Source organism: Alkalihalobacillus trypoxylicola, assembly GCF_001590785.1.
GTDB lineage: Bacteria > Bacillota > Bacilli > Bacillales > Bacillaceae_D > Alkalihalobacillus > Alkalihalobacillus trypoxylicola.
Window position 1 is genome coordinate 1 of record NZ_LTAO01000034.1, and the last position, 57,671, is coordinate 57,671.

General features: G+C 38.1%; 44 protein-coding genes, 2 rRNA genes, 1 riboswitch and 1 other annotated feature (1 of these 48 running past the window's edge). Of the genes, 44 read left to right on the plus strand and 2 right to left on the minus strand.

Annotation, left to right across the window (positions count from 1 at the left end; all coding sequences use genetic code 11):
- The first annotated feature begins 229 nt into the window (after window positions 1-229).
- Together AZF04_RS15445 and rrf are read left to right on the plus strand one after the other, a co-directional pair.
- Window positions 230-3,164, plus strand: a 23S ribosomal RNA gene (locus AZF04_RS15445).
- Window positions 3,165-3,554: 390 nt separating this feature from the next.
- Window positions 3,555-3,661: ribosomal RNA gene (rrf, locus tag AZF04_RS15450) — 5S ribosomal RNA — on the plus strand.
- A gap of 308 nt (window positions 3,662-3,969) precedes the next feature.
- On the opposite strand, the gene AZF04_RS15455 is transcribed toward rrf, so the two are convergent.
- Window positions 3,970-4,887 carry a D-alanyl-D-alanine carboxypeptidase family protein gene (locus AZF04_RS15455; protein ID WP_061949507.1) on the minus strand — a complete coding sequence of 306 codons (918 nt, stop codon included), beginning with the start codon at window positions 4,885-4,887 and terminating at the stop codon, window positions 3,970-3,972.
- 96 nt (window positions 4,888-4,983) lie between these two features.
- On the opposite strand from AZF04_RS15455, the gene AZF04_RS15460 reads away from it, so the two are divergent.
- The 18 genes from AZF04_RS15460 (at window position 4,984) to purD (ending at window position 23,850) form a co-directional block, all read left to right on the plus strand.
- Entirely contained in the window at window positions 4,984-5,772 is a 789-nt protein-coding gene (locus AZF04_RS15460) for a DUF4652 domain-containing protein (RefSeq protein ID WP_061949508.1), read from the plus strand.
- A 53-nt stretch (window positions 5,773-5,825) separates the two neighbouring features.
- Window positions 5,826-6,042: a binding site (T-box leader), on the plus strand.
- Window positions 6,043-6,088: 46 nt separating this feature from the next.
- Window positions 6,089-7,780 carry an arginine--tRNA ligase gene (gene argS / locus AZF04_RS15465; protein WP_061949509.1) on the plus strand — a complete coding sequence of 564 codons (1,692 nt, stop codon included), beginning with the start codon at window positions 6,089-6,091 and terminating at the stop codon, window positions 7,778-7,780.
- A gap of 32 nt (window positions 7,781-7,812) precedes the next feature.
- Window positions 7,813-8,448 (plus strand): MOSC domain-containing protein, encoded by a 636-nt coding sequence (locus AZF04_RS15470; protein ID WP_064504187.1) that lies wholly within the window; start codon window positions 7,813-7,815, stop codon window positions 8,446-8,448.
- Between the two features lie 151 nt (window positions 8,449-8,599).
- A complete protein-coding gene (locus AZF04_RS15475) occupies window positions 8,600-9,697 on the plus strand; it encodes a type III polyketide synthase (protein ID WP_061949511.1) in 1,098 nt (365 codons plus the stop codon).
- A gap of 5 nt (window positions 9,698-9,702) precedes the next feature.
- Window positions 9,703-10,269: an isoprenylcysteine carboxyl methyltransferase family protein gene (locus tag AZF04_RS15480; protein ID WP_061949701.1), complete on the plus strand. Its 567-nt coding sequence runs from the start codon at window positions 9,703-9,705 to the stop codon at window positions 10,267-10,269.
- A 92-nt stretch (window positions 10,270-10,361) separates the two neighbouring features.
- Window positions 10,362-10,553, plus strand: coding sequence for an NETI motif-containing protein (locus tag AZF04_RS15485; RefSeq protein ID WP_045484906.1), 192 nt, complete (start codon window positions 10,362-10,364; stop codon window positions 10,551-10,553).
- Window positions 10,554-10,626: 73 nt separating this feature from the next.
- A riboswitch (purine riboswitch) is annotated at window positions 10,627-10,729 on the plus strand.
- 148 nt (window positions 10,730-10,877) lie between these two features.
- Window positions 10,878-11,363, plus strand: a complete 486-nt coding sequence (gene purE / locus AZF04_RS15490) for a 5-(carboxyamino)imidazole ribonucleotide mutase (RefSeq protein ID WP_061949702.1) — start codon at window positions 10,878-10,880, stop codon at window positions 11,361-11,363.
- Window positions 11,360-12,475, plus strand: coding sequence for a 5-(carboxyamino)imidazole ribonucleotide synthase (purK, locus tag AZF04_RS15495; RefSeq protein WP_061949512.1), 1,116 nt, complete (start codon window positions 11,360-11,362; stop codon window positions 12,473-12,475). The genes purE and purK overlap by 4 nt, the downstream gene beginning before the upstream one ends.
- Before the next feature lie 36 nt (window positions 12,476-12,511).
- Window positions 12,512-13,810, plus strand: a complete 1,299-nt coding sequence (gene purB, locus AZF04_RS15500) for an adenylosuccinate lyase (RefSeq protein WP_045484890.1) — start codon at window positions 12,512-12,514, stop codon at window positions 13,808-13,810.
- Window positions 13,811-14,085: 275 nt separating this feature from the next.
- Window positions 14,086-14,808, plus strand: a complete 723-nt coding sequence (purC, locus tag AZF04_RS15505) for a phosphoribosylaminoimidazolesuccinocarboxamide synthase (protein ID WP_061949513.1) — start codon at window positions 14,086-14,088, stop codon at window positions 14,806-14,808.
- Entirely contained in the window at window positions 14,796-15,047 is a 252-nt protein-coding gene (purS, locus tag AZF04_RS15510; RefSeq protein ID WP_045484884.1) for a phosphoribosylformylglycinamidine synthase subunit PurS, read from the plus strand. The genes purC and purS overlap by 13 nt, the downstream gene beginning before the upstream one ends.
- Window positions 15,044-15,727, plus strand: coding sequence for a phosphoribosylformylglycinamidine synthase subunit PurQ (gene purQ / locus AZF04_RS15515; protein WP_061949514.1), 684 nt, complete (start codon window positions 15,044-15,046; stop codon window positions 15,725-15,727). The genes purS and purQ overlap by 4 nt, the downstream gene beginning before the upstream one ends.
- Window positions 15,711-17,936 (plus strand): phosphoribosylformylglycinamidine synthase subunit PurL, encoded by a 2,226-nt coding sequence (purL, locus tag AZF04_RS15520; protein ID WP_061949515.1) that lies wholly within the window; start codon window positions 15,711-15,713, stop codon window positions 17,934-17,936. Before purQ ends, purL begins: the two co-directional genes overlap by 17 nt.
- Window positions 17,912-19,324: an amidophosphoribosyltransferase gene (gene purF, locus AZF04_RS15525; protein WP_061949516.1), complete on the plus strand. Its 1,413-nt coding sequence runs from the start codon at window positions 17,912-17,914 to the stop codon at window positions 19,322-19,324. The genes purL and purF overlap by 25 nt, the downstream gene beginning before the upstream one ends.
- A 33-nt stretch (window positions 19,325-19,357) precedes the next feature.
- A complete protein-coding gene (gene purM, locus AZF04_RS15530; RefSeq protein WP_061949517.1) occupies window positions 19,358-20,395 on the plus strand; it encodes a phosphoribosylformylglycinamidine cyclo-ligase in 1,038 nt (345 codons plus the stop codon).
- On the plus strand, window positions 20,392-20,982 hold the full coding sequence (gene purN, locus AZF04_RS15535) for a phosphoribosylglycinamide formyltransferase (protein WP_061949518.1): 591 nt from the start codon (window positions 20,392-20,394) through the stop codon (window positions 20,980-20,982). Before purM ends, purN begins: the two co-directional genes overlap by 4 nt.
- Window positions 20,975-22,510: a bifunctional phosphoribosylaminoimidazolecarboxamide formyltransferase/IMP cyclohydrolase gene (purH, locus tag AZF04_RS15540; RefSeq protein WP_061949519.1), complete on the plus strand. Its 1,536-nt coding sequence runs from the start codon at window positions 20,975-20,977 to the stop codon at window positions 22,508-22,510. The genes purN and purH overlap by 8 nt, the downstream gene beginning before the upstream one ends.
- A 59-nt stretch (window positions 22,511-22,569) precedes the next feature.
- On the plus strand, window positions 22,570-23,850 hold the full coding sequence (purD, locus tag AZF04_RS15545; RefSeq protein ID WP_061949520.1) for a phosphoribosylamine--glycine ligase: 1,281 nt from the start codon (window positions 22,570-22,572) through the stop codon (window positions 23,848-23,850).
- A gap of 102 nt (window positions 23,851-23,952) precedes the next feature.
- Here the strand turns inward: purD and AZF04_RS15550 are convergent, their stop codons facing one another.
- A complete protein-coding gene (locus AZF04_RS15550) occupies window positions 23,953-24,195 on the minus strand; it encodes a YgaP family membrane protein (RefSeq protein WP_061949521.1) in 243 nt (80 codons plus the stop codon).
- A gap of 197 nt (window positions 24,196-24,392) precedes the next feature.
- Between AZF04_RS15550 and AZF04_RS15555 the strand changes: the two genes are divergently transcribed.
- The 24 genes from AZF04_RS15555 to AZF04_RS15670 all read left to right on the plus strand — a co-directional run.
- Window positions 24,393-26,132, plus strand: coding sequence for an adenine deaminase C-terminal domain-containing protein (locus AZF04_RS15555; protein WP_045484857.1), 1,740 nt, complete (start codon window positions 24,393-24,395; stop codon window positions 26,130-26,132).
- Window positions 26,133-26,208: 76 nt separating this feature from the next.
- The gene (locus AZF04_RS15560; protein WP_061949522.1) at window positions 26,209-27,231 is read left to right on the plus strand and encodes a DUF3048 domain-containing protein; all 1,023 of its coding nucleotides are present in this window, start codon (window positions 26,209-26,211) and stop codon (window positions 27,229-27,231) included.
- 25 nt (window positions 27,232-27,256) lie between these two features.
- Window positions 27,257-27,571: a YerC/YecD family TrpR-related protein gene (locus AZF04_RS15565; protein ID WP_045484850.1), complete on the plus strand. Its 315-nt coding sequence runs from the start codon at window positions 27,257-27,259 to the stop codon at window positions 27,569-27,571.
- Window positions 27,572-27,986: 415 nt separating this feature from the next.
- Window positions 27,987-28,313, plus strand: a complete 327-nt coding sequence (locus AZF04_RS15570) for a nucleoside triphosphate pyrophosphohydrolase (RefSeq protein WP_061949523.1) — start codon at window positions 27,987-27,989, stop codon at window positions 28,311-28,313.
- Window positions 28,314-28,421: 108 nt separating this feature from the next.
- Window positions 28,422-30,167, plus strand: coding sequence for an adenine deaminase (gene ade / locus AZF04_RS15575; protein WP_061949524.1), 1,746 nt, complete (start codon window positions 28,422-28,424; stop codon window positions 30,165-30,167).
- 130 nt (window positions 30,168-30,297) lie between these two features.
- A complete protein-coding gene (locus tag AZF04_RS15580; RefSeq protein WP_061949525.1) occupies window positions 30,298-30,618 on the plus strand; it encodes a YbjQ family protein in 321 nt (106 codons plus the stop codon).
- Window positions 30,619-30,740: 122 nt separating this feature from the next.
- Entirely contained in the window at window positions 30,741-31,316 is a 576-nt protein-coding gene (locus tag AZF04_RS15585) for a nitroreductase family protein (protein ID WP_082795360.1), read from the plus strand.
- Window positions 31,317-32,406: 1,090 nt separating this feature from the next.
- The gene (gene pcrB, locus AZF04_RS15590; protein ID WP_061949526.1) at window positions 32,407-33,099 is read left to right on the plus strand and encodes a heptaprenylglyceryl phosphate synthase; all 693 of its coding nucleotides are present in this window, start codon (window positions 32,407-32,409) and stop codon (window positions 33,097-33,099) included.
- 135 nt (window positions 33,100-33,234) lie between these two features.
- Complete coding sequence (gene pcrA / locus AZF04_RS15595; protein WP_061949527.1) at window positions 33,235-35,454, plus strand: DNA helicase PcrA; 2,220 nt, start codon at window positions 33,235-33,237, stop codon at window positions 35,452-35,454.
- 15 nt (window positions 35,455-35,469) lie between these two features.
- A complete protein-coding gene (ligA, locus tag AZF04_RS15600) occupies window positions 35,470-37,488 on the plus strand; it encodes an NAD-dependent DNA ligase LigA (RefSeq protein ID WP_061949528.1) in 2,019 nt (672 codons plus the stop codon).
- 27 nt (window positions 37,489-37,515) lie between these two features.
- Window positions 37,516-38,706: a CamS family sex pheromone protein gene (locus AZF04_RS15605; protein WP_235600008.1), complete on the plus strand. Its 1,191-nt coding sequence runs from the start codon at window positions 37,516-37,518 to the stop codon at window positions 38,704-38,706.
- Between the two features lie 521 nt (window positions 38,707-39,227).
- Window positions 39,228-40,349, plus strand: a complete 1,122-nt coding sequence (locus AZF04_RS15610; protein ID WP_061949529.1) for a BMP family lipoprotein — start codon at window positions 39,228-39,230, stop codon at window positions 40,347-40,349.
- 236 nt (window positions 40,350-40,585) lie between these two features.
- A complete protein-coding gene (locus AZF04_RS15615) occupies window positions 40,586-42,118 on the plus strand; it encodes an ABC transporter ATP-binding protein (RefSeq protein ID WP_061949530.1) in 1,533 nt (510 codons plus the stop codon).
- Window positions 42,115-43,176 carry an ABC transporter permease gene (locus tag AZF04_RS15620; RefSeq protein ID WP_061949531.1) on the plus strand — a complete coding sequence of 354 codons (1,062 nt, stop codon included), beginning with the start codon at window positions 42,115-42,117 and terminating at the stop codon, window positions 43,174-43,176. The genes AZF04_RS15615 and AZF04_RS15620 overlap by 4 nt, the downstream gene beginning before the upstream one ends.
- Entirely contained in the window at window positions 43,177-44,139 is a 963-nt protein-coding gene (locus AZF04_RS15625; RefSeq protein ID WP_061949532.1) for an ABC transporter permease, read from the plus strand.
- A gap of 560 nt (window positions 44,140-44,699) precedes the next feature.
- Window positions 44,700-44,990 (plus strand): Asp-tRNA(Asn)/Glu-tRNA(Gln) amidotransferase subunit GatC, encoded by a 291-nt coding sequence (gene gatC / locus AZF04_RS15630; RefSeq protein ID WP_045484820.1) that lies wholly within the window; start codon window positions 44,700-44,702, stop codon window positions 44,988-44,990.
- 15 nt (window positions 44,991-45,005) lie between these two features.
- Window positions 45,006-46,463, plus strand: coding sequence for an Asp-tRNA(Asn)/Glu-tRNA(Gln) amidotransferase subunit GatA (gene gatA, locus AZF04_RS15635; protein WP_045484818.1), 1,458 nt, complete (start codon window positions 45,006-45,008; stop codon window positions 46,461-46,463).
- A gap of 15 nt (window positions 46,464-46,478) precedes the next feature.
- Window positions 46,479-47,909, plus strand: coding sequence for an Asp-tRNA(Asn)/Glu-tRNA(Gln) amidotransferase subunit GatB (gene gatB, locus AZF04_RS15640; protein WP_045484816.1), 1,431 nt, complete (start codon window positions 46,479-46,481; stop codon window positions 47,907-47,909).
- A 148-nt stretch (window positions 47,910-48,057) separates the two neighbouring features.
- Window positions 48,058-48,468 carry a MarR family winged helix-turn-helix transcriptional regulator gene (locus AZF04_RS15645; RefSeq protein WP_061949533.1) on the plus strand — a complete coding sequence of 137 codons (411 nt, stop codon included), beginning with the start codon at window positions 48,058-48,060 and terminating at the stop codon, window positions 48,466-48,468.
- Window positions 48,468-48,803, plus strand: a complete 336-nt coding sequence (locus AZF04_RS15650) for a DUF3147 family protein (RefSeq protein WP_061949534.1) — start codon at window positions 48,468-48,470, stop codon at window positions 48,801-48,803. The genes AZF04_RS15645 and AZF04_RS15650 overlap by 1 nt, the downstream gene beginning before the upstream one ends.
- Window positions 48,804-48,941: 138 nt before the next feature.
- The gene (locus AZF04_RS15655) at window positions 48,942-50,639 is read left to right on the plus strand and encodes a methyl-accepting chemotaxis protein (RefSeq protein WP_061949535.1); all 1,698 of its coding nucleotides are present in this window, start codon (window positions 48,942-48,944) and stop codon (window positions 50,637-50,639) included.
- Between the two features lie 889 nt (window positions 50,640-51,528).
- Window positions 51,529-54,579 (plus strand): ATP-binding protein, encoded by a 3,051-nt coding sequence (locus AZF04_RS15660; RefSeq protein WP_061949536.1) that lies wholly within the window; start codon window positions 51,529-51,531, stop codon window positions 54,577-54,579.
- The gene (locus AZF04_RS15665) at window positions 54,576-55,658 is read left to right on the plus strand and encodes a response regulator (protein ID WP_061949537.1); all 1,083 of its coding nucleotides are present in this window, start codon (window positions 54,576-54,578) and stop codon (window positions 55,656-55,658) included. Before AZF04_RS15660 ends, AZF04_RS15665 begins: the two co-directional genes overlap by 4 nt.
- 436 nt (window positions 55,659-56,094) lie before the next feature.
- On the plus strand, window positions 56,095-57,671 hold the start of the coding sequence (locus AZF04_RS15670; protein ID WP_327020398.1) for an immunoglobulin-like domain-containing protein. 3,508 nt of this gene lie beyond the right edge of the window; 1,577 of the gene's 5,085 nt are visible here — the first part of the coding sequence; its start codon is at window positions 56,095-56,097; its stop codon lies beyond the right edge, outside the window.

The window sequence follows — 57,671 nt, forward strand, 5'->3', positions numbered from 1 at the left end:
GTTCTTTGAAAACTAGATAATAGAAGAAAACAGAAATTCATCGGAGTCTATAACGATAGACAAACGAGAATGTCAAGAATTCATATCAAACCTTTTTGATAATTAATTACAAAGAGATTCGAGCAGATTGAGGACTCGAGTGTTCGAGGAATGGAATGTACATCGGTACATGACATGACCGAGAAACATGAAGAGGACAAAAAGATGCGAAGGAGATCTGAAGTAATAAGGTTAAGTTAGAAAGGGCGCACGGTGAATGCCTTGGCACTAGGAGCCGAAGAAGGACGCGACGAACGGCGAAACGCCTCGTGGAGCTGTAAGTAAGCTTTGAAGCGGGGATATCCGAATGGGGGAACCCACTATCCGTAATGGGATAGTACCCATATCTGAATACATAGGATATGAGGAGGCAGACCTGGGGAACTGAAACATCTAAGTACCCAGAGGAAGAGAAAGCAAATGCGATTTCCTGAGTAGCGGCGAGCGAAACGGAAACAGCCCAAACCAAGAGGCTTGCCTCTTGGGGTTGTAGGACACTCTATACGGAGTCAAAAAGAAACGGAGTAGGTGAAGCGACCTGGAAAGGTCCGTCAGAGAGGGTAACAACCCCGTAGCCGAAACTTCGTTTCCTCCAGAGTGGATCCTGAGTACGGCGGGACACGTGAAACCCCGTCGGAATCCGGGAGGACCATCTCCCAAGGCTAAATACTCCCTAGTGACCGATAGTGAACCAGTACCGTGAGGGAAAGGTGAAAAGCACCCCGGAAGGGGAGTGAAAGAGATCCTGAAACCGTGTGCCTACAACTAGTTGGAGCCCGTTAATGGGTGACAGCGTGCCTTTTGTAGAATGAACCGGCGAGTTACGATGTCGTGCAAGGTTAAGCTGATAAGGCGGAGCCGTAGCGAAAGCGAGTCTGAATAGGGCGAAGAAGTACGCCGTCGTAGACCCGAAACCGTGTGATCTACCCATGTCCAGGGTGAAGTTCAGGTAACACTGAATGGAGGCCCGAACCCACGCATGTTGAAAAATGCGGGGATGAGGTGTGGGTAGGGGTGAAATGCCAATCGAACTCGGAAATAGCTGGTTCTCCCCGAAATAGCTTTAGGGCTAGCCTCGAGGTGAGAGTATTGGAGGTAGAGCACTGATTGGACTAGGGGTCCCCACAGGATTACCGAATTCAGTCAAACTCCGAATGCCAATTACTTATCCTCGGGAGTCAGACTGCGAGTGCTAAGATCCGTAGTCAAGAGGGAAACAGCCCAGACCATCAGCTAAGGTCCCCAAGTATACGTTAAGTGGAAAAGGATGTGGAGTTGCTTAGACAACCAGGATGTTGGCTTAGAAGCAGCCACCATTTAAAGAGTGCGTAATAGCTCACTGGTCGAGTGACTCTGCGCCGAAAATGTACCGGGGCTAAACGTATCACCGAAGCTATGGATTCACACCGTATGGTGTGAGTGGTAGGGGAGCGTTCTAAGGGCGGTGAAGTCAGACCGAGAGGACTGGTGGAGCGCTTAGAAGTGAGAATGCCGGTATGAGTAGCGAAAAGAGGGGTGAGAATCCCCTCCGTCGAAAGCCCAAGGTTTCCTGAGGAAGGCTCGTCCGCTCAGGGTTAGTCGGGACCTAAGCCGAGGCTGAAAAGCGTAGGCGATGGACAACAGGTGGAAATTCCTGTACCACCTCCTCACCGTTTGAGCAATGGGGGGACGCAGAAAGATAGGGTAAGCGCGCTGATGGATGCGCGTCCAAGCAGTTAGGCTAAGAAGTAGGCAAATCCGCTTCTTGTGAAGGCTGAGCTGTGATGGCGAGGGAAAATAGTACCGAAGTTCCTGATTCTACACTGCCAAGAAAAGCCTCTAGCGAGGTGTGAGGTGCCCGTACCGCAAACCGACACAGGTAGGCGAGAAGAGAATTCTAAGACGCTCGGGAGAACTCTCGTTAAGGAACTCGGCAAAATGACCCCGTAACTTCGGGAGAAGGGGTGCTCTGTTAGGGTGTATGCCCGAGAGAGCCGCAGTGAAAAGATCCAAGCGACTGTTTAGCAAAAACACAGGTCTCTGCGAAGCCGCAAGGCGAAGTATAGGGGCTGACACCTGCCCGGTGCTGGAAGGTTAAGAGGAGGGGTTATCCTTYGGGAGAAGCTCTGAATTGAAGCCCCAGTAAACGGCGGCCGTAACTATAACGGTCCTAAGGTAGCGAAATTCCTTGTCGGGTAAGTTCCGACCCGCACGAATGGTGTAACGATTTGGATACTGTCTCAACGAGAGACCCGGTGAAATTATAGTACCTGTGAAGATGCAGGTTACCCGCGACAGGACGGAAAGACCCCATGGAGCTTTACTGTAGCTTGATATTGGATGTTGGTACAGTTTGTACAGGATAGGTAGGAGCCTTGGAAGCCGGAGCGCTAGCTTCGGTGGAGGCGTCGGTGGGATACTACCCTGACTGTGCTGACATTCTAACCTCGAACCGTGATCCGGTTCAGGGACAGTGTCAGGTGGGCAGTTTGACTGGGGCGGTCGCCTCCTAAACAGTAACGGAGGCGCCCAAAGGTTCCCTCAGAATGGTTGGAAATCATTCGTAGAGTGCAAAGGCAAAAGGGAGCTTGACTGCGAGACCTACAAGTCGAGCAGGGACGAAAGTCGGGCTTAGTGATCCGGTGGTTCCGCATGGAAGGGCCATCGCTCAACGGATAAAAGCTACCCTGGGGATAACAGGCTTATCTCCCCCAAGAGTCCACATCGACGGGGAGGTTTGGCACCTCGATGTCGGCTCATCGCATCCTGGGGCTGAAGTAGGTCCCAAGGGTTGGGCTGTTCGCCCATTAAAGCGGTACGCGAGCTGGGTTCAGAACGTCGTGAGACAGTTCGGTCCCTATCCGTCGCGGGCGCAGGAAATTTGAGAGGAGCTGTCCTTAGTACGAGAGGACCGGGATGGACACACCGCTGGTGTACCAGTTGTTCCGCCAGGAGCATCGCTGGGTAGCTACGTGTGGACGGGATAAGTGCTGAAAGCATCTAAGCATGAAGCCCCCCTCAAGATGAGATTTCCCATGGAGTTAATCCAGTAAGACCCCTTAGAGATGATGAGGTTGATAGGTCTGGTGTGGAAGCGTGGCGACACGTGAAGCTGACAGATACTAATCGGTCGAGGACTTATCCTATATTTCTTGATATTCATTCTGTTTTCCATATTATCTAGTTTTGAGAGAATTCTCTCAAACGTGAAGCTGACAGATACTAATCGGTCGAGGACTTATCCTATATTTCTTGATATTCATTCTGTTTTCCATATTATCTAGTTTTGAGAGAATTCTCTCATGATAAAATGGCTATAAAACCGAGTAATCCTTTTACCGGTGATTCAAGTCCATTTGGCAAAGAGAAGCTCGTCTTACGACGCCGCTRATCTGAGTTCAAAYATTTGGCAAAGAGAAGCAAGTCATTCGAGGCAACCATCGACTGAAAGAATGGAACGTATCCAMATACGTGACATGAYKGAAGGAGAGCCGTTAACGAAGAAGGACGCCGCTWATCTGCAGCCAAAAAAATAGTCTGGTGGCGATAGCGAAGAGGTCACACCCGTTCCCATGCCGAACACGGCCGTTAAGCTCTTCAGCGCCAATGGTAGTTCCCCTGCAAGAGTAGGACGTTGCCAGGCGATAAAAGCACAACCTTTAGAGGTTGTGCTTTTTTGTATAGTTGAACCGAAGGTTCAGCTAGGAGTTTACTGCGAGAGAAGGAAGGTTTTTTTTGAAAGGGTAGAAGGAGTAGCTAGCGGACACAAGGCACGGAGACTCCCGTGGGAGAAATTGGCCATGTCGAAATCCACATTTAAAAAAATTCATTCGGCAGCTCCCAACCAAACGCGAATTGTCTGGGGAAGCGAATAGCCGGGCACTAATATTTGTAGAATCATTCGTTCTTTATGTCTCTGGACCGATACAGACTTATCTAAAATGGAATAATTTAATAAACTAATTGATTGTAAATAGTAATAGCATCGTTCGTATGATAAGGTGGTGTTTGAGTGTTTCCATCTGCACCGGTTGTGATTAAAAGATACTCTTCTGAGCTGTTGATCATAACATAGCTAGCTAAACAAAGGCCAGCTTGATTGGTAAAGCCTGTTTTACCACCAATAAATTCGATATTTTCGTTTAGTTCTTGCTGTTCTAATAAATGAAACATACGACTTTGAAAAGACAAACCTTCGTTTGATAAATTAGTGCTTGCTGTAGAATAATTTTCACTTGAAAAAACATCTTTAAATAATGGGTTATTAAGGGCATATTTTAGTAAGATGGCCATATCTTCAACCGTTGAATAATGGTGATCTTGATCCATTCCAGTCACGTTAGAAAAATGGGTATTACCCATTTTTAGCTGCTCCGCTTTTTGATTCATGGGTCTAATAAACTCTTGCTCAGTTCCTGATAAACCAATAGCCAAACTAATGGAAGCATCCGCTCCTGAAGGAAGCATGGTTCCATATAGTAAATCGATAGCTTCCACCTCTTCATTAGGAGAATATCCGGCTACTGATAAATTTCTATCGATTATCATGGGGAAAATATCCTCTGGAACGGTCATTTTTTTATTTAGGCTTTCCTCTTGAAGCTGCTCAATAGCTATTAATGTGGTCATGATTTTAGTTAAAGAAGCAACAGGAACTCTTTGTTGTTCATTTTTTTTATAGACAACACGGTTGGTATTGAGATGATATAAATAAACTTGCTCACTATATACTTCTTCCTCTAAATAATTGATAAAGTCATATACAATATCTACTTTATGATGAGGCCAAGTAAATTCGGGAGCTGTTGAATGTGATAATAATAAAAGGGTAAGAAAGCTAATACTACTTATTTGTTGTAAACTTAGCATTGAATCAACTCCAACATTTTCTTCTGTATTTATTATGACATAAAAGATTATAAATGGAACAAAAAGGGAAGGGATTTATAAAAAAGGAGGATGAACATGAAACCATTCTTGATGATAACGATTATGCTTTTTGTTTTAGTAGCTTGTGGTCAGCAGGATCAGCAAAGTACAGTAGAGTTAACAAATGGTGCAAGTGAATCATCAGATTTAGAACATAACGAGGATAATGTTGCTGAAAAAGATTTAGATGATGCAAATAGTGAACAGACTACAGGAGAACAAGAAGAGTCATTAGTCTCAAAGTCTGAGGAAGAAAATAATCAAATGGATTCATTATATGAGCCGATTAAGTATATCGATAGAAGTGGTGCGAGTGAGTCGAGTGTCGAATTATTTGACATCCGTTATAATCCCCAGGAGTTTAGCATAGAATTAATTCATCCGTCTGGAGAAATTGAAACCCTTACTAAAGAGACCGCTAGTATTCCAGTGAAAAACCTAGAAGCAACGAAGGCATTATATATATCTCCAGATGATTTTGAAACATTAGGAGATGTGTACCTTGTTGATTTAATCAGTGGAGAACAGAAAATAATAGCTGAAGCTACAGAAAATGAAACGCCAAAAAGAGTCATTTGGGACTTTGACGATCAGCATATCTATATGATAAAAGGATTCGCTCATGGTACCGTCTCAGTTGGTGGTAATGTATTTAAAATAAATATAGAGACGGAAGAGGTAGAAGAATTAACAAATTATGATAACGAAATTCAAATTATTCATATGGAGCTAATGGGAGATACTCTTTATTACTATGGAATTGAATATACAGATGATCAAATGATGGAAACTGAACCATATAGTAATCAAATTCAAATGGACTAATTTCAGAAAAATCAGTTGCTATACGGCGGATTATTAAGTATACTATCAAAAAATATAAATCTGTGATAAAGAGAGTAGTTATGAATGATCTTATAGCGAATTAGGGTTGGTGTGAGCCTAATATTGAAGTCATAATGAAGCGCACTTTTGAGATGTTAGCCCGAAAATAAGTAGGGATGACCGGTTCGCTAACCGTTATTTCAGCTTAAAGTAGGTTCATGTTTGTATTGAACAAATAGAGTGGTACCGCGGGTTAGCCTCGTCTCTTATTTTGAGACGAGGCTTTTTTATATGGATAAAAGGAGATGGCTGGAGAATGAACACGAAAAAAATCGTGATCGACCTATTACAAGAAAATTTATCTATTTTAAGTAAAGAGGAGCTGACCAAAGTATTAGAGAGACCGAAGCTTGATCAGCAAGGAGATTGGGCATTCCCTTGCTTTATTCTCTCAAAAATATGGAAAAAACCACCACATCTAATCGCTAAAGAGCTGTCGGAAAAAATTCAATCGAATGATTTTTCCAAAATAGTAGCTGATGGTCCGTACTTAAATTTCTTTCTAAATAAAAAAACAGTTAGCACCAGTATTATCGGAGAAGTTTTGGAGAAAGAAGAGAATTACGGCACTTATCAAACAGGTAAGGGAAAAGTGATTACGATTGATTATTCTTCTCCAAATATTGCAAAGCCTTTCTCTATGGGCCACCTTCGCTCGACCGTTATTGGGAATTCGATAGCAAACTTGGCAGAAAAAAATGGTTATCATGTTATTCGAATTAATCATCTTGGAGATTGGGGTACTCAATTTGGTAAGTTAATTGTAGCCTATAAGAAATGGGGACATGAAAAGAAGGTTCAGAATCAACCGATTAAAGAATTGCTACACTTATATGTGAAATTCCATGAAGAGGCTAATCAAACAACAGCCCTTGAAGATGAAGCAAGAGAATGGTTTAAAAAACTAGAAGACAATGATCAGGAAGCTATCACTCTCTGGAAATGGTTTAGAGAAGAGTCGGTTAAGGAATTTGAAAAAATATATCAGCTTTTAGATGTACGATTTGATTCCTATCACGGTGAGGCGTTTTATAATGATAAAATGGAAGAAGTTATAAAGGAAATGGAAAAAAAGGAGATTTTGGAAAGTTCAGATGGAGCTGATGTCATCTCCCTTAATCAGTACGACTTGCCTCCTTGTCTAATACGAAAATCGGATGGAGCTACTTTGTATGCGACTAGAGATCTTGCAGCCGCTATTTATAGAAAAAGAAATTATTCCTTTGCTCAATCTTTTTATATTGTAGGTCACGAACAAAGCCTACACTTTCAACAAATCAAATTAGTGTTAAAGAAAATGGGCTATAGTTGGTTTGAAGCACTAGAACACATTTCATTTGGATTTATATTAAAGGATGGGAAAAAAATGTCGACTCGAAAAGGTCGAGTCATCTTATTAGAAGAAGTAATAAATGAAGCGATTGAACTTGCAGAAAAGAGTATAAATGAAAAGAATCCAGGTCTGAGCAATAAAAAAGAAGTGGCTAAAGAAGTAGGGGTAGGGGCGATTATTTTCCATGATCTAAAAAATGAAAAGCAAAATAATGTAGAGTTTTCATTACAGGATATGCTTCGATTTGAAGGAACAACAGGGCCTTATGTTCAATATACTCATGCGAGAGCCTGTTCCATCTTAACAAAAGCTGATTCTTTTGAATGGAATGTTAATGATATAATGGGCTTAGATGATTCTTATAGCTGGCACGTGATTATGAAGCTAGCTCAGTTTCCTGAGAACGTAGAGAGAGGTTTCCTTAAAAGAGACCCATCTAAATTAGCCAAATATGTTTTGGAGCTAGCACAAGAATTTAATAAGTACTATAGTCAAACGAAAATTCTCACACAAGATGAAGAGCTATTTTCTCGATTGGCACTTGTAAAGGCTGTTACGCTGGTCTTAAAAGAAGGCTTACGCTTATTAGGAATCAAAGCACCGAATAAAATGTAAAAATTAAAAGAAGTCAATAAGGGAGGATAACAATGAGGATAGAGGGATTATATATCGGAAAGCCTAGGGAAATAATGATGAAGGGAAAACCAGTTAAAACTAGCATCTATAAAGAGCCACTATTTTCAACGGTTCAAGTAAATGAATTAGGAATTATTGGCGATACTCAGTCGGACCGAGTTCACCATGGTGGAATCGATATGGCCTTATGTATGTACCCTGCAGAGCATTATCCTTACTGGGAAGAAAAGCTCGGGAAAAGTCCAGGACTATCAGCGTTTGGAGAAAATCTAATGGTTTCAGGTTTACTTGAAGAAGATGTCCAAATCGGTGATCAATATAAAGTAGGAGAAATTATCATCGAAATAAGTCAGCCAAGATCTCCTTGCTTTAAGCTGGGATTAAAGCATAATGAACCGAAAATGCCTTTATGGGTTAACGAAAAAGGAATCAGTGGGTATTATGCGAGAGTTCTTCAAGATGGAGAGATTAGTCTTGGAGATGATTTGGAGCTTATTGAAAGAATAGATGGAAATCCAACGGTTTTAGAAGTGAACAAGGCAAAATATTGGAAGGATGCGACTCGTGAGGACTGGGAGAGACTAACCGCTGTTAGACAGTTATCCGAGGACTGGAGAGAGAGCTTCCAAAGAAAACTTCAGAAATAAAGTAAATAGCATTAAAAACTGGTAGCTTTTGCTGTCAGTTTTTTTATTTAGATGAAAAGTTAATAAGGGGAGTGATAATCGTCTTGTCATGTGAATAATTGGTCATTAAATGGAAAAAATAAACTATCTTACAATGGATAGGAGTATAGATATGGGAAGTATATTATCTGTTGGCACTTTGGATCCCCCAAATAAGCTTGACCAATCCTTAACAATGGAATTTGCAAGAGAATTATTTAGTAGTAGCTTTAAAGACATCGAGCGTTTATTGCCGGTTTTTGAAAATGGATGGATTGATGAACGAAATTTCACAAATTCAATTGAATGGTTTAAGGAAAATCACAGTTTAAAAGAAAGAAATGACTTATTTATTGAAAAAGCGACAGAGTATGGTGTGCAGTCTATAGAAGAATGTTTAACTAATAAACATTTCCTTCAATCAGCAGTCAAAGAAAGTGAGATCGATGCGATTATTTTTGTGACAAGCTCAGGGATGTCAACACCTAGCATCGAGGCTAGAATTATGAACAAAATGCCTTTTTCACCTCATACGAAAAGAATTCCGATATGGGGATTGGGTTGTGCAGGAGGAGCTGCAGGTATTAGTAGAGCCTTCGAGTATTGTAAAGCCTTTCCAAAGCAAAATGTTCTTGTATGCTGTGTCGAGTTATGTAGTTTAACCTTTCAACGAGGAGATAAAACGAAAAGTAATTTAATAGGAACGTCCTTGTTTGCTGATGGTGTCGCAACCGCTTTAGTCTGTGGAGAGCACTCGGAATTACTGATGAAATCAAGGTTAGCACTTAAACCGAAAATTATTGACGTGCAATCGACATTGATGCCTGACTCTGAGGAAGTAATGGGCTGGGATGTGAAGGATACGGGCTTGCACGTTGTTTTTTCAAGAGATATTCCTTCCATTATAGAGAAATGGTTAAAGCCGAATGTGACTGATTTCTTAGAAAAGCACCATTTACAGCTCGAGCAAATTACAGCTTTTATCGCTCATCCTGGTGGCAGAAAGGTATTGGAAGCTTATGAAACATCATTAGGTATAAAAGAGGAAAAAACAGCAATATCTAAGGAGGTACTGAGAAAGAACGGAAATATGTCCTCTCCTACCGTGTTATATGTGTTAGAGAAATTTATGAAGCAGACCTTTCAATCTGGAGATATAGGTTTAATGGCTTCTCTAGGACCTGGTTTTTGTTCAGAGCTAGTATTAATAAGTTGGGAGGGGTTACATTGATTTTAATGGTTGTTATTTTATTACTTATGGTTGCACTTCAACGATTGGTTGAACTAATGATTGCTGAACGTAATAAGAAATGGATATTAAAAAATGGCGGCTATGAGGTAGGGCGTAGTCATTATCGTTATTTAGTTTTACTACATAGTAGCTTTTTATTATTTTTATTATTAGAAGTCATCATATTTCAAAAAGAATTTGCTCCTTGGTGGTACGTGCCATTTAGCCTATTTATGATTGCACAAGCTGGAAGGGTTTGGGCGATACATTCATTAGGAGAATTTTGGAATACTCGAATTATGATTTTGCCAGGAGCTAAAGTTATTACGAAAGGACCTTATCAATTTATTCGGCATCCTAATTATGTAATAGTGATGCTTGAAATTCTAGCATTGCCTCTTATCTTTCAGGCTTACTGGACGGCTGCTCTATTTACTATTTTGAATGGACTCATTTTATCTAAAAGAATTAAGATTGAAGAGATGGCACTTCGCAATCATACGAATTATGAGGAAGTGTTTTCTGAAAGAAAGAGATTTATTCCTACAACTGATTCATTAGAAAATGATTAATATTCATGCATTTGCTATTCATGAATCATACACATAAAATATAAGTGACACTACATATAGAGAATGGATGATGCTGGGTGAAGAGAAAGAAAATGAAATTTGAAGTACAAGAGGGAGAAACTGTATCTGAATGTATTGAAAGAATGAAGGAGTCGGGTTATACACCGGTAAGAAGAATAGAAAAACCAGTATTTGCTGAAAAAAAACAAGGACATCATATCGACTATGAGCCTATTCGTCAGGTAATCATATTTGAAGGTCATTTAATAGAAGACGAACAATGAAAATAGATGTAAATTATAATGTTCGACTTTTTGTTGACAATAGACAAATATGCTTGTAAGATGAAGGTGAAAAGAACAAAAAAACGAATAGCCTCATATAATCCTTGGGAATATGGCCCAAAAGTTTCTACCTAATGACCGTAAATTATTAGACTATGAGCGAAAGTGTTTTTGCATTCATCTTTTTTTGAATGGCATGATGTTTGTATATAAGCGTAGAATTGGCTTACTTTCTCTCGATTTGAAGAAAAAGAATACCATTCTATGCTTTTTTTTGTCGGAACTGAAAAAGAAATAAGAAAGCTGGGTAAGGGAGAGATTTGGATGGAGCCGCTTATCGGAGTGATTATGGGAAGTTCATCAGATTGGGAGACCATGAAATGGACTTGTGACGTATTAGAAGAGTTAGATATTCCTTTTGAAAAAAAAGTTGTATCTGCACACCGAACACCTGATTTAATGTTTGAATATGCCGAAAACGCGAGAGATAGGGGTTTAAAGGTTATTATAGCCGGAGCTGGCGGAGCTGCTCATTTACCTGGAATGGTTGCCGCTAAAACAACGCTTCCGGTTATTGGTGTTCCTGTCCAGTCTAAAGCTCTACAAGGATTGGATTCATTGTTATCAATCGTACAAATGCCTGGAGGTATTCCTGTTGCTACAGTTGCAATTGGAAAGGCTGGAGCAACGAATGCAGGACTTTTAGCAGCGCAAATAATAGGTGCATTTCAATCTGAAATCGCTGAGCGAATAAATAATAGACGTAAAAGCATAGAACAGCAGGTGCTAGAAAGCAGTGAGACACTATGAGCAGGATCATTAAGCCTGGGGCAACGATCGGTATTATTGGTGGTGGACAATTAGGAAGAATGATGGCAATAGCCGCAAAGCAACAAGGGTATCGAATTGCTGTCTTAGAGCCAACGCAAGATTCACCTTGTGCACAAGTGGCTGACCAAGCTATAGAAGCTCACTACGATGATGTAGAAGGTGCACGTGTGCTTTCGGAAGTGTCAGATATTATCACATATGAATTTGAAAATATAGACCAACAAACAGCCTCATGGATTGCCGAGAAAAGTTACTTTCCACAAGGACATGAGTTACTTAAAATCTCTCAGCATCGACTTAAAGAAAAAGAAGCGATTCAATCACTAGGAGTGGAAGTGGCTCCTTACATGGCCCTAACCTCTGAGAAAATGCTAAGTCAAGCGATAGAGAAAATCGGTTTTCCAGCAGTGGTAAAAACATGTAGAGGTGGCTATGACGGAAAAGGTCAGGTAGTCGTACGGAGCGAGCAGGAATTAAAGGATGCTTTTCAGCAATTATCGGCTTTTTCGGAATTAGTAATCGAAGCTTGGATACCATTTCAATGTGAAATCTCCGTCATCGTCACTCGTTCAACAACAGGTGAAACCAAAACCTTTCCAGTTGCTGAAAATATTCATCGTGAAAATATATTATATCGTTCTATTGTTCCTGCTAGAATTGAACAACAAATTCAAGAGAAAGCGAGCGAGATGGCTATTACGTTAGCTAACGGCTTTCAATTAGTAGGAACATTGGCTGTTGAATTTTTTGTAAAAGAAGATGGAACGATTTTTGTAAATGAGCTAGCTCCACGTCCTCACAATTCAGGTCACTATACGATCGAGGCTTGTGAAACATCACAATTTGAACAGCACATTCGAGCGATTTGTGGGTGGCCACTAGGAGAAACAACTTTGCACAAACCGGTTGTAATGGAAAATATTCTTGGAGATGACTTTGCAGTAAAGCTAGAACAAATATCAGAATTTAATGATTGCAAGCTTCATTTGTATGGAAAGCATGAGCCGAAATCAAAAAGAAAAATGGGACATTTAACCGTAATGGCAGAAAGTGTGGAAGAGGCTTTGCAAAAGCTTGATACTCTAGCATAATAGGAGAGTAATTATTACATAAATGGAGGAGAAGTCATGATAGAACGTTATACACGCCCTGAGATGGGAAAGATTTGGACAGAGCAAAATCGTTACCAGGCTTGGTTAGAGGTTGAAATAGTAGCCTGTGAGGCTTGGGCAGAGTTAGGAGAGATCCCAAAAGAGGATGTTAAAAAAATTCGCGACAATGCAAGCTTTAATGTTGATCGGATTTTAGAGATAGAACAAGAAACGCGCCATGATGTGGTCGCTTTTACGAGAGCTGTTTCAGAAACATTAGGAGAAGAGAGAAAGTGGGTACACTATGGCTTAACCTCTACGGATGTTGTAGATACGGCGCTTTCCTATTTACTAAAACAAGCAAATGAAATTTTATATAAAGATTTAGAAAATTTTCTAGAAATTATAAAAGTAAAAGCAAAAGAGCACAAATACACGGTAATGATGGGGCGTACACACGGTGTACATGCTGAGCCAACAACTTTTGGTTTAAAGCTTGGCTTATGGTATGAGGAAATGAAAAGAAATATCGAACGTTTCAAGCATGCAGCAGAAGCTGTTCGAGTTGGTAAGCTTTCAGGTGCGGTAGGTACCTATGCAAATATTGACCCAGAGGTAGAGCAATTAGTATGTGAAAAGCTTGGTTTAGAGGCAGCTCCAATTTCTACTCAAACGCTACAGCGTGATCGTCATGCTCAATATGTGAGTGCTTTAGCACTCATTGCTACTTCTATTGAAAAGTTTGCAGTGGAAATTCGCGGACTACAAAAAAGTGAAACACGAGAAGTTGAGGAAGCTTTTGCGAAAGGGCAAAAAGGCTCTTCTGCGATGCCACATAAACGTAACCCGATTGGCTCAGAGAATATGACGGGGTTAGCACGAGTAATTAGAGGACATATGTTAACGGCTTATGAAAATGTTCCACTATGGCACGAACGCGACATTTCTCATTCATCAGCTGAGCGAATTATCCTACCAGATATAACGATTGCTCTTAACTATATGCTGAACCGCTTTGGAAACATTGTAAAGAATTTAACCGTCTTTCCAGAAAATATGAAGCGAAATATGACACGTACTTATGGATTAATCTACTCTCAAAGAGTATTACTATCACTCATAGATAAAGGCTTTGTACGTGAAGAAGCATACGATCTTGTACAACCTAAGGCGATGGAAGCTTGGGAAAAAGGCATTCAATTCAGAGAGTTGATTGAAGCAGAGGAGAAAATTACTTCTGTATTATCGCCAGAGGAAATTGAAGATTGCTTTAACTATGAGCATCACCTCAAATATGTAGATACAATCTTTTCCCGTTTAGGTCTTAATGATTAATAAATAGTAGTCTTGTTTGTTAAGTAATGAGTGATGCTGAAAAATAAGAGCCATCCTTTTATCTCAGCATCACTTATTGATTGAAAGGGTAGGTAGAGACTCCCAAAGGATTAGCTGAAGACAAGCCCTTGGGAAAGCATCTATCTAAAGTGAAATCAAAAAACCTAATCGTTCGATTTTCATTATAAGATATGAATGATGAAATTGATTTAACTACTAAAGAATTTTTAACAGGTTGGATAACGTCAAATCATTGTAATGAGCGGAGGTTCATAATGGAAAAACAACAGCTCCTATATGAAGGAAAAGCGAAAAGAATATATGCAACAGATGATACGGATGTCCTTTGGGTTGTCTATAAAGATGATGCGACAGCTTTTAATGGAGAAAAGAAAGATGTATTAGAAGGAAAAGCTAGACTAAATAATGAGATTTCCTCTCTAATATTCTCTCAGCTGTCTGAAGAAGGAATGAATAGTCACTTTATTAAAAGACTTTCAGAGACAGAACAGCTCGTTCAAAAGGTTGAGATAGTTCCACTTGAAGTAGTAGTCCGCAATATTGTCGCAGGAAGTATGGCAAAGAGATTAGGAATAGAAGAAGGAACACCACTTTCCAAGCCGATTGTTGAATTCTATTACAAGGACGATGAGTTGGGAGATCCACTTATAACTGAAGAACATATAGATTTGTTGCAAGCAGCTAGTGAAGAAGAGGTTTCTCAGTTAAAGATTATGGCTTCATCTGTTAATACGCATCTATTAACGTTATTTTCAAAGATTGATATCCGCCTAGTAGATTTTAAGCTTGAATTCGGTCGAACAAAGGATGGGCAATTGTTATTAGCAGATGAAATTTCCCCTGATACTTGTCGGCTTTGGGACCAGCATACAAATGAACGGTTTGATAAAGATTTATTTAGACGAAATATTGGGAATTTACAAGCAGGTTATCAAGAAATTTTAACTCGTTTAGGAGGCCAATCATGTTCAAAGTAAAGGTATACGTAACATTAAGACAAAGTGTATTAGATCCACAAGGGGTAGCGGTGAAACATTCTTTACACACGATGAACTATAATGAAGTGGAAGAAGTAAGAATTGGTAAATATTTAGAATTACAAGTAAAAAGCACAGAAAACCTAGAGCAAAGAGTGAAAGAAATGTGTGAAAAGTTACTCGCTAATACAGTGATTGAAGATTATCGCTTCGAAATTGAGGAGGTTGTGCCATCATGAAATTTGCGGTAATCGTTTTTCCTGGTTCAAATTGTGACTCAGACATGTATCACGCAATTAAGGATGGATTAGGAGCCGATGTCGAATATGTGTGGCATGACGAAACATCATTAGATGGTTTTGACGGTATTCTATTACCAGGTGGCTTCTCGTATGGTGATTATTTGCGCTCTGGTGCTATTGCGCGTTTTTCTAAAATTATGGGTGCAGTCATAGAAGCGGCTCAAGCTGGTAAGCCTGTTTTAGGAGTATGTAATGGATTCCAAATTTTATTAGAAGCAGGTCTGTTACCAGGGGCGATGAAACGAAATGAAGGGCTAAAATTCATTTGCCGACCAGTTGATTTAAAGGTTGAAAATACAAATACACTATTTACAAGCTCATATGAAGAAGGGGAAAAGATTACGATTCCTGTTGCTCATGGTGAGGGAAATTATGAGTGTGATGAAACGATTCTATCAGAGTTAGAAGAAAATAAACAAGTGGTCTTTCGTTATGTAGACTCTATTAATGGCTCTAGAAACCAAATTGCTGGAATTACTAACAAGCAAGGCAATGTACTGGGTATGATGCCACATCCAGAGCGTGCAGTAGAATCCTTGCTCGGAAGTGAAGACGGACTTAAATTATTTCAATCGATTTTACGAAATTGGAGGGAATCTCATGTTACAACAGCTTGAGCCAACATCAGTGCAAGTAAAGGCCGATAAACTATATCAAGAAATGGGTTTAACAGATGAAGAATTTGCACTTGTAGAATCCATTCTTGGACGCACACCTAATTATACGGAAACAGGTATTTTTTCAGTGATGTGGTCAGAACACTGTAGTTACAAGAATTCGAAGGTTCTCTTAAAAAAATTCCCTGTTGATGGTGAAAAGGTATTACAAGGTCCAGGAGAAGGAGCAGGTATTATTGACATAGGCGATGAACAAGCCGTTGTTTTTAAAATAGAAAGTCATAATCATCCTTCTGCAATCGAGCCTTACCAAGGTGCTGCCACAGGTGTTGGAGGAATACTTCGTGATGTATTCTCCATGGGAGCTCGTCCAATTTCGATTTTAAACTCTTTACGTTTTGGAGAATTAACCTCTCCTAAAGTTCGTTATCTTTTTGAAGAAGTTGTAGCAGGAATTGCTGGATACGGCAATTGTGTAGGGGTTCCAACAGTAGGTGGAGAAATTCAATTTGATCCGTGCTACGACGGAAATCCATTAGTAAATGCGATGTGTGTAGGATTAATAGACCATAAAGATATTCAAAAGGGTCAGGCAAAAGGTGTAGGAAATACGGTTATGTACGTAGGAGCAAGTACAGGTCGAGATGGAATACATGGAGCCACCTTCGCTTCGGAGGAATTAAGCGAAGGCTCAGAAGCGAAACGACCAGCTGTTCAAGTAGGCGATCCATTTATGGAAAAGCTCCTATTAGAAGCCTGTTTAGAGCTTGTGCATTGTGATTCTTTAATAGGGATTCAGGATATGGGTGCTGCTGGCTTAACTTCCTCATCAGCTGAAATGGCAAGTAAAGCAGGTTCTGGAATTGAAATGAATTTGGACCTCATTCCACAAAGGGAAACGGGGATGACTCCATACGAAATGATGTTATCCGAATCCCAAGAAAGAATGCTTTTAGTTGTAAAAAAAGGGGAAGAAGATGAAATTAAAAAAATCGTAGAGCGCTGGGGACTTTTATGGGCTGAGGTTGGTCATGTAACCGATGATAAGCACCTTCGTTTACTTCATAAAGGAGAACTTGTTGCTAATATTCCAGTAGATGCTCTTGCAGAGGATGCACCTGTCTATCATAAGCCATCTAAAGTTCCAGCTTATTATGAAACATTTCAACAATTAGAGCAAAAGTTGCCGGTTGTGGATGATTATAAAGAAACCTTATTGCAATTATTAGCTCAGCCTACCATTGCAAGCAAAGAGTGGGTGTATGATCAATACGATTATATGGTTCAAACAAATACGGTCGTTAGTCCAGGGTCTGATGCAGCTGTCGTTCGAATTCGAGGAACGGAAAAATCGTTGGCTATGACTACTGACTGTAACTCACGCTATCTATACTTAGATCCAGAAGTGGGTGGTCAAATAGCTGTGGCGGAAGCTGCTCGTAATATTGTGTGTTCCGGTGGAGTACCTCTTGGTGTAACGGATTGTTTAAATTACGGAAGTCCTGATAAGCCCGAAATTTTTTGGCAATTAGAAAAATCGACTGATGGTATGAGTGAAGCTTGCCGTGAGTTAGAAACACCGGTTATTGGGGGGAATGTTTCTTTATACAATGAAACGAATGGAGAAGCGATTTATCCAACTCCTGTAATTGGGATGGTAGGTTTAATTGAAAAACAAGAGCATATTACGACTCAAGCATTTAAAGATTCAGGCGATCTGATTTATTTAATAGGTGATACTAAAGCAGAATTTGCTGGTAGTGAGCTACAAAAGCTTCTCGAAGGCAAAATTTCAGGGAAAGCACCAGAATTAAATTTAAAAGTAGAAAAAGAAAGACAAAAACAATTATTACAAGCGATCCAAGCTGGTTTAGTGGCTTCAGCCCATGATGTAAGTGAAGGTGGGATTAGCGTAGCTTTAGCTGAATGTATGACATCAGGAAATGTAGGAGCCAAAGTCTCTTTAACAGGAGAAGCGGTTACGAACTTATTTAGTGAGAGTCAGTCACGCTTTATTGTGACGGTAAAAAATGAGAATCGCCAATCATTTGAAAATATCATTCAAGCAACGTTAATTGGTGAAGTAACAAGTACTCCAAAACTTGAGATAACGGATAATCAAGGGAAGGCATTATTAGAAGCAACTCAGGATGAAATCGTAAAAGCTTGGAAAGGAGCTATTCCATGTTTGCTGAAATCAAAGGCTTAAATGAAGAGTGTGGAGTTTTTGGAATATGGGGGCATAAGGATGCTGCGCAAATTACGTATTATGGTCTTCATAGCCTTCAGCACAGAGGACAAGAAGGTGCCGGAATAGTCGTTTCTAACGGAGAGCAATTAAAAATTCATAAAGGCTTAGGTTTATTAAATGAAGTGTTTCAGCCAGATACATTTCAGGATTTACAAGGTACCTCTGCCATTGGGCATGTTCGTTATGCAACAGCAGGAGGAGGCGGTTTAGTCAATGTACAACCGCTTCTCTTTCGCTCACAAACGGGAGGATTGGCCATTGCTCATAATGGAAACCTTGTAAATGCTAACAATTTAAAGAATCAATTAGAAGCACAGGGAAGTATTTTTCAATCTACATCAGATACTGAGGTATTAGCGCATCTTATTAAACGAAGTGGTTTTTATGCACTTGAAGAGCAGCTCAGGAATTCATTAGCCATGCTAAAGGGAGCCTACGCCTTTACGATCATGAATGAAAAACAATTAATGGTTGCTTTAGATCCTAACGGTCTGCGTCCTCTTTCTATTGGACGCTTAGGTGATGCTTATGTAGTAGCCTCTGAAACTTGTGCTTTTGATGTTATTGGAGCGACCTATGAAAGAGAGGTCGAGCCAGGTGAGTTAGTAATTATTGATGAGCATGGACTTCGTTCTACGAGATTTGTTCATAAAACGAATCGTGCCATTTGTAGTATGGAATACGTTTATTTTGCAAGACCTGATAGTAATGTAGACGAAATTAACGTTCATACGGCTAGAAAGAATTTGGGGAAACAGCTAGCTTTAGAATCCCCTATAGAAGCAGATGTAGTGACTGGGGTGCCGGATTCAAGTATCTCGGCTGCTATTGGATATGCCGAGCAGACAGGACTTCCGTATGAACTCGGTTTGATTAAAAATCGCTACGTGGGCAGAACATTTATTCAGCCTTCACAAGAGTTAAGAGAGCAGGGCGTTAAAATGAAGCTCTCAGCCGTTCGTGGTGTGGTAGAAGGCAAAAGAGTCGTCATGATCGATGATAGTATCGTTAGAGGGACAACGAGTAGAAGAATTGTTAACATGCTTAGAGAAGCGGGAGCTCTTGAGGTACATGTTCGGATTAGCTCTCCTCCTATTAAAAACCCGTGCTTTTATGGAATTGATACTTCTACGACAGAGGAATTAATTGCTTCCAATCACTCAATTGAAGAGATGAGAGATATAATGGGTGCGGACTCATTATCATTTTTATCGACAGAAGGCTTAATGAAGGGAATAGGGCGCTCAGATTCTGAGCCTAATTGTGGGCAGTGCTTAGCTTGTTTTACTGGACAGTATCCAACAGAAATTTATTCAGATACATTACATCCGCACGCCAAAGCATAAATAAATTAGTAATCACTTTAGGAGGCAATCCAAATGTCAGAAGCTTATAAAAAAGCTGGGGTTGATATAGAGGCTGGCTACGAAGCCGTAAATCGTATGAAAAGTCATGTGGAAAGAACAAACCGCTTAGGTGTGGTAGGTGGGCTAGGTGGATTTGGAGGACTATTTGATTTATCTCAATTAAATTTGAAGGAGCCTATGCTAGTTTCAGGTACAGATGGTGTTGGAACAAAATTAATGCTCGCATTTCTAATGGATAAGCATGACACTATTGGGATTGATGCTGTTGCCATGTGTGTGAATGACATTGTCGTTCAAGGAGCAGAACCTTTATACCTTCTAGACTACTTAGCTTGCGGAAAAGCGATTCCGGAAAGAATCGAGGCGATCGTCAAAGGATTCGCTGATGGCTGCGAGCAAGCAGGATGTGCATTAATTGGTGGAGAAACAGCAGAAATGCCAGGAATGTATGATATTGATGAATATGATTTGGCTGGTTTTGCAGTAGGAGCCGTCGAGAAGCAGGAATTAATTACAGGAGAAAAGATATCAGAAGGCGATGTTGTAATAGGATTAGCATCAAGTGGTTTGCATAGTAACGGATTTTCTTTAGTACGCAAGATTTTACTTGAAGATGCTCAGTTATCATTACAGGATAAGCTTCCTGATTTAGAAAAACCTTTAGGTGAAGAGCTTTTAACACCGACCAAAATATATGTAAAGTCTATCCTATCATTACTTAAAAAATATACAGTTCATGGAATTTCACATATAACGGGTGGAGGCTTTTATGAAAATCTACCAAGAATGCTTACAAGAGATTTAGGAATCCGTATTAAACAGCATGCTTGGCCAGTGCCTAAAATATTCTCCATTCTTCAAGAGTATGGAAAACTAACCGAAAAAGAGCTTTTTTCTACATTTAATATGGGGATCGGAATGGCAGTTGTTGTTCCAAAAGAGGAAAAAGATGAGGTTGTGCAACAATTAAATGAGCTTGGCGAAAAAGCCTATGTAATTGGTGAAATTGTCAAAGGTGAAGGTGTAATCATAGGGGGCATTGACGAATGAAATTAGCTATCTTTGCTTCTGGTAGTGGATCGAATGCGGAAGCCATTATCCAATCCATTAAAGTAGGAGAGCTTGATGCAGAAGCTGCGCTAATTATTTGTGACAAGCCCCATGCTAAAGTGTTTGAACGTGCTGAAAGACTCGGTATTCCATGTGTACTTTTTCAACCAAAGACCTATTCTTCAAAACAAAAATATGAAGAAGAAATTATTTCTCTATTAAGAAGAGAGCAAATTGATTTTATTGTATTAGCTGGTTATATGCGTTTAATTGGATCGACTATGCTAGGGGAATACGAAGGGAAAATAGTTAATATCCACCCTTCACTTCTACCAGCATTTCCGGGATTGGATGCAATCGGACAAGCTTTTGATGCAAAAGTGAAAGAAACAGGTGTAACGATTCATTATGTAGATGAAGGCATGGATACTGGACCGATTGTAGCTCAGGAAACCGTTTCAATTGACTACAATGAAACGAGAGAAACATTAACGAAAAAAATCCAGCAGGTGGAGCATCGACTCTATCCTAAAACACTGCAAAAAATTTTTTCTGAACGCAAGGTAGGGGGAGAGACAAATGAGTAAACGTCGAGCATTAGTAAGTGTATCTGATAAAGAAGGAATTCTTGAATTCGTGAGAGATTTAGTGGAATTAGACTTCGAAGTAGTGTCCACTGGGGGAACGAAACGTGCGATTGAAAATGCAGGCATCCCAGTTACCGGGATATCAGAAGTAACGGGTTTTCCAGAGATTTTAGATGGTCGTGTTAAAACGCTTCACCCGAATATTCATGGTGGTTTACTTGCAATGAGAGATAAAAAAGAGCATATAGACCAAATAGAAGAGCACGATATTGCTCCGATAGATGTCGTGTGTGTAAATCTTTATCCTTTTCAGCAAACGATTGAAAATCCACAATCGACCTTTGCTGATGCTATTGAAAATATTGATATTGGCGGGCCTAGCATGCTTCGCTCTGCTGCCAAAAATCATGCACATGTTACCGTTGTCGTTGATCCCTCTGATTATCAGAAAGTGGTTGCAGAGTTAAAAACAGGAGATACAACTTTAGAAACGAGAAAAAGACTAGCTGCAAAGGTGTATCGTCATACTGCTAGCTATGATGCTTTAATTGCAGAATATTTAACAGCAGCAGTAGGTGAGGAAAATCCTGAAACATTAACGGTTACCTACAATAAAAAACAAGATTTAAGATATGGAGAAAATCCACATCAACAGGCAGTATTTTATGAAAAGCCGATTAGTGATAACCATTCGATAGCGAAGGCTGAACAGATTCATGGAAAAGAGCTTTCTTATAATAATATAAAAGATGCTGATGCGGCACTAGCGATCGTGAAAGAATTTGAATGCCCGACAGCAGTTGCTGTTAAGCATATGAATCCTTGTGGCGTTGGTACTGGTCAAAGTATAGAGGCTGCCTTTGATGCTGCATACGAGGCGGATCCTGTTTCAATTTTTGGTGGAATTATTGCTTTAAATAGAGAGGTAGACAAAGAGACTGCTTTGAAAATGAAGGAGATTTTCTTAGAAGTGATTATTGCTCCTGCTTTTAATGAGGAAGCTTTAGAGGTATTAACAACAAAGAAAAATCTTCGCTTATTAAAAATTGCCTGGAAAAACCAAGCTCAACCTGAAAGGATGCTAACTTCAATTCACGGAGGGCTATTAGTACAGGGAGAGGATCGTTTTCATTTAGATGATGCCACTATTACGGTTCCAACTGAAAGAAAGCCAAGTGAATCAGAGTGGACAGCCCTAAAGTTAGCTTGGAATGTAGTGAAGCATGTAAAATCTAATGCGATCGTTTTGACTAATGAAGAAATGACAGTTGGGATCGGTGCAGGTCAAATGAACCGAGTCGGAGCAGCCAAAATTGCAATTGAGCAAGCAGGTGAGCGTTCCAACGGTGCTGTGTTAGGCTCTGATGCCTTTTTCCCTATGGGTGATACAGTAGAGGAAGCTGGGAAAGCTGGCGTTAAGGCCATTATTCAGCCAGGAGGCTCTATTAAAGATGAGGATTCAATAAAAATGGCTAATAAGTATGGTATCGCGATGGTATTTACAGGAGTTCGTCACTTTAAGCATTAAGCACAATCATCACCTATTTTATTGTGCGGATAAAGAGAAAGCTAGAGGGAGGAAATTTCATGAAAGTTCTAGTAGTGGGGAGCGGCGGAAGAGAGCATACGATTGCTTGGAAATTTTCTAAAAGTCAAAATGTTTCTCAAGTGTTTGTAGCTCCTGGTAATGCAGGTATGTCAGATGTTGCGACAATGATTAACATTGCCGAGAATGACCATCCGAAAATGATTGAGTGGGCAAAGCAAGAAGAGATAGACTTAGTTTTTGTTGGTCCAGAGGTTCCGCTTTTAGCTGGATTAGTCGATGATTTTAAGGCTGCTGGAATGGTTGCTTTTGGTCCATCGAAAAAAGCCGCTTTATTAGAAGGTAGTAAAACATTTGCTAAAGAGATCATGCAAAAATATCATATTCCAACAGGTGCTTACGCTACTTTTACTCGATATGACGAAGCGGTCAACTATGTTAAAAAACAAGGTGCACCAATCGTTATAAAAGCAGATGGATTAGCAGCAGGCAAAGGCGTGGTTGTGGCAATGACAGAGGAAGAAGCATTACATGCATTGTCTTCCATGCTATTAGATCATTCCTTTGGTCAAGCGAGTGAGCAAGTAGTAATAGAAGAGTATTTAGAAGGAGAAGAGCTGTCCTTAATGGCCTTTGTCCATGAAGATATTGTTATCCCAATGGTAGGCGCACAGGATCATAAGCGTGCCTTTGATGGAGATAACGGTCCCAATACTGGAGGAATGGGTGCTTACTCCCCTGTACCACAATTCGATGAAAGTGATGTTGCTCGAGCCGTCGATGAGATTTTACAGCCAATGGCGCAAGCAATGATTAACGAAGATCGTCCTTTTACAGGAATCTTATATGCAGGCTTAATGATGACTGCTGAAGGACCTAAGGTTATTGAGTTTAATGTACGGTTTGGAGATCCTGAGACTCAGGTGGTTTTACCAAGATTAGAATCAGATTTATTTGATTTATTACTCTCTTTATTAAAAGGAGAGAAGCCGGAATTAAAGTGGTCAGAAGAAGCCGTACTAGGCATAGTCATGGCTAGTAAAGGTTACCCAAACACTTATGAAAAAGGGATAGAAATTAGGAATTTAGAAAGTGTAGAAGAACCACATTTAGTTTTCCATGCTGGTACAAAAAGAAGTAACAATGATTGGCACACAAACGGGGGAAGAGTCCTTCTAGTAGCCTCAAAAGGTAAAACAATAGAAGATGCCCAAGCTGCTGCCTATAGCCAAGTAAAGCTTATTCAGTCAGAAGGTTTATTTTATCGAAATGATATTGGCCAAAAAGCTATTGAAGTAACAACCTCCTCACAAAATAAGTAATTTTCTGTTACACAATTGTAAAGAGGTTTTTGGTTGATTTTCCAGAATAAAACAGCATGATTATTCATATGAATAGTCATGCTGTTTTTCTATGGTTTTATTTTAGCTGGGATTAAACTCATTGTTTGGGTTGATATCGGCTTGAGAGTTTCGTTTTTCGGCTATATAAATAATTGGACAAAATTTTGTAATACCTTCAGCTACCTTCATAGCACCTATAAGGCTTGAAAGTAAAGGAAATCCTTTTGAGTGTTTAGAACATCCTTTTGAGACTGACCAAGTCAAAATAACCAGACCTATAGTAATGCGAATCAAAGCATCTACGATTCCGACATTTTGTTTCATACTCGTTCATTCACCCCCTACAAAGCATCATTATGTAAACGCTTAACAACTATATGTAACAAGTTTTTTCTTGTGATAATGTTACGAAATGATGACTTTTTAAAAATTGTGTTAAAACATGTTACATATTAGTTAGAGTTTTGTCTATTATGTGTTACGATATAAAAAACCGATTGTAGAAATGAGTGATTTGTACTATGGCAGAGAGATTGTATCGATGGACGAAAAAAAAGCTAAGACATCAGCTCGCTGTTGTTCGTGGTGAACAAGCACCTTCACTTGTTTTAAAGAATGCAACTTATTTAAATCAAGCTCGTCAGAAATGGCTTAAGGCTAATATATGGATTTCTAAAGATACCATTGTTTATGTAGGTAAGGAAATGCCACCTACTTTACATGATGCTGAGGTTATAGATTGTAGCAATCGTTTTATTGTACCTGGATATATAGAACACCATGCTCATCCATTTCAGTTATATAATCCCCAGAGCTTTTCAAAGTATGCATCTTTAACAGGAACAACTACATTCATCAATGATAATTTATTATTTTTAATGGCACTTGAAAAAAAGAAAGCGCTTTCTCTTATAAATAAACTGGATGAAACGCCTATTTCCATGTACTGGTGGTGCCGGTATGATACGCAAACAGAATTAAATAATCATGAAACGATTTCTAATTCGAAAATGAAAGAGTGGCTGGAGCACCATTTAGTTTTACAGGGTGGAGAGTTAACCTCTTGGCCAAAAGTATTAAATGGTGATGATGCTATCCTTCATTGGATTCAGGAAACGAAAAGACTTGGTAAACCAATAGAAGGACATTTCCCTGGAGCCTCTGAGAAAACGTTAACACAGATGGCTCTTGTTGGAGTCACAGCGGACCACGAAGCAATGACAGGAGAAGAAGCCTTAAAAAGAATAGATTTAGGTTACTATACTTCTTTGAGACATTCTTCAATAAGACCGGATTTAGGTAAGATGATTACAGAATTAAAAGAGTTAGGTCTTGATACCTTTGATCGTTGTTTGATGACGACCGATGGCTCTCCGCCTTCTTTTTACGAACCAGGGGTTATGAATCATTTAATTAAAATTGCTATTGAGCACGGAATACCACCTATTGATGCCTATCATATGGCTAGCTTTAATGTAGCCAAATATTATCATTTAGAAAGCAAGCAAGGCATGATTGCTCCTGGAAGATTGGCTAATTTAAACTTCCTGGATTCAATTGAAAACCCAAATCCTATTTCAGTTCTGTCAAAAGGGCAGTGGATCGTTAGAGAAGGTCAAAGCTATCCTGAAGATGAAAGCTTTCCTTGGTCTGACTATGGGGTGGAGCCTTTAAATATTCAATGGGAGCTTAAAGAGGATGAGTTACATTTTTCAATGCCAATGGGAATTGAAATGGTGAACTCTGTTATTTTAAAGCCTTACCATATTTCGATTGATGCGACTGTTACGGAATTAAGCGATGAACACGATGAATGCTTTTTTGCCTTAATCGACAGACATGGTAAATGGCAAATTACGACGATGATTAAACGCTTTGCTCATAAAATATCAGGGCTTGCAAGCTCGTATTCAAATACGGGTGATATTATTTTAATTGGAAAGAACATTTCTGACATGGTTTGCGCCTTTAATCAAATGAAATTACAAGGTGGAGGGATTACTCTAGCTGAAGGCGGAGAAATCATTGGTAATATAGAATTACCTTTATTAGGGATGATGTCTGATAAACCTATGGAAGTCATCATGGAGCAAGAAAAAAAATTAGTAGCTTTATTACGCGACCGTGGTTATAAGCATGATGATCCTATTTATAGTTTATTATTCTTCTCTTCTACTCATTTACCTTATATACGTGTTACTCAAAAAGGGATTTATGACGTGAAAAAGAAAACGGTACTTTTCCCGTCTATTATGAGGTAAAATAAAAAAGTCACCTTTAATACTATGAATGGTTAAAGTTATGCAAATTAAATAAAGAAGGTTGTGGAATTTTGCAATGAAATATTGGTTAATGTTCGTAGTCACTTTGTTACTCATTAGTGGATGTAGCAATGCTGATGATTCCGTTGAAGATGATCCAAATAATCAAGAGCCAGAAGCAGAAGAACCTGAACCAGAGCCGGAAGTACCACTCATTCACCCTTTAACAGGATTAGAAACAGATGAAATTAATGAAAACCGTGTCATATCAGCTATTATTAATAATTCGCCGGCAGCAAGGCCACAGTCCGGGTTATTGGAAGCAGATATTGTCTATGAAATATTAGCAGAGTATGAGGTTACACGCTTTGTCGCTTTATACCAAAGTGAATTACCGGAGCGGATAGGACCTATTCGAAGTGCTCGTCCATATTTTGTTGAACTTGCTGATGGATACGACTCGTTGCTCGTTGTGCATGGCTGGAGTCCAGATGCAGAGATTATGCTCACAAATGGGGATATCGATTATTTAAACGGTCTATTTTATGACGGAACTTTATTCCAACGATCTACTGATCGAAAAGCACCACATAATTCCTATTTACCTGTAGAGAATCTCTATAAAGGAATAGAAGATATAAATGTCGAATTAAATAAGCATGTAGAACCTTTAAATTTTTTAGCAGATATTGAAGAAACATCAATAGAAGGCGAAGAAGCCTTAGATATAACTGTAAATTATTTAGGTCTACATGATGTTTTTTATCGCTATGATGAACTTTCGCGGAAATATCACCGATTCAATGATGAACAGACGGTCGATTATGAGACGGGAGAAGCGATTGAACTTGATAATATTTTTATCGTTGCCGCCGATCACCGAGTGCTAGATGATAGTGGACGGAGAGAGGTTAATTTAACTTCAGGTGGCGATGCTGTACTGATTCATAGTGGAGTTGCTCAGAAGGTTGAATGGAGAAATGAGCAAGGAAGAATATTGCCATACAAAGATGGTGAAATTCTCCCCTTTAAAAAAGGACAAACCTGGATAAATATTATCCCTTCAACTCCTGGCATAGAGGAAAGTGTGAATTACTAACGGTGGTAAGAAAGGATGGACAAGAGTGCAAATTAATAAATTAAGAGGGAAAGAGCTTGACCAATTGTTTAAAGCTATACTATCTTTGAAAGATTTAGAAGAATGCTATGAGTTTTTTGATGATTTATGTACCATTAATGAAATACAATCTTTAGCTCAACGCCTTGAGGTAGCTCGCATGCTTCAAAATGGATTTACCTACCACAAGATTGAAACCGAAACAGGAGCTAGTACGGCTACTATTTCAAGGGTGAAGAGATGTCTTAATTACGGTAACGATGGCTATAAAATGACACTTGATCGCGTGTATGAAGGTGAAGTGGAAACAGCTGAAGAATAGAATTAAGCTTCAAGCTTTATTATTAAACAAAGGACATTTTGAGGATTCATTCTCAAATGTCCTTTTTATTGATGAAAATTCTGTTACTTAAAAAGCAGGATAACAAAAGTACATACAGAATTTTTTATAAATAAAGTGAAATTCATAATGGCTCTATAAGTAAGAACAATTATTATAAAAATGTCTTGAACGTTTTTTAATTTATTTGTTGATTGTAACGGTAGGTAGTGACTCCCAAAGGATGAGGCAGTGTGAAGATCGACTCTTACGACGCTCTGCAAAGTCAGAGTTAGCTGAAGACAAGCCCTTGGGAACGCATATACCTAAAGTGAAAAATCGGTTTTCATTATAAGATATGAATGATGAAATTGATTCAATAACATACGATAAAAAATCATGTTGAAGGAGGGGAAGTATGCCGGTATATAACAAGCTGGTTCGAGATCGGATACCAGAAATTATTGAAAAAACAGGAGCTAATTGCCTTATTCGTTACATGGAGGATAATGAATACAAAAAAGAATTGAAAAGAAAGCTTCATGAAGAGCTAGAGGAATATAAAGAGGCAAAAAACGATGCAGATGCGCTGGAGGAGCTTGCTGATATGCTTGAAATCATCCATGCCCTTGCTATTTCTCATGGTGTAAGCTTTGAGGAATTAGATGAAATAAGGCTAGAGAAAGCTGAAAAAAGAGGCGGATTTTTGGATAAAATTTTTTTAATAGAAGTCAAAAATGAATAAAAGAATCAGAATAAACCGTCTTCAGCTGATTTTCTTACATTTATACTGCAATTTGCAATCATTCATACTACAATAGGAAAAATACGTGAAAATAGGCGGGTGGTTGAGATGATTTCTAAGGAAAGCTTAAGAAGGCAAATTGCAGTAGCGGCTAAGAAAGAGGAAGCAGACTTAATTTTAAAGAATGGAAAAATAGTTGATGTCTTTAATCTCACCATTTATGAAGCGGATGTAGCGATAGCGGATGGATATATAGTCGGGATAGGCTCGTATGAGAAAGCGAAAGAAATCATCTCTTTAAATGGTCAATTTATAAGTCCCTCATTTATAGACGGACATGTTCACATAGAATCTGCAATGGTTACTCCGGAGGAATTTGCTAAGGCTGTGCTTCCACATGGAGTTACGACGGTGATAGCCGATCCGCATGAAATCGCAAACGTAGGAGGAATAGAAGCCGTTCGATATATGGTAGCCGCCTCTAAACATTTACCATTGGATATAAAGATGATGGCATCTTCCTGTGTACCTGCCACTTCCCTCGAAAATAATGGTGCTAAGCTAACAGCAGAGGAAATTAAGTTACTATTTTCAAATAAAGAGGTGTACGGATTAGGTGAAGTTATGGACTATCCTGCTGTTCTTTCTGGAGATGAAGAAATGCTTGAAAAGTTAATTTCAGCAAGAGATCATCATGCTGGAATCGATGGACATGGAGCTGGATTAGATGAAATAGGCTTAAATACTTATATGACAGCCGGCATTCGAAATGACCATGAAGCTGTATCAGCAGAAGAAGGACTTTCAAGACTAAGAAGAGGAATGTACTTATTAATGAGGGAAGGGACAGCTGCCAAGGATTTAGAAGCGCTATTGCCTGTCTTAACTTCAGTAAACAGCAGAAGAGCTGTATTAGCCACAGATGATAAACACCTTGATGAATTAATAGAACTTGGAAGTATAGATGCTAGTATTCGAAAAGCTATTACATTAGGAATTAACCCATTACAAGCCATACAAATGGGGAGTCTTAATGCTGCAGAGTGCTTTCAGTTAAAGGACAAAGGAGCGATTGCTCCTGGTTATGTGGCAGATTTTTTAATCATCAGTGATTTAAACATGCTAAGTATCGATGAAGTTTTTGTAAAAGGGAAACAAGTAGCTCAATCTGGTAAACTGACGCAACGCATAAGAGAAGCTGTGACTCCTCCGAGTTTTTTAACGGAGAGCATAAAGATGGCTCCTTTAAGAGTAGATTCATTAGACCTAACTATTGAAAATAGTAACAAAGCTAATATTATATCAGCGAAGCCAGGCTCCATTATTACAGAGCATTTAATAGAAGAGGTTGAAGTAAAGAATGGACTTTTTCAGCCGTCAGTTAAAGAAAATCAATTAAAGATGGTAGTAGTAGAACGTCATAACGCTTTAGGTAATGTTGGGGTTGGAATTTTAAAAGGGATACCCTTAACAGAGGGAGCGATTGTTTCGACCGTTGCACATGATTCACATAATATAGTGGCTTGTGGAGTCGACGATACAAGTCTAATGATAGCGATTAACCATGTTGCCGAAATAGGTGGGGGTATCGCAGTCGTTAAAGGGAAGCAGATTATAGCCTCTCTACCTCTTCCGTTGGCTGGTTTGATGTCTTTAAATTCCTATGACTCTGTTATACAATCACTAAAAAAGCTTGAGCGAGGTTTGCAAACGATTGGATTTAAGGAAGCTTGGAATCCTTTTATTACGCTATCCTTTTTAGCGCTACCCGTTATACCAACATTAAAGCTAACTGATACTGGCCTTTTTGATGTACAGAGCTTCAAGCATATATCTGTCGAAGTAGTGGAATAATGAATTTTTATCTAAATGAGCAAGTGTAAATGCCTCCATTTTTAAATATTGAAACCTATTAAGAAAGCAGAACGTAAATGAAGATAAGGTTAGCAAAGCATTCATTACACTAGACCAGGAGGCAGGAATAATGATAATAGTGACAACAAATGAAGTGAATTCTTATGAAGTAAAGAAGGTTTTAGGTCTTGTAAAAGGTTCTACTGTGCAAACGAAGCATATTGGAAGGGATTTTGCAGCTGGATTAAAAAGTGTCGTTGGAGGAGAAATAAGAGGCTACAGTGAGATGATGGAAGAGGCTAGAGAGATTGCGATTAAAAGAATGAAGGCTGAGGCTGAAAAATTGGGGGCAAATGCCATCATAGGTTTTAGGCTACAATCGTCAATGGTCATGCAATCTGCTTCTGAAATTATCGCTTATGGAACAGCTGTTGTGATTGAAACAGAATAATAAAATGGCAGATACCACCTATTCTATTCGTTCAAGCTTGATGTTACGAATAAGGAACGATATACTATCATTGAAAATGATTATCATTATTTGTATAATCGACTAATAAGGTGGTGTTCTCCATGTTGGATATGCAAGAAAGAAAAACTCAATCGATTTCAGATATTATTCGTGAGCGTCGAAGCATTCGCGATTTTAAACCAGATCCAATAGATAAAGATGTGATTGTTTCGTTATTAAATGATGCAGTCTACGCTCCTAATCACGGGAAGAGAGAGCCGTGGCGTTTTATATTATTTGAAGGAGAAGGTAAAAAAACCTTTGCTGAAGCGGTTATTGATACGTATTCTCCTGAACAACGGGAAAAGAAAGCAACTGATATGGCTGCGTACTATCAAAATATTCCGTATCATTTGATTGTCGTAATGCCTGAAGATCCAAGGCAGAAGAAGTGGGAGGAAGATATTTGTGCTACTTCAGCGCTCATTCAAAACTTTCAACTACTAGCCTGGGAAAAGGAAATTGGTGTATGCTGGAAAACAAATTTATATAGTTTAGAGCCATCCTTTAGAGAAAAAGTGGGTGTAGAACCCGGAGAGAAAATCGTTGGCGTTCTGCATATTGGTTATTTCGAAAAAATCCCTAAAGCTAAAAAACGGACTTTAGTAGAAGAAAAACTTGTAACAATAAATGAATAATGTTCGTTATTAAAAAAACAGGAGCGTAAATAGAAACGCTCCTGTTTTTTATTTGGCATATTGTACGAATGAAAAAGGTGATTGAATTTTATGAATGATAGTTGTTTCAAATTGCATCCATCTCTTTATATATTACTTATAAAATGAATAATAAAGTTGTTTACCTCTTATTGAATGAACGCATCTGTTCGTTTAAGTGTAACTCTTCAAAATTACTTGATATTATATAGGTGAAACCGAACGGCTTGGTGTTTGATTTTCACTATAGGTAGATGCTTTCCCAAGGGCTTGTCTTCAGCTAACTCCGACTACGCAGGGCTTCGTCAGAGTGGATCTTCAGACTGCGCTCATCCTTTGGGAGTCACTACCTGCCGTTACAATCAACGAGTTAATTCACCAAGGTTCTTCTCTTAATGAAAACAAATCAATGAGGTTTAGATTTTCACTATAGGTAGATGCTTTCCCAAGGGCTTGTCTTCAGCTAACTCTGACTACGCAGAGCTTTGTCAGAGTGGATCTTCAGACTGCGCTGATCCTTCGGGAGTCACTACCTACCGTTACAATCAAAAAGTAAATTTGAAGATATTCATCTTATAATGAAAACGGAGCGGGTTAACAGCAAGCATTACATGGTTTGTATACATCCACAGATAAAATACCTCGCTCCCAAGATAAGCATATTGTTAAGTAATTAAATTGAAAGAGAGCGATTCCTGGCGGAGCAGGCCGTTCAGAACATTCACTTAGGTGATGCAATATAACGAACGAAAGAGCCTATGTAAAAGATAAGCATGTTAGAAAAGAGACCATCTTTAGTGAACATCTTAAAGCTTCAATGGTTCTGCTTTTATGACCAGTTTTAAATGATTAATGGACTCAAATAAAGAATGACAGCTGATAAATAAAAAAGCATTTAAAAAATGTTAAAGGATTGACGATTTCCCCGCTGTTATTTCTACAATTTGGTCACAGTATTCCAACTTCAAACCGACGACAAGGACGATTATCTTTGATATAATGACGAACAGAATAAAGTCTTTTAAGTAAGACGAAAATGAGATGGAATTGAGATGGAAGTAGGAGATGAATCATGCTAGAGTATCAAGAGTGGCGTCATGTATTCAAATTAGATCCGAATAAAACTTTAACGGATCAGCAAATAGAAGCCATATGTGAATCGGGAACGGATGCTATTATTATAGGAGGTACAGACGGTGTAACATTAGATAATACCTTGCAATTAATGGCGAAAGTAAGGAGATATGCCCTTTCCTGTGCTTTAGAAATCTCTAACACAGAATCTATAACTCCTGGCTGTGATTATTTCTTTGTGCCTTCTGTTATGAATAGTCAGAAGGTAGACTGGGTGTTGGGTAGACATCAGCAGGCTATTAAAGAATACGGAGCGATTATGAACTGGAAAGAGGTTATTGTAGAGGGCTATTGTGTGCTTAATCCTGATTCAAAAGTAGCCAAGCTCACCGATTCCAAGACAGATTTAGAGGAAGATGATATTATCGCTTATGCTCGTATGGCTGAACATCTGTATCACTTTCCTATTTTTTATTTAGAATACAGTGGCATGTATGGTGACCCAAATATAGTGAGGCAAGTATCTGCTGTTTTAGATGATACGAAGCTTTTTTATGGTGGGGGAATTTCTAATCAAGAGCAAGCTAGTCAGATGGCTGCTTATGCAGATACCATTGTTGTTGGCAATTTAATCTATGAGAATTTTGAAGAAGCGCTAAAGACCGTTTCTGCTGTAAAAGGAGCCCTTTAATAGAAGGTTTTTCAGTTAGGTTTTCATGTTTTTATAAAATGAGAGTAAAGCAGAATGGTAACATTGAGATTTCATTGAAAATAAATAGGACATGTCTTATGATAAGTGTAGAACAAATGTTTGGTGGTGGAGAAGATGCAAGAACGAATCATTGAAAAGCTTTTATCTGGTCTAAATCCAGAGCAAAAAAAGGCAGTAAAGCATACAGAAGGTCCTCTATTATTAATGGCAGGAGCGGGAAGTGGAAAAACGCGAGTTCTCACGCATAGAATCGCTTATTTACTGAGAGAGAAAGAGATCGCACCTTGGAACGTTCTTGCGATAACCTTTACGAATAAGGCAGCGCGTGAGATGAAGGAGCGAGTTGCTAAGCTGGTAGGGCCAATAGCAGAAGATATATGGATTTCTACCTTTCACTCGATGTGCGTTCGAATTTTACGTCGAGATATTGACCGCATAGGGTATAGCCGAAACTTTACTATTTTAGATTCTGCTGATCAACTATCAGTCATTAAGCAAATCTTAAAGGAAAAAAATCTCGACACGAAAAAATTTGAGCCGAGAGCTATTTTGGGGATTATAAGTAGCAGTAAAAATGAATTGATGAAACCAAAGGAATTGACAGCAAAAGCTACTCAATTTTTTGAACAGACAGCTGCTGAGGTTTATGAGGAATATCAAAAAAGACTTAAAAGTAATAATGCTTTAGATTTTGATGATTTAATTATGAAAACCATTGAACTTTTCAAACTCGTACCTGAAGTTTTGGAATTTTATCAGCGTAAATTTCAGTACATTTTAGTAGATGAGTATCAAGATACGAACCGTGCTCAATATATGCTTGTAAACATGATTAGCGATCGCTATAAAAATTTATGTGTAGTCGGAGATTCTGATCAATCTATCTATCGTTGGCGTGGTGCTGATATAGGGAATATTCTTTCGTTTGAAGAGGATTATCCTAATGCGTCTGTTATTTTGTTAGAACAAAATTATCGTTCTACCAAAACAATATTAGAAGCAGCTAATCATGTCATCAATAATAACGGAAATCGGAAACCGAAAAACTTATGGACTGAAAATGATCAAGGTCAAAAGATTCACTATTTTTCTGCAGGAACTGAGCAGGAAGAAGCTCAATTTGTCGTCGAAAAAATACGTGAAGCAGTAAGAGAAGATGAGTACCAATATTCTGATATGGCCGTTCTTTACCGAACGAATGCGCAATCACGTGTGATCGAGGAATTTTTTGTGAAATCCAATATTGATTATAATATTGTTGGTGGAACAAAATTCTACGACCGAAAAGAAATAAAGGATGTTCTAGCTTACTTGAGGTTAATTTCTAATCCAGATGATGATATAAGCTTGCGAAGAATTATAAATGTTCCAAAAAGAGGAATAGGCGCAACGACAGTCGATAAGATTGCTACTTATGCGATTCAAAATGGATTATCTATTTTCTCTGCTTTACAAGAAATAGAAGAGACAGGAATTACGGCTAGAGCTATTTCTAAATTAAAAGAATTTCGTGACCAGCTTGGACACTGGATTCAAATGCAGGACTATTTATCGGTAAGTGAATTAGTTGAGGATTTGCTTAAACGCACAGGATATCGTGATATGCTTAAAAATGAGCAATCGATTGAAGCGCAGAGCCGTTTAGAAAATATTGATGAATTTACGACGGTTACTCAGGAATTTGAAAAACACTCTGAAGATAAATCGTTAGTAGCCTTTTTAACGGATTTAGCACTAGTTGCTGATATTGATCGACTAGATGAAGATGGCGAAGGAGAAAAGAAAAAGGATGCACTTACTTTAATGACTCTTCACTCTGCCAAAGGCTTAGAGTTTCCTGTCGTGTTTCTAATTGGAATGGAAGAAGGAGTTTTTCCTCATAGTCGTTCATTGTTTGAAGAAGATGAAATGGAAGAAGAGCGTCGTTTAGCCTATGTTGGAATTACAAGGGCAGAGAAGCTCCTGTATTTAACAAATGCTCGTATAAGAATGATGTTTGGACGAACGAACACGAACCCTCCTTCTAGGTTCATTGCTGAAGTACCCGAAAATTGTTTAGAGTCTTTACATGAACAGCAAGCCCAGCAAAGCCCGTCTTGGATGAACCCTTCAAAGCCGATAGTGAAGCAAAGAGCTCGACCACAAATAGCACAAACCGGTGGAGATCAGTTTGTATGGAATGTTGGGGATAAGGCTAATCATAAGAAATGGGGAGTGGGTACAGTTGTTAGCATGAGAGGCGAAGGAGATGCTTTAGAGCTTGATATCGCTTTTTCTCAGCCCACAGGAATAAAGCGTTTATTTGCAAAATTTGCCCCGATAACGAAGCCATAAGAAAGGACGAAGGCAATGGAAAAACAAGAAGCAAATCAAAAGGTCGAAGAGCTTCGTGAACGTTTAAATGATTACGGCTATTCTTACTATGTATTAGATGAGCCTCAAATAACGGATGCAGAATATGACCAGCTGCTGCATCAGCTTATTGCTTTAGAGGAGCAATTTCCTGAATTGATTACCGAGGATTCGCCAACGGTTCGAATAGGAGGAGAACCTCTTCCATATTTTGAAAAAGTAGAGCATCGTTCTCCAATGCTTAGTTTAGGAAATGCATTTAATGAGCAGGATTTACGAGATTTTGATCGCCGAATTCGCCAGCAAGTTGGAGATGATATTGCTTATTGTTGTGAGTTGAAAATAGATGGTTTAGCCGTTTCTCTTACTTATGAAAATGGTCGTTTTGTGAGAGGAGCTACAAGAGGTGACGGTACAATAGGTGAGGATATTACGAGTAATTTAAGAACGATCTCTTCCATTCCACTCCGTTTAAAAAAGCAGGTTACATTAGAAGTGCGTGGAGAAGCCTATATGCCAAAAGATTCTTTTGAAAAACTGAATCAGGCCCGTGAAGCAGAGGGAGAAGAGAAGTTTGCGAACCCAAGAAATGCTGCTGCGGGTTCACTACGCCAGCTGAACCCTAAAATTGCCGCAAAGCGTCATTTATCGATGTTTTGTTATTCGTTAGGCTATCTAGAAAATGATGACCTAGATTCACATCATCAAGCCCTAGAGCTACTAAAAGATCTAGGCTTTAAAATGAACCAGGAAACCGAATATTGCCAAAGTATTGATGAGGTTATTTCATTTGTTAATAGCTGGATTGATAAACGCGCAGGCCTATCCTATGAAATAGATGGGATTGTTATTAAGTTAGATTCAATTGAGCAGCAGGAGCAATTAGGGTTTACCGCTAAAAGTCCTCGCTGGGCTATTGCTTATAAATTTCCAGCCGAAGAAGTAGTAACGACGTTAAGAGAAATCGAGCTGAATGTAGGGAGAACAGGGGTTGTTACACCGACAGCGATATTAGACCCTGTAGTAGTAGCTGGTACAACAGTTAAACGAGCTTCTCTTCATAATGAAGATTTAATCCGAGAAAAGGATTTGAAGCTAGGAGATACTGTTGTTATCAAAAAAGCTGGTGATATCATACCAGAGGTTGTAAATGTTCTTGTAGATAGAAGAACGGGAGAAGAAAAAGATTTTAAGATGCCGACTCATTGCCCTGAGTGCGATAGTGATCTCGTTCGCTTAGAGGGGGAAGTAGCACTACGGTGTATGAACCCTCAGTGTGCTGCGCAGATTAGAGAAGGATTTATTCATTTTGTGTCTAGGAATGCGATGAATATTGAAGGGTTAGGTGAAAGGGTGGTAGCTCAGCTCTTTTTGCATCATCTCATTCGGACATTTGCCGACTTATATCGTTTAAATCGTGACGAGTTGCTACAGCTAGAACGAATGGGTGAGAAATCAGTCGACAACTTACTTAAAGCGATTGAAGCATCAAAGAATAATTCTTTAGAGCGTTTGTTGTTTGGACTTGGAATTCGTTTTGTAGGAGCTAAAGCAGCTAAAACATTAGCCGCATATTATGAGACCTTAGAGAATTTGCAAAGTGCTAATAAAGAAGATTTATTAGCAGTCGATGAAATTGGAGAAAAAATGGCCGACTCGATTATTACCTTTTTTGAGCAGGAAGAAGTGATAGAGTTAATCGAGGCTTTAAGAAGTCTTGGTGTTAATATGAAGTATAAAGGTCCATCCACCCAATCAGAAGCCGTGCTAACAGAAAGTCCTTTTAATGGGAAAACGATTGTTCTAACTGGGAAATTAGAGCAACTAACAAGAAATGAAGCAAAAGAAAAGATTGAAGCACTAGGTGGTAAGATAACAGGTAGTGTTAGTAAAAAAACTGATTTGGTCATTGCAGGGGAAGAAGCAGGGTCTAAACTGACAAAAGCTCAAGAATTGGAAATTACTGTCTGGAACGAACAAAGGCTGGTAGAGGCCTTATCTGATATAGAAAGTTAGGTAAGACATAGAAGGGAGGGAGTAAAGGTGAGAGGAGCAGTCATTAAAGGAATACTTATAAGCGGATCACTTTTATTTATGCTTACAGGCTGTATTCCGATTTTGCAGGACGCACCAGAGGAAACAGATGTGAATGACGAGGTTAATGAAGAACAGGATGTTGCCGTTATACCACCAATTTCTACAGTAGATGATTTTTATCAGAGTGTTCTTTATGATGGAAGCTATCTACACGGGTCAACGAGAGGCTATGGACCTGATATGGTGTATAATCGATTAGATTTAGATCACCTAGAAGTTGGGCTAACACGAGTAGCGACTGAGTACTTTGATAATAATCGATATTTTTTCCGTGAAGGGCAGTTTGTAACAAGAACCGAGCTTAACAATTGGTTAAGAAGATATGATGAAGACGACAATCCATTAGGCTTGAATCCAGCTCTTGCTGGTGGAGAAGATAAAGATATGAAAGAAAGAGAGGAAGAAGCTCCTCGATTTTTATCGCATATTTTAGAGCATAACTATCTTGTTGAAAATGATAATGGAAACTTTGAGGTTGGTGGTATCGTCATCGGCATTTCTTTAAATGATACATATCACTTTAGTATTGATACCGATGAGGGTAGATATTTATATGATGTTGCTCTTGAGCATAGTCAAGCCTTGGCGCAAGGAAAAGAAGCAGCAGAGCTTATTGTTTCTCGCTTAAGAGATTCAAGTAAGGAAGAAGGGGCCTTTAATGATATACCTATTATTGTGGCACTTTTTCAAGAAGAAGCTCGCTCTTCAGCTATCCCAGGCTCCTTTGTAGCTCATGCTGTAGCTGAACCAAATGAAGGACTGTCAAGGTGGCAGGATATTAATGAACAGTATTATCTCTTCCCGTCATCTGCTGCCAATTCGGATGTCCGAAATGATGCTGATCAATTTAATAGCTTTAAAGAAGAAATTCAAAACTTCTTCGAAAATTTCGTCGGTGTTCATGGGAGAGGCTTTTATAATAACAATAAGCTTCAAGAGTTAACGATCGAAATTCCATTGCAGTATCAGGGTAAAACGGAGATTGTGGCACTAACTCAATTTGCTGCCTCAGAAATCAAGCAAAGATATGACGATTCACTCAAAGTGAATGTGTATATACATTCTGTTGGTGGTCAACAAGAGGCTGTTATTATTCGTAATCCGAATGAAGAACCATTTATACATGTATATCAATAATCGTTAAAAATACTAACAAGAGGAATCAAGCTATTTTTGCATAATGATTCCTCTTTTCTATGGTGAGGTGACTGAGCGCTCATTTCGGAAAAAAATGACAGAAAAAATAGGATTATAAAAGAGTTGAAAGGGTTTCTTTTAACAAAGTAAAACGTTGAAGTGATAAGGATTTTTGAGAGAAATATGTATATAAAGGTTCTATCAAAAGAAATGTCGACAATTTCTAAAATATCTTAAAAAACATATTTATTATTCTAGTCTTTCATGGTATATTAAAAACGTTTGCTACGTTAGACATCAGAAGTCTGATCTCTTGCTTTCGTTAAAGCAATACATATCTACGGTTTTATTCATTTTGGAGAATTATATATAGTAGTTTATATGCCAATAGCTCTAGTCAGAATCTGAAAAAATGAATAGAATAAAATCTAGTAATAGTTGTCAAAATAAGCGTAGAACTAAAGGTTTAAAATACGTTATCTGACGTATGAATTTGAATTCATTTTTTGAGGGGGATAATCATGAAGAAATGGTTAAGAAATGCAACATTAGGTTTAGCTGCAGTTGTCGCTCTAACAGCTTGTGGAACATCAGATGATAATGGAGATACTACTGGTGGAGATACAGGTACTACAGATGGTGAGGCAACAGAAGCAAGCGATTTCACAGTTGGGATGGTAACCGACCTTGGTGGTATTGATGATAAATCATTTAACCAAACATCTTGGGAAGGATTAGTCGCTTTTGGTGAAGAATTTGGTCTTGAGCAAAATACAAATTATTCTTACGTTCAATCAGAATCTATGGACGAGTTTGAACCGAACCTTCGTAACCTAGTTCGTAGTGATACGGATCTAGTTTTCGGGATTGGCTTTTTAATGGAAAATGCAATTAGAACGGTTGCTGAACAAAATCCAGATGCACAGCTTGCCATTGTTGATATGGTCGTAATGAACCAAGAAACGGATGAGCTATATGACAATATTGCCAACCTTGTTTTTAAAGAGCATGAAGGTTCTTTTCTAGCAGGAGTTGTAGCAGCTCTTGAAACTGAGAGCAACCAAGTTGGTTTTATCGGTGGAGTTGAGAGTGAGTTAATTAAAAAGTTCGAAGTTGGCTTTAAAGCAGGTGTAAAAGCGGTAAATCCAGATGCAGAAATTGCTGTTCAATATGTAGAGTCTTTTAATGACCAAGTTGCTGCACAGCAAATCGCTAATACAATGTACAGTCAAGGTACAGATATTATTTATCATGCGGCTGGAGATTCTGGAAACGGACTATTTACAGAAGCGAAAAATCGTGCGCGTAATGATGAAAAAGTATGGGCAATCGGAGTGGACAAGGACCAATATGAGGAAGGTGTCTATGATGATGACAAATCTGTAACTTTAACTTCTATGGTTAAGCGTGTGGATATTGCGGTTGCTAATGTTTCTGAAGATACGATGAATGGAAACTTCCCTGGTGGACAGGTTCTTGAATATGGCTTAGATGATGAAGCGATTGGAATTTCTGATTCAACTGAAAATCTTTCAGACGGTGTTGAGGATGAAGTAAATAACTACCGTGACCAAATTTTATCAGGCGATATCACAGTTCCTGCTACAGATGATGAGTACGAAGAATTTTTATCAGGACTATAATAACGAAATATAGAGACAAATTATCGAAGGCTAGTGACTCACTAGCCTTTGTAATTGTTCTGAATGTGCACTCATGAATAGATGAATGCTTCACTAAATTTAGACATTCAGTTTGAACTTACTTAAATGGGGAGTTAATGATAACGGTAGGGATTACGATGAATTGATTGTTCTCCCAATTCATCGTTAGCTCTATAAAAGTGATTTTAGATTTGAGCGGTAAGGAGTGAAAATGGGTGAGCTATGTTATTGAAATGAATCAGATTCGCAAAGAATTTCCAGGGATTGTTGCAAATGATAATATTACATTGCAATTAAAGCAAGGTGAAATTCATGCCTTATTAGGTGAAAACGGCGCCGGAAAGTCGACTTTGATGAATGTACTATTTGGACTTTATCAACCAGAGAAAGGTGAAATAAAAGTTCGTGGTCAGAAAGTGAAAATCACAGATCCAAACGTAGCCAATCGTTTAGGGATCGGAATGGTTCATCAACATTTTATGCTGGTTGAGAATTTTACCGTTACAGAGAACATTATATTAGGAAATGAGCCGACAAAAGCGGGCCGAATTAATATAAAAAAAGCAGCCAAAGAAGTAAAAAAAATCTCAGAGCAATATGGTCTATCTGTCGACCCATATGCCAAGATTGAAGATATTTCCGTAGGGATGCAGCAACGAGTCGAAATTTTAAAAACATTATATAGAGGGGCTGAAGTGTTAATCTTTGATGAACCGACAGCCGTTTTGACTCCACAAGAGATTCAAGAGTTAATAAAAATTATGAAAAAATTAGTTTCTGAAGGAAAGTCGATTATCCTAATTACACATAAATTAAAGGAAATTATGTCTTCGTGTGATAGCTGTACAGTCATTAGGCGTGGAAAAGGAATAGGTACAGTATCTGTCAAAGATGCTAGTGAAGCAAAGCTAGCAGAAATGATGGTTGGTCGTGAAGTAAACTTTACTGTTACAAAAACACCTGCAGAACCAAAAGATGTCGTTTTGAAAATGGAAAATGTTACGATGAAAAGTAGTCGTAATGTTGAGGCATTAAAAGGGTTGGACTTAGAGATTAGAGCTGGGGAAATCTTCGGTCTAGCAGGAGTAGAAGGAAATGGTCAAAGTGAATTGATAGAAGCGATTACGGGATTAAGAAAAGTCGAAAAAGGAAAAGTCTTTTTAAACCAAAAAGAGATTACTAATTTGACCCCGAGAAAAGTTTCGGAGTCTGGTGTGGGGCATATTCCTGAAGATCGCCATAAGCATGGACTGATCTTAGACTTTGCAATCGGTGAAAATATGGTATTACAAACGTATTATCAACAGCCTTATTCTAAAAATGGGATTTTAAATACTCAAGCTATTTATGATAAAGCTCGTACTTTAATTGAAGATTATGATGTTCGTACACCTAGTGAGTATACGTTAGCTCGTTCATTATCAGGAGGAAATCAGCAAAAAGCGATTATCGCTCGTGAGGTTGATCGCTCTCCAGATTTTTTAATTGCTGCTCAACCAACGAGAGGTCTTGATGTAGGAGCGATAGAAGCAATTCATAAGCGTTTAATTAAAGAACGTGATAAAGGAAAAGCGGTATTACTGATGTCACTTGAGCTAGATGAAATATTAAATGTAAGTGATCGAATTGCTGTTATTTATGATGGTAAAATTGTCGATATTGTTCAAGCAGCTGAAACAAACGAGAAAGAGCTAGGACTATTAATGGCTGGAGGCAAGCGACAAAAGGAAGGTGAAAAATCAACATGAACGGAAAAAAAGCACCTTTTGGAAAGCTGACGGGGTGGATGATTCCCGTCATAGCCATCCTATTCGGGGTTATAGTTGGGGCGTTTATTATGCTATTGTCAGGCTACAACCCGATTACAGCTTATATTGCTCTTATGAATGGGATTTTTAGTAATACTTACAATATGGGTGAAACGATTCGTTCGATGACCCCTTTAATTTTAGCTGGACTAGCGGTTGCGTTTGCTTACCGTACTGGTTTATTGAACATAGGGGTAGAGGGCCAATTAATTGTTGGGTGGTTAGCAGCCGTATATGTTGGAGCAGCTGTAGAATTGCCAATGCTTCTTCATTTGCCATTATCGATTTTAGCAGGAGCACTTGCTGGAGCATTATGGGGGTTTGTACCAGGATTATTAAAGGCGCGTTTTAATGTTCATGAAGTAATCGTAACGATTATGATGAACTATATCGCTTTATATGTGGCAAATGCCATTATCCGTGCTTATTTATTAGTACCGGGAGAGCGTACAGATAATATTAATTCTACGGCCTCCCTGCAATCTGACTGGTTGCAGTCCTTAACCGATTATTCTAGGCTTCATTATGGATTTATTGTGGCGATTATAGCATGTATTATCATGTGGTTTATTTTATGGAAAACAACAAAAGGTTATGAACTTAGAGCAGTTGGTTTTAATCAGCATGCTTCGAATTATGCGGGAATGAATGTTAAAGGAAATATGATTTTATCTATGGCGATATCGGGTGGATTTGCCGGTGTAGCAGGAGCGATGGAAGGCTTAGGAACCTATGGATATATGAGTATTTTATCAGGGTTTAGTGGTGTTGGTTTTGATGGAATTGCCGTTGCCTTATTAGGGGCAAATACGGCGATTGGAGTACTATTATCCTCCTTCCTTTTCGGTGGTTTACAAGTTGGAGCATTAACGATGCAACAGCAAGCAGGGGTTCCAACAGAACTGATTGAAATTGTTATTGCCCTTATTATTTTCTTTGTTGCTTCCAGCTATATGATTCGTTGGATTTTGAATCGTATTAAGAAGGAGGGAGTCTAAATGGACTTGATGCAAATTCTTGCACTTGTTGTCCCAGCAGCTATATATGCTGGTGTTCCTCTTGTTCTAACCGGGTTAGGCGGATTATTTAGTGAGCGAGCTGGGATCGTTAATATAGGTTTAGAAGGTTTAATGATTATAGGAGCATTTGTTGGAATTGTTACGACTTTAATGTTAGAAGCCAGTGGTTTAGGCGTTGCTTCAACATGGATTGCTTTGCTTATAGCTGCTATTGTAGGTGCAGTATTCTCTTTATTCCATGCGGTCGCCTCTATTGCCTTTAGAGCCGATCAAATAGTAAGTGGTGTTGCTTTAAATTTCCTTGCTTTAGGAATAACAGTCTTTTTAACAAGATTGATTTTTGATAAAGGTCAAACGGATTATATTCAAAATCGAATTTTCCGATTGGATGTACCTGTACTAAGTGATATTCCTTTAATAGGGCCATTATTTTTCTCAAATGCTTATTTAACCTCTTATATGGCTATTTTATTAGTGCTAGTTGTCTACTATATCGTATTTTATACTCCTTTTGGCCTCAGACTTCGTTCCGTTGGAGAACATCCGATGGCCGCTGATACGATGGGGATTAATGTAAATAAAATGCGTTATATAGCTGTTATGCTGAGTGGGGCGTTTGGAGCACTTGGTGGAGCTGTGTTTGCGGTTACCGTTTCTGGAAATTTTTCTGGTACAACGATTGTTGGGCAAGGGTTTATGGCGTTAGCTGCCTTGATATTTGGTAAATGGAACCCTCTTGGTGTATTAGGAGCAGCCTTATTCTTTGGTTTGGCTCAAGCATTAAGTATCACGGGTGGTCAAATTCCATTATTATCAGAAGTCCCACCAGTATTCTTATTAATAGCACCATATGTATTAACGATTATTGCTTTAATGGGCTTTGTTGGAAAATCGGCTGCTCCAAAAGCAAGTGGTAAACCTTATATAAAAGGTTCAAGATAAAAAATATACAAACAAAACGAAGTTGGATGACAAGATATAGTCATCTAACTTTTTTTTTATAAAATGATAGTAGGATTACCTCTGTTACTCATATTTCTAATAAAGTGAGGGATGTAATGATGTGTAGTGGGTGTATACACAAGCAATGAGATGTGCGACCTTCATTTGATAAAGGGCTGAATGTGAACAACCTCAACGAAATGACATAACCTAGCTGGAGCAAGACACGGAGACTAGCATTGGAACAAGTGTCGATATTGACACTTGTTGAGGGGAAGTTCATTTGGTCGTAATTCTTCGAATCTGGAGTGTCTTAGCGGAGAGAACAGTTGGACCACCTAACATTTGTAGAATTGCTTATTCATGTGTAAGGTATTATTCTATGGGAAGCTTATAGCCGGGTATTAAAACACACATCAGTGGTGAAGATTTTAACTAAAGGTTCATTTTAAACTAAACAAAAGGTATTCTAAAATGCACGCTCTGTTGCCTATAGAGGTGTAATTTGGTATCATTAAAAATATTGTCAAGTGCTCTAATTAGAAGGGGTGAAGCTAGTAATGTCTCAAATTACGAAAGATCAAGTAAAGCATGTGGCACATTTAGCACGACTTGCGATAACGGAAGAAGAAGCTGAAATGTTCACAGAGCAATTGGATAACATCATTTCTTTTGCTGAACAATTGAATGAGCTCGATACAGAGGGAGTAGAACCAACAACACATGTTTTAAACATGACAAATGTATTGCGTGAAGACAAACCTGATAAAGGTTTACCAGTGGAAGAAGTTTTAAAGAATGCACCGGACCATGAAGATGGACAAGTTAGAGTTCCATCTATTTTAGATTAAGGAGGGTAGACTGATATGTCCTTATTTGACTTACCTATGTCGGAGCTTCATAGTAAGCTCCATAATAAAGAATTAAAAGTAACAGATTTAGTTGATGAATCATATAAACGAATTAACCAGGTCGAGGATAAAGTAAAAGCCTTTGTCACATTAGATGAAGAAAAGGCACGTACATATGCAGCGGAGCTCGATGAAGCTTTAGGAACTGACCGCTCTTTTGGGACACTTTTTGGGATGCCTATAGGAGTTAAGGATAATATTGTCACGAAAAATCTTCGAACAACTTGTTCAAGTAAAATTTTAGAAAATTTCAATCCTATTTATGACGGAACTGTTGTTCAAAAGTTAAAAAGTGCAGAAGCAGTAACAATTGGTAAATTAAACATGGATGAATTTGCGATGGGCTCTTCAACAGAGAACTCTAGCTACCAATTGACAAGAAACCCTTGGAATCTTGATTATGTTCCTGGAGGTTCAAGTGGTGGATCAGCAGCAGCTGTTGCCGCTGGAGAAGTTCCATTTTCTTTAGGTTCAGATACAGGTGGTTCGATTCGTCAGCCGGCTGCTTATTGTGGAGTAGTAGGGTTAAAGCCAACTTATGGTCGAGTTTCACGATATGGATTAGTTGCATTTGCCTCATCTCTAGATCAAATCGGACCGATAACGCGAAATGTTGCTGATAACGCCTATTTATTACAAGCTATCTCGGGTAAAGACCCAATGGATTCTACTTCTGCTAACGTCGATGTTCCAAACTTTGCTAGTAAGCTTGAAGAAGGAGTTAAAGGATTAAAAATTGCCGTTCCTCGTGAGTATTTGGGAGATGGAATTGATAAAGAAGTAGCCGATTCCGTACATGAGGCTTTAAAAATCCTTGAAAAAGAAGGAGCAACGTGGGAAGAGGTATCACTACCTCATTCTAAATATGCGTTAGCTACCTATTATTTAATTTCATCATCTGAAGCTTCTGCAAACCTTTCAAGATTTGACGGTGTCCGCTATGGCTATCGTTCAGATGATGCCGATAATTTATTAGAGATGTATAAAAAAACTCGTGCAGAAGGTTTCGGAGATGAAGTGAAGCGACGTATTATGCTTGGAACGTTTGCTTTAAGCTCGGGCTATTATGATGCTTATTATAAAAAAGCCCAAAAAGTAAGAACGTTGATTAAGCAGGACTTTGAAAAAATCTTCGAGGATTTTGATGTAATTTTAGGACCTACAACACCTACTGCGGCTTTTAAAATAGGTCAAAATACAAAGGATCCACTAACAATGTATGCGAATGATATTCTGACAATTCCTGTGAACTTAGCGGGTGTTCCGGGTATTTCCGTACCTTGTGGATTTAAAGATGGTCTTCCACTCGGGCTTCAAATTATCGGAAAGCACTTTGATGAAGCAACCGTTTATCGAGTTGCGAATGCTTATGAAAATGCAACAGACTATTATAAACAAAAGCCAGAACTGTAAGGGGTGAAAGAAGCGATGAATTTTGAAACTGTAATTGGACTCGAGGTCCATGTTGAATTAAAGACTGAATCAAAAATCTTCTCCGCTAGCCCTAATCATTTTGGTTCTGAACCGAACTCAAATACGAGCGTGATTGATTTAGGCTATCCAGGAGTTCTTCCTGTTTTAAATAAAGCAGCTGTTGAATTTGGAATGAAGGCTGCGATGGCTTTAAACTGTCAAGTAGCAACAGATACTAAATTTGACCGAAAAAATTACTTTTATCCAGATAATCCTAAGGCCTACCAAATTTCTCAATTCGATAAGCCAATCGGTGAGCACGGATGGATTGAAATTGAAGTGGATGGAAAGAAAAAGAAAATTGGTATTACTCGTCTTCATTTAGAGGAAGATGCTGGTAAACTTATGCACTCTGGAAACGGTTATTCTTTAGTGGACTTTAACCGACAAGGGACGCCATTAATTGAAATTGTCTCAGAGCCAGATATTAGAACGCCAGAGGAGGCTTATGCTTACCTAGAGAAATTAAAAGCGATTATCCAATTTGCGGGAGTTTCAGATTGTAAAATGGAAGAAGGATCGCTACGTTGTGATGCCAATATTTCTCTTCGTCCAGTAGGACAAGAAAAGTTCGGGACGAAAGCTGAATTGAAAAACTTAAATTCTTTTACCTTTGTTCGTAAAGGTTTAGAATATGAAGAAAAACGTCAAGAGCAAGTACTTTTATCAGGTGGAATCATAGAGCAGGAAACTCGCCGTTTTGATGAATCCACAGGAAAGACGATTTTAATGCGAGTGAAAGAAGGCTCAGACGATTATCGTTATTTCCCAGAGCCTGATTTAGTTGCTCTTCATATTGATGAGGAGTGGAAGGAAAGAGTTCGTGCCTCCATCCCTGAGTTACCTGATGCACGAAAAGCAAGATATGTAGAAGAGCTAGGTTTACCTGCTTATGATGCAATGGTATTGACATTAACGAAAGAAATGTCTGACTTCTTTGAAGAAACGGTATCTAAGGGTGGGGACGCTAAGCTATCTTCCAATTGGTTAATGGGAGAAGTATCTGCTTATTTAAATGCTGAACAGAAAGAGCTTCAGGATGTCGCTCTTACTCCTGAAGGGTTAGCGAAAATGATTCAGCTCATTCAAAAAGGGACGATTTCATCTAAAATTGCTAAAAAGGTCTTTAAAGACTTGATTGAAAAAGGTGGAGACCCTGAGGATATTGTGAAGGAAAAAGGTCTTGTTCAAATCTCTGATGAAGGTGAATTATTAAAGATGGTTACAGAGGTTTTAGACCAAAATCAACAGTCCATTGAAGATTTTAAAAATGGTAAGGATCGTGCAATAGGATTCCTTGTTGGACAAATCATGAAGGCTTCAAAAGGAAAAGCGAATCCTCCTATGGTTAATAAGTTACTATTAGAAGAGATGAAAAAAAGATAAAAAGGTTTTATCATAAGCTACTGCTTCCCTCTGGGATGAAGTAGCTTTTTATTTTTGTAAGAATGTAAGAAAAACTATATCGTAAAATAAGAATATATCGTATAATAAGATATAAAAATAAATGATAGATTTACTAGGAGGAAACAGAATGGATAGGCTCAATCAATTAAACACAAATTGGACAGATATATATTATCATTTACGCTATAGTCATGATGAGAAAATAAGCCATCAAAGTATTCGAATATTACAAGTGATAGAGAAAGAAGATGAAGTAGGTATTAAATTAATTGCTCAATGTTTGCAAGTTTCACAAAATACAGCTTCAGAGCATGTAAAACGACTCATTGAAAAAGAGTATATTTATAAAACGAGGAGCTCAGTAGATGAGAGAAGAGTGATACTTAAACTTACTGCTTTAGGAACAGAGGTCCTACATAGGCATTCAAGATTAGATAAAGAAAAGCTTCAATTGATTTTTGATAAACTTACCGATGCTGAAGCACAAAGTATTTTGCAGGCATTTCAGCTATTAAAGCAAAAGGCTGTAGAGAAGTGATGTTCACTATCATAAAAATTTTAATCTCAGCAATGCTCATTGGAATCATAACGATGGTCGCTAATCGTTATCCAACCTATGGGGGAATTATTGCGGCACTTCCATTAGTGAGTATTTTGAGTATGATTTGGTTGCATGTTGCAGGTGAGCCGTTGCAAGCGATTGGGCAATTTGCGATAGGCGTTTTAAAAGGACTTCCAGCTACGATGGTCATGATGCTAATTATTGGAATAGCTCTTCAATATTCTGTCCCTCTTATATTCTCTTTAATGATAGGGGTTGTAGGATGGGCATTCTTTCTTTTTCTTCAGGATTTGGTATTAGGATTGATTTAGTATGCTAGCAACATTGATTTAATTTCTTCCATTTTTATAGAAGTTTATTAAAAATTAATAGTATTAGATATAAAAATATAAATAAATCTTCCGATATAAATTTGGTCAGCAAAAAATGAGAAGGAAGTGCAATAGAATTTGAAGAGCATTCGACAAAAGTTATTAAGTGTATTTGGAGTAATTTTAGTCTTTTTTTTAGGACTATCGATTTTCATTATTTTTACGTTAGCCATTTCAAATGAAAATATGAATACAATGAAGGAAGCAGATTTTAATAGATTATTATTACAGGAAGATATGTCTTATCATATTACAAATCGATTAGCGTTAGTAAGATCTTACTTACTAGTCGGTGATTTGAGTACCCTAAGCAGAATTAATGAAGCTAATGAAAGTATTGTTCAAATAGAGGCAGCATTAAATGAAATGGGCGAAGATGAAAGAGTTTCAGGAGCAATGCAGAAAGCTCATCAGTGGATGGATATTGTTGAAAATGAAGTATTTCCACTCTACGAAAGGAACGATATGGAAAGTGCTGTTACTTTGCTAAATGAAACCGTAACGCCACTAGCCCAAGAAATTCGTACAGATTTTCAATTACTCTCAGAAGTACAAAGAATTCATATGAATACAACATTAGATGACAATTTTTCATTACTAGAAAGGTTACAGCTTATTGTCATAATAGCTGTTATCGCCATGTCTATAATCTTCATTGTCTTAATTTTATGGTTAGCATCTGCTATTACAAGACCATTAAAACAATTAGTAAAAGAAGCTGATTTAATTGCTAATAGTGACTTAACGAGTGAGGATATTACAATCAAAACGAAGGATGAATTGTTTGTTTTAGGACAATCTTTTAATAAAATGAAGCAGTCGTTAAAGCGCCTAATAACAGAATCAGTGAATGTTTCTGGGAATGTAGCAGCCTCTTCTCAGCAACTATCCGCTAGCTCTGAGGAGACTTCTGCAGCAACTAATCAAATAGCCGAAATTGTACAATCTTTATCTCAAAATGCCGAGAAAAGTGCAACGCTGTCCCAGAATAGTTTGGAATCCTCTGAACAAATGGTTCTAAGTGTGGAGCATATAACAAAAGCAACTCATTCCGTTCAGCATACGTCAAAGGAAATGGAAAACCGTTCGAATGACGGGAGAGAGATGATTCACAAGACCATTGAGCAAATGAACACGATTGATACAACGGTAGAAAGCACCACGAAAACAATGGAAGAATTAGAAAAACAGGCTGAAAAAATCGGGACTATTTTAGATATGATCACCTCAATTTCAGAACAAACCAATTTGTTGTCATTAAATGCAGCCATTGAAGCAGCTCGTGCTGGAGAAAGCGGAAAAGGCTTTGCTGTTGTAGCGAATGAAGTTCGAAAGCTTGCTGAGCAATCTAAACAATCAGTAACAGAAATTGATGACTTACTTTCAGGAATTCAAAATAAAACAACTGAAGCAGTTAGGCAAATGCAACAAGGACAGGAAGAAGTGACAAAAGGAACGGAGCTAATGAGAGACGTTGATCATTCGTTTGGAGAAATCTCTCTTTCGATTTCTCAGGTAAACAAAGAGGTCGAAACCGTAGTAGCCTCTTCTGATAAAATTACGACTCAAACAAAGCATCTCCAAAATCAAATGATCAGTTTAAAGAACTCGGCAAAGGTCACTTTAGAGGAAACAGAGGATGCAGTAGCAAATACCGAAGAACAACTATCTGCTATGGAGGAAGTTGCAGCTTCGGCGCAAATTTTATCTGATCTAGCAATAAACCTAAACGAAGAAATATCGATCTTTAAGGTAACAAAAAAGGGAAGTAAGTAAGCTTATTATTTTAAAAATAGATGGAACAACCAAAACGAAGAACATCACGAAAAAAGGGGATGTTCTTCGTTTGTTTTTTAGAAATCAAGGTGTATTAATGATTGATGATTTCGATCTAGGATAGCGAAGGTTTTTCTTGTAACTAACTCAATATTAATCATATATTTGTTTTTATAATTCTGAATTTTAAACATCTTAACTTTGTTTTATTATTGAGTCCATTTCAAAATGGTCTTAAAAGTGAATGGTAGCTGGTGAGTGATTCCCAAAGGATGAGCGCCGTGTGAAGATCCACTCTGACGACGCTCTGCATAGTCAGAGTTAGCTGAAGACAAGTCCTTGGGAAAGCATCTACCTAAAGTGGAAATCAAAACCTAATCGCTCGATTTTCATTATAAAGATGTATTGAATGCTTGCGAAATCACACATTGATTGAAACGGTAGGTAGTGACTCCCAAAGGAAGAGCGCAGTGTGAAGATCCACTCTGACGACGCTCTGCATAGTCAGAGTTAGCTGAAGACAAGCCCTTGGGAAAGCATCTACCTAAAGTGAAAATCAAAACCTAACCGCTCGATTTCCATTATAAAGATGTATTGAATGCTTGCGAAATCACTTATTGATTGAAACGGTAGGTAGTGACTCCAAAAGGAAGAGCGCAGTGTGAAGATCCACTCTGACGAAGCTCAGCGTAGTCAGAGTTAGCTGAGGACAAGCCCTTGGGAAAGCATCTACCTAAAGTGAAAAGCAAAACCTAACCGCTCCGTCTTCATTAAAAAATGTTAATGATGAAATGGATTCATTTTAAAAATAACAAAAATGTTCTATGAACTTTCAAGAATACTGCTATAATTCTAACTATATAAGGGGAAAGTGGGAATATAGTCGCCAATGAAGACGAAATTAAGAGGTTATATCATAGGCAGTTTTTTTGTAGGGCTTGTTCTATTAAGTGTCCTAATGTTCAATATATTGAATACAAATGACCAAGAATTACCGAGTGCTGAAGGTGGATACTTAGATTTAACAAAGGTTAGTTGGAATGAGGAAGGAGACAATCTGTTCAAATTAGACGGTGAATGGACGGTTTCTTTTAATCAACTAGTTCAGTCTAATCAGATGGGTAACGAAGCTGATTTTATCACGACCCAAATTCCATCTTTATGGACAAGACAGCATGAAGATGTTGATAAATTTACTAGTGCTACCTATCGGCTCTTGTTAAAGCTGCCTGAGGATGTTCAGCATTTTGCGATCAAAACGAACAATATACGAATGTCAAATTCATTGTATATGGATGGAGAAAAAATAGGGCATAGTGGTTTACCAAAAGAAGATCACACCTATACCCCTGAAAACACACCGTATGTTGCTACTTTTACAACGGATGGTGGAGAAGTAGAATTATTATTGCATGTTGCTAACTTTGATTATGCAACAGGTGGCGGTATATTAAACTCACTGTATATTGGCGATATAGAAAGCATTTATAAGCTGAGAGAGCAATCTCTATTTTATGATTATGTAACCATTTCAGCCTTTTTAATTATCGGGCTCTTTTTTCTAGGATTCTATTTACATTTGAGGAAGCAAAGTAGCTTATTATATTTTTCTTTACTTTGTTTTAGCTTTGTCTTATTTTTTGCGACACATGGTGAGAAGGTTTTGTATGAATACTTTCCAAACATCTCTTATGCTTGGTTTCAGAGACTGCAGCACTCTTCTAATATTGTTGCCATTTTTCAATTACTCTTTTTTCAAAGACTGTTATCAGAGTATGCCATAAAAAGAATGGGACAATGGCTCTTATATATAGGAATACTATTATCATTACTCATATTTTTACCGACTACTATTAATTCTATTTTCCAAAATGTACACGGAGCCTTTTTTTGTTTAGTTGTCGTCTATTTATTATTTATTCAAGTGAGAGCTATTGCCAATCGTACGACTGGTTCTACTTATTTATTATTTGGTTCTATCACTCTTCTTTTCTATTTTATCGTGGCATCAGGAGAGATTATTGGCTATTCGCTCTTTAACTGGGCGCCACCATTTCTTCCTTTTATTTATTTGTTAACACTTGCTCTCTTTCTGGCACATCGATTAACAGATGCTTACCGAAGAAATGAAGAATTAACCCAAAAATTAGTAGAAGTAGATAAATTAAAGGATGAGTTTTTAGCAAAAACCTCCCATGAATTTCGTACACCACTTTATGGCATGACGGCGATTTTACAAACTATGCTTTCAGATCAAGAGGGTAAGATGTTAACTCTTCATCAAAAGGAAAAAATTAATACCGTTATGGCGAAAGTGAAGAGACTTTCAAGCTTAGTAAACGATATTTTAGATTTAACGAAATTAAAGCGTCGTGAACTTAATTTACATCTTGAAGAAGTTGATGTCTTTACGAATACGTATGTTATTTCTGAGGTGTTTTCATATCTTTATGAAAACATTGAAATAGAAGTATTGATTCAAAGGGGATTACCTTATATTAAGGCCGATGAAAATCGTTTAAGACAGGTTCTTTATAATTTAATAGACAATGCAATGAAATATTCAAATTCTGGTAAAGTCCAAATTAACGCTCAAGTTATAAAGGATAAAATGATTATTTCGATTAAGGACAATGGAAAAGGAATTGAAGAAGATAGATTGCAAAGAATTTTCGATAACTACGAATATGATCATGATGAAAAAGTGGCTGGTTTAGGGTTAGGGCTTAGTATTTCCAAGGAGCTAGTAGAGCTGCAGGGAGGTAGAATTTGGGTTGATTCTCAAGTTGGAGTTGGCTCCACCTTTTATTTTAGCTTGCCTGTAGTAGCCGAAAAACCGGAAAATCAGTCGCTGTTTAAAATACAACGAAAAGTGGAGGTTAAGGAACGAGCTCCATTGATATTTCCTTATCGTGTAGGTGATCCTAAGGATAAGAAAGTGATTATTGCAGATGACAATCATTCCAACATTAAATTACTGGTAGATAGTTTGAAAGGTGAAGGCTACTATATTATTGCGGTCGATAACGGAAAAGATGCCTTACAACAGGTTTCTGAGAATCCCGATACGGATTTAGTCGTACTAGATATTATGATGCCAAATATAAGTGGTTATGAGGTCTGTAAAAAAATTAGAGAAAGATATAATATGACAGAGCTTCCTGTATTAATGCTAACAGCCGCTATTTTAGCAGATGACATTGTCGCAGCCTTTCAATCGGGCGCTAATGATTTTCTTCATAAACCGATAGATATTTCAGAGCTAAAAACGAGAATTAAAAATTTGCTACTAATGAAAGAAACCTCGAAGAATGCTTTAAATATGGAGGTCGCTTTTTTACAGGCCCAGATAAAACCACATTTTATTTATAATGTGCTTAACTCGATAATGTCATTGAGCTATATTGATATGGAAAAAACAAGGAAATTGATTACTAATTTCGCTCAATTTTTAAGAGGAAGCTTTGTTTTTATGAATACAGACAAATGGATTCCTATTCAACAAGAGCTATCACTTGTAAATGCTTATATAGAAATTGAAAAAGCAAGATATCCGGACCAATTTGATTTTGAAATGAAGCTTGAAGAAGGGATATCTGGATTCATTCCACCGTTGTTAATCCAGCCAATTGTAGAAAATGCGATTAGACACGGAATAGGAAATAAAAAGGGTCAAGGTAAAATACAATTGATCATTCAAACGACAAAAGACTCTATTCATATTGATATAAACGATAATGGTGTAGGAATGAGTAAAGAGAGGTTGAGGGAAATAGAATCACTTAAGCATCATAAAAGCAGTGGTGTTGGCTTAGCGAACACCTTTAAAAGGGTAAAGCAATATCCTGAAGCTACTATTTCAATTAAAAGCACTGAAAATAAAGGAACATCCGTTAACATGACATTACCAAATTTTAAGCGATTGGAAGAATTCAGATGATCAGAGTGATATTAATTGATGATGAGATATTAGCGATAAGCTTATTAGAGAATCTTTTAAATCAAATGAATGCTGTCCACATTGTTGGAAAATTTACAGATGGTGAAGAGGCAGTGATGGCCGTAAATGAGCTTAAACCGGATCTAATATTTCTAGATATTGAAATGCAGGGTAAAAATGGAATACAAATAGCAGAATCATTAAAATCGCAAGAACAACTAGATATTGTTTTTGTGACGGCATATGATCAATATGCTCTAGAAGCATTTCAGGTTCATGCAGTCGATTATTTATTAAAGCCGATTGATCAAAAGAGATTAGAGGAAACGGTATTAAGGATTTCAAGTAGAAAACAAGGACATTCAAAAGCTCAGAAAAAGAAGCCTTTTAAAGCTCAGTTTCTTGGTCATTTTATTTTATATAATAAGGACGGTCTTTCTATAAAATGGAGAACAAAAAAAGTAAAAGAATTATGTGCTTATTTATTACATCAAAATAAAGCGGTGCATAAAGATCAAATTATGGACGCTTTATGGCCCGACTCTTCCTTTGAGAAAGCAAAAGGACTTCTTCACACTAGTATGTATCAGCTTCGAAAAGAATTAAAAAATCAAGGCTTTGAAGAAGTGATTGAATTTGTCGATGAGCGATATCGCCTTCATTTAGACTATGAAAGTGATTTTAAGAGAATGACTCAATTGGAGCAAGAGCTGAATGAGCATTATATTCAGAAACTACTAGACATTTACAAAGGTGATTATTTAGCTGAAGATGATTATGAGTGGTCTGCTTCCTTACGTTATGAAATAAGAGCCAACTATATAAAAAGGTTAACAAATATCATTGAGCAAGGAAAATTAGAAAATAATATGAAGGAAAAGGTGTTATTAAAGCTCATCGAGCTAGAGCCCTATGAAGAGCAATTTAGGCAGATGCTTTTGCATTGGTATATAGAGCAAAATCAAACAGAAGAAGCAATTCATCACTATAAGCAATATGAGGATTATATTTGGAGTGAGCTAAAGGAAAAACCACAGGAAAATACAAAAAAAATGATTCGACCCTTTCGACCAGAATAAATCTATTAGTTGTATTGAGGCTGTGACAAGAGCTGTTTTAAACTTGAAATGGACAATAGACCCTCCTTCTTATCAAGAAGGAGGGTCTATTGAATTTGTAGGTTCTCAATTTAAATAGGTAATCTAGTGGTCAATAAAGAGTCCATGCCGAAATCCGCTTTTTAATTAAAGTTAGTTTTGCAGAGTCCCACCCGATGCGGGTTGTCTTGGGGGCGCAAACAGCCGGAGCAACTAAAACTATTGATTCCTGTTCATACATTTGTATCAGCTTTTTTAGGATAAAAAAGAAATAGGTCTTTTTTAACTGTAATAAAGTCGCTTTAAATTTCATTGTTCAGAATTTGTTCAGACTAAAGAACTATTATTAGGTCATACAGATTAAATGGAAAATGATCAGGATCTGAAAGAGATTAGTTAGGGAGATGATAGGGTGAAGATGTATGTTCCGCAATCAAAGAAATGGATACATGTAAGCTTGGTAGTACTATTATTACTTCAATTGTTTTTACCAAATACGTTAATCGCTCATGCCAATGATGAGGATACAGAGAATGACTCTTGTTCTTATGGAGGAGCCCGAGCAGAGCTTGGTGGAGAAAATGGAACGGAATTATTTTTAGGTGGAAACTTTATTGAATTAGGAATTAGTAATTGGGGAGATTTTGGTAGTTTAGGAGATAAACCTAATAATTTTAGAGGAACATTGGGAGGGGAGACTTCTCCTGGAAGTGGTTCTAATAAAATTGGAATGAGTGCCGATCATGATGGCTTTTGTAATGGCCGTGATTTACCGGTCGATTATTATTTGCCAGGTACCCCTGAAGAGAGGTTTGCCGTAGGCTATCAGATTGGTTCAGCGACAAAAAGTAATACAAATGCTGCGCAAATGAATGATAAAAATATGCCTACAGTTGTAACAAACGAATCGAATACAGAAAAGGGCGAGCTTAAGGCTAAAGCGGTATCTCTTTGGGAAGATGAAATGGAGATTACTCAGCAAATTAGCTTTAAAACCGATGATAAGTTTTATCGCAATGTGGTGACGATTAAGAATATCTCAGAGGAAGATTGGGATGGTGCCCGCTATATGCGATCCTTTGATCCAGATAATTCACAATATCGTGGTGGTCTGTATGATACAGATAATACGGTGACCCATACAGTTGCTGAAGATGGAAAGTCAGTAGTAAAGGCTGAAACATTTAGCGATACTGATCCATTATATCTGGCATTTGGTTCAAGAATTCCGATTTTCTTTTATTCAAATGACTCGAATGTAAAAGCATCTATTTTTGGGTTTAGTAATAAAAATCCATACGCCGCGGCTGCATATGATACGCCTGTTGAAAAAAACCAAACAATACGAGATGATGTCGCGATTACGATTACTTGGGATTCGGGTGTATTAAAGGCAGGAGAAAGTAAATCATTTACGTATTATACAAGCTTGGATGAACGTGATTTTAGTGATGTAGAAGTAGAGATTGTCGTAGACGACATTAAAGAAGATATCGCTGATATTGAAACGATGGATGATGTGCGAGAAGTGAAAGACCGTATTGACGATGAGGATATATTAGAAGACAGTAAGAAAAAGGAATTAAAGTTAGATTTACTTGAAGAAGTAATCGATAAAAGAGTGATCGATATTAGGCATGAAGGAGATATCATAATCATTCGCGATATTATTAATGAAACCGATCTTGATGATGATGATAAGGATGATGCACGTTTAATCTTTATCGAAAGAATTAAAGAGGATTTGGACGAGCTTACGGAAGAAGAGAAAAAAGCGACAGACGAATTAATCGATGATATTGTTGACCCAACTAAGCGAGCAGAAGCAGAGCGACTTATGATGGATGATACCGCTGCGCCTAAGAAGGAACAAATAATCATTAATGCGACAGATGGAACGATTGAAGTGAACGATGTTCCAGAAGGAACAGAGGTTAAAGTTTATAGAGGCGATGAAATCCTTGTTTCTAAGGTTGGAAAAGATGGTACGGTTAC

What these genes read in the sequence shown, in the direction of transcription:
- AZF04_RS15460 (WP_061949508.1), top strand. Translation starts at nt 4,984, where the DNA reads ATGAAACCATTCTTGATGATAACGATTATGCTTTTTGTTTTAGTAGCT.
- purB (WP_045484890.1), top strand. Translation starts at nt 12,512, where the DNA reads ATGATAGAACGTTATACACGCCCTGAGATGGGAAAGATTTGGACAGAG.
- purE (WP_061949702.1), top strand. Translation starts at nt 10,878, where the DNA reads ATGGAGCCGCTTATCGGAGTGATTATGGGAAGTTCATCAGATTGGGAG.
- AZF04_RS15570 (WP_061949523.1), top strand. Translation starts at nt 27,987, where the DNA reads ATGCCGGTATATAACAAGCTGGTTCGAGATCGGATACCAGAAATTATT.
- AZF04_RS15475 (WP_061949511.1), top strand. Translation starts at nt 8,600, where the DNA reads ATGGGAAGTATATTATCTGTTGGCACTTTGGATCCCCCAAATAAGCTT.
- AZF04_RS15610 (WP_061949529.1), top strand. Translation starts at nt 39,228, where the DNA reads ATGAAGAAATGGTTAAGAAATGCAACATTAGGTTTAGCTGCAGTTGTC.
- AZF04_RS15665 (WP_061949537.1), top strand. Translation starts at nt 54,576, where the DNA reads ATGATCAGAGTGATATTAATTGATGATGAGATATTAGCGATAAGCTTA.
- AZF04_RS15625 (WP_061949532.1), top strand. Translation starts at nt 43,177, where the DNA reads ATGGACTTGATGCAAATTCTTGCACTTGTTGTCCCAGCAGCTATATAT.
- AZF04_RS15660 (WP_061949536.1), top strand. Translation starts at nt 51,529, where the DNA reads ATGAAGACGAAATTAAGAGGTTATATCATAGGCAGTTTTTTTGTAGGG.
- ade (WP_061949524.1), top strand. Translation starts at nt 28,422, where the DNA reads ATGATTTCTAAGGAAAGCTTAAGAAGGCAAATTGCAGTAGCGGCTAAG.
- gatB (WP_045484816.1), top strand. Translation starts at nt 46,479, where the DNA reads ATGAATTTTGAAACTGTAATTGGACTCGAGGTCCATGTTGAATTAAAG.
- AZF04_RS15485 (WP_045484906.1), top strand. Translation starts at nt 10,362, where the DNA reads ATGAAATTTGAAGTACAAGAGGGAGAAACTGTATCTGAATGTATTGAA.
- purQ (WP_061949514.1), top strand. Translation starts at nt 15,044, where the DNA reads ATGAAATTTGCGGTAATCGTTTTTCCTGGTTCAAATTGTGACTCAGAC.
- AZF04_RS15645 (WP_061949533.1), top strand. Translation starts at nt 48,058, where the DNA reads ATGGATAGGCTCAATCAATTAAACACAAATTGGACAGATATATATTAT.
- AZF04_RS15620 (WP_061949531.1), top strand. Translation starts at nt 42,115, where the DNA reads ATGAACGGAAAAAAAGCACCTTTTGGAAAGCTGACGGGGTGGATGATT.
- ligA (WP_061949528.1), top strand. Translation starts at nt 35,470, where the DNA reads ATGGAAAAACAAGAAGCAAATCAAAAGGTCGAAGAGCTTCGTGAACGT.
- argS (WP_061949509.1), top strand. Translation starts at nt 6,089, where the DNA reads ATGAACACGAAAAAAATCGTGATCGACCTATTACAAGAAAATTTATCT.
- pcrB (WP_061949526.1), top strand. Translation starts at nt 32,407, where the DNA reads ATGCTAGAGTATCAAGAGTGGCGTCATGTATTCAAATTAGATCCGAAT.
- AZF04_RS15560 (WP_061949522.1), top strand. Translation starts at nt 26,209, where the DNA reads ATGAAATATTGGTTAATGTTCGTAGTCACTTTGTTACTCATTAGTGGA.
- purN (WP_061949518.1), top strand. Translation starts at nt 20,392, where the DNA reads ATGAAATTAGCTATCTTTGCTTCTGGTAGTGGATCGAATGCGGAAGCC.
- AZF04_RS15455 (WP_061949507.1), bottom strand. Translation starts at nt 4,887, where the DNA reads ATGCTAAGTTTACAACAAATAAGTAGTATTAGCTTTCTTACCCTTTTA.
- AZF04_RS15550 (WP_061949521.1), bottom strand. Translation starts at nt 24,195, where the DNA reads ATGAAACAAAATGTCGGAATCGTAGATGCTTTGATTCGCATTACTATA.
- purM (WP_061949517.1), top strand. Translation starts at nt 19,358, where the DNA reads ATGTCAGAAGCTTATAAAAAAGCTGGGGTTGATATAGAGGCTGGCTAC.
- gatA (WP_045484818.1), top strand. Translation starts at nt 45,006, where the DNA reads ATGTCCTTATTTGACTTACCTATGTCGGAGCTTCATAGTAAGCTCCAT.
- AZF04_RS15650 (WP_061949534.1), top strand. Translation starts at nt 48,468, where the DNA reads ATGTTCACTATCATAAAAATTTTAATCTCAGCAATGCTCATTGGAATC.
- purS (WP_045484884.1), top strand. Translation starts at nt 14,796, where the DNA reads ATGTTCAAAGTAAAGGTATACGTAACATTAAGACAAAGTGTATTAGAT.
- AZF04_RS15470 (WP_064504187.1), top strand. Translation starts at nt 7,813, where the DNA reads ATGAGGATAGAGGGATTATATATCGGAAAGCCTAGGGAAATAATGATG.
- AZF04_RS15480 (WP_061949701.1), top strand. Translation starts at nt 9,703, where the DNA reads ATGGTTGTTATTTTATTACTTATGGTTGCACTTCAACGATTGGTTGAA.
- pcrA (WP_061949527.1), top strand. Translation starts at nt 33,235, where the DNA reads ATGCAAGAACGAATCATTGAAAAGCTTTTATCTGGTCTAAATCCAGAG.
- purL (WP_061949515.1), top strand. Translation starts at nt 15,711, where the DNA reads ATGTTACAACAGCTTGAGCCAACATCAGTGCAAGTAAAGGCCGATAAA.
- purF (WP_061949516.1), top strand. Translation starts at nt 17,912, where the DNA reads ATGTTTGCTGAAATCAAAGGCTTAAATGAAGAGTGTGGAGTTTTTGGA.
- gatC (WP_045484820.1), top strand. Translation starts at nt 44,700, where the DNA reads ATGTCTCAAATTACGAAAGATCAAGTAAAGCATGTGGCACATTTAGCA.
- purC (WP_061949513.1), top strand. Translation starts at nt 14,086, where the DNA reads ATGGAAAAACAACAGCTCCTATATGAAGGAAAAGCGAAAAGAATATAT.
- AZF04_RS15555 (WP_045484857.1), top strand. Translation starts at nt 24,393, where the DNA reads ATGGCAGAGAGATTGTATCGATGGACGAAAAAAAAGCTAAGACATCAG.
- purK (WP_061949512.1), top strand. Translation starts at nt 11,360, where the DNA reads ATGAGCAGGATCATTAAGCCTGGGGCAACGATCGGTATTATTGGTGGT.
- AZF04_RS15585 (WP_082795360.1), top strand. Translation starts at nt 30,741, where the DNA reads ATGTTGGATATGCAAGAAAGAAAAACTCAATCGATTTCAGATATTATT.
- purD (WP_061949520.1), top strand. Translation starts at nt 22,570, where the DNA reads ATGAAAGTTCTAGTAGTGGGGAGCGGCGGAAGAGAGCATACGATTGCT.
- purH (WP_061949519.1), top strand. Translation starts at nt 20,975, where the DNA reads ATGAGTAAACGTCGAGCATTAGTAAGTGTATCTGATAAAGAAGGAATT.
- AZF04_RS15580 (WP_061949525.1), top strand. Translation starts at nt 30,298, where the DNA reads ATGATAATAGTGACAACAAATGAAGTGAATTCTTATGAAGTAAAGAAG.